This window comes from Marinobacterium sp. xm-g-59, from assembly GCF_013283315.1.
Classification (GTDB): domain Bacteria; phylum Pseudomonadota; class Gammaproteobacteria; order Pseudomonadales; family Balneatricaceae; genus Marinobacterium_E.
Genome location: NZ_WBYR01000011.1, coordinates 1 through 57,671, shown reverse-complemented (window position 1 = coordinate 57,671; position 57,671 = coordinate 1). Strand labels below are relative to the sequence as shown.

General features: G+C 47.7%; 56 protein-coding genes (1 of these 56 running past the window's edge). 48 read left to right on the top strand and 8 right to left on the bottom strand.

All coding sequences use genetic code 11. The features are described 5' to 3' along the window. Positions 1-423 carry the 3' portion of an elongation factor P gene (gene efp / locus XMG59_RS10640; protein ID WP_173482223.1) on the top strand. It extends 141 nt beyond the left edge of the window, so only the last 423 of its 564 coding nucleotides appear in the window; its start codon lies beyond the left edge, outside the window; the stop codon is at positions 421-423. Between the two features lie 63 nt (positions 424-486). Continuing rightward, positions 487-1,455 (top strand): EF-P lysine aminoacylase EpmA, encoded by a 969-nt coding sequence (epmA, locus tag XMG59_RS10635; protein WP_173489272.1) that lies wholly within the window; start codon positions 487-489, stop codon positions 1,453-1,455. Here the strand turns inward: epmA and XMG59_RS10630 are convergent. Next, positions 1,452-2,597, bottom strand: coding sequence for a MalY/PatB family protein (locus tag XMG59_RS10630; protein WP_371731480.1), 1,146 nt, complete (start codon positions 2,595-2,597; stop codon positions 1,452-1,454). The two genes, epmA and XMG59_RS10630, sit on opposite strands and share 4 nt — an antisense overlap. Before the next feature lie 108 nt (positions 2,598-2,705). Between XMG59_RS10630 and XMG59_RS10625 the strand changes: the two genes are divergently transcribed. The 15 genes from XMG59_RS10625 to XMG59_RS10555 all read left to right on the top strand — a co-directional run bounded on the left by XMG59_RS10625 (position 2,706) and on the right by XMG59_RS10555 (position 16,454). Beyond that, a complete protein-coding gene (locus XMG59_RS10625) occupies positions 2,706-4,244 on the top strand; it encodes a 2-isopropylmalate synthase (protein WP_173482225.1) in 1,539 nt (512 codons plus the stop codon). Positions 4,245-4,246: 2 nt separating this feature from the next. Further along, on the top strand, positions 4,247-5,089 hold the full coding sequence (locus XMG59_RS10620; RefSeq protein WP_173482226.1) for a hypothetical protein: 843 nt from the start codon (positions 4,247-4,249) through the stop codon (positions 5,087-5,089). Between the two features lie 15 nt (positions 5,090-5,104). Then, positions 5,105-5,542, top strand: coding sequence for a ribosomal protein S18-alanine N-acetyltransferase (gene rimI, locus XMG59_RS10615; RefSeq protein ID WP_173498691.1), 438 nt, complete (start codon positions 5,105-5,107; stop codon positions 5,540-5,542). A 9-nt stretch (positions 5,543-5,551) separates the two neighbouring features. After that, complete coding sequence (locus XMG59_RS10610; RefSeq protein ID WP_173482228.1) at positions 5,552-6,220, top strand: energy-coupling factor ABC transporter permease; 669 nt, start codon at positions 5,552-5,554, stop codon at positions 6,218-6,220. 219 nt (positions 6,221-6,439) lie between these two features. Further along, positions 6,440-7,429: a DctP family TRAP transporter solute-binding subunit gene (locus XMG59_RS10605; protein WP_217362123.1), complete on the top strand. Its 990-nt coding sequence runs from the start codon at positions 6,440-6,442 to the stop codon at positions 7,427-7,429. 89 nt (positions 7,430-7,518) lie between these two features. Then, on the top strand, positions 7,519-8,193 hold the full coding sequence (locus XMG59_RS10600) for a TRAP transporter small permease (RefSeq protein ID WP_371731479.1): 675 nt from the start codon (positions 7,519-7,521) through the stop codon (positions 8,191-8,193). Positions 8,194-8,205: 12 nt separating this feature from the next. Continuing rightward, the gene (locus XMG59_RS10595) at positions 8,206-9,825 is read left to right on the top strand and encodes a TRAP transporter large permease (protein WP_173489270.1); all 1,620 of its coding nucleotides are present in this window, start codon (positions 8,206-8,208) and stop codon (positions 9,823-9,825) included. A 133-nt stretch (positions 9,826-9,958) separates the two neighbouring features. Then, complete coding sequence (locus XMG59_RS10590) at positions 9,959-11,080, top strand: 1-acyl-sn-glycerol-3-phosphate acyltransferase (protein WP_173498690.1); 1,122 nt, start codon at positions 9,959-9,961, stop codon at positions 11,078-11,080. After that, positions 11,080-11,556: a cyclic pyranopterin monophosphate synthase MoaC gene (gene moaC / locus XMG59_RS10585; protein WP_173482231.1), complete on the top strand. Its 477-nt coding sequence runs from the start codon at positions 11,080-11,082 to the stop codon at positions 11,554-11,556. Before XMG59_RS10590 ends, moaC begins: the two co-directional genes overlap by 1 nt. A 21-nt stretch (positions 11,557-11,577) precedes the next feature. After that, positions 11,578-11,832 carry a molybdopterin converting factor subunit 1 gene (gene moaD / locus XMG59_RS10580; RefSeq protein ID WP_173484518.1) on the top strand — a complete coding sequence of 85 codons (255 nt, stop codon included), beginning with the start codon at positions 11,578-11,580 and terminating at the stop codon, positions 11,830-11,832. Positions 11,833-11,836: 4 nt separating this feature from the next. Beyond that, positions 11,837-12,562 (top strand): lysophospholipid acyltransferase family protein, encoded by a 726-nt coding sequence (locus XMG59_RS10575; RefSeq protein WP_173483431.1) that lies wholly within the window; start codon positions 11,837-11,839, stop codon positions 12,560-12,562. 6 nt (positions 12,563-12,568) lie between these two features. Further along, the gene (locus tag XMG59_RS10570; RefSeq protein ID WP_173483430.1) at positions 12,569-12,958 is read left to right on the top strand and encodes a hypothetical protein; all 390 of its coding nucleotides are present in this window, start codon (positions 12,569-12,571) and stop codon (positions 12,956-12,958) included. A 78-nt stretch (positions 12,959-13,036) separates the two neighbouring features. Beyond that, a complete protein-coding gene (rfbD, locus tag XMG59_RS10565; protein WP_173483429.1) occupies positions 13,037-13,987 on the top strand; it encodes a dTDP-4-dehydrorhamnose reductase in 951 nt (316 codons plus the stop codon). A 108-nt stretch (positions 13,988-14,095) separates the two neighbouring features. Continuing rightward, entirely contained in the window at positions 14,096-15,679 is a 1,584-nt protein-coding gene (locus XMG59_RS10560; RefSeq protein WP_173483428.1) for a peptide chain release factor 3, read from the top strand. Between the two features lies 1 nt (position 15,680). Next, positions 15,681-16,454, top strand: coding sequence for a TatD family hydrolase (locus tag XMG59_RS10555; RefSeq protein ID WP_173481462.1), 774 nt, complete (start codon positions 15,681-15,683; stop codon positions 16,452-16,454). On the opposite strand, the gene XMG59_RS10550 is transcribed toward XMG59_RS10555, so the two are convergent. Further along, on the bottom strand, positions 16,451-18,298 hold the full coding sequence (locus tag XMG59_RS10550; RefSeq protein ID WP_173498689.1) for a beta-ketoacyl synthase: 1,848 nt from the start codon (positions 18,296-18,298) through the stop codon (positions 16,451-16,453). The two genes, XMG59_RS10555 and XMG59_RS10550, sit on opposite strands and share 4 nt — an antisense overlap. Positions 18,299-18,476: 178 nt before the next feature. On the opposite strand from XMG59_RS10550, the gene XMG59_RS10545 reads away from it, so the two are divergent. Continuing rightward, positions 18,477-19,130, top strand: a complete 654-nt coding sequence (locus XMG59_RS10545; protein ID WP_173481460.1) for an OmpA family protein — start codon at positions 18,477-18,479, stop codon at positions 19,128-19,130. A 42-nt stretch (positions 19,131-19,172) separates the two neighbouring features. On the opposite strand, the gene XMG59_RS10540 is transcribed toward XMG59_RS10545, so the two are convergent. The 3 genes from XMG59_RS10540 to map are packed head-to-tail and all read right to left on the bottom strand — an operon-like array spanning position 19,173 to position 22,954. Beyond that, entirely contained in the window at positions 19,173-19,469 is a 297-nt protein-coding gene (locus XMG59_RS10540) for a DUF1244 domain-containing protein (protein WP_173481459.1), read from the bottom strand. 9 nt (positions 19,470-19,478) lie between these two features. After that, positions 19,479-22,178 carry a [protein-PII] uridylyltransferase gene (locus XMG59_RS10535; protein WP_173481458.1) on the bottom strand — a complete coding sequence of 900 codons (2,700 nt, stop codon included), beginning with the start codon at positions 22,176-22,178 and terminating at the stop codon, positions 19,479-19,481. A gap of 5 nt (positions 22,179-22,183) precedes the next feature. After that, positions 22,184-22,954, bottom strand: coding sequence for a type I methionyl aminopeptidase (gene map / locus XMG59_RS10530; protein ID WP_173481457.1), 771 nt, complete (start codon positions 22,952-22,954; stop codon positions 22,184-22,186). Between the two features lie 387 nt (positions 22,955-23,341). Between map and rpsB the strand changes: the two genes are divergently transcribed. From rpsB to rpoS, 26 genes are all read left to right on the top strand, one after another. Beyond that, the gene (gene rpsB / locus XMG59_RS10525) at positions 23,342-24,076 is read left to right on the top strand and encodes a 30S ribosomal protein S2 (protein ID WP_173481456.1); all 735 of its coding nucleotides are present in this window, start codon (positions 23,342-23,344) and stop codon (positions 24,074-24,076) included. A gap of 105 nt (positions 24,077-24,181) precedes the next feature. Further along, positions 24,182-25,042 carry a translation elongation factor Ts gene (gene tsf, locus XMG59_RS10520; RefSeq protein ID WP_173498688.1) on the top strand — a complete coding sequence of 287 codons (861 nt, stop codon included), beginning with the start codon at positions 24,182-24,184 and terminating at the stop codon, positions 25,040-25,042. 92 nt (positions 25,043-25,134) lie between these two features. Beyond that, on the top strand, positions 25,135-25,884 hold the full coding sequence (gene pyrH, locus XMG59_RS10515; RefSeq protein WP_173481454.1) for a UMP kinase: 750 nt from the start codon (positions 25,135-25,137) through the stop codon (positions 25,882-25,884). Next, positions 25,884-26,441: a ribosome recycling factor gene (gene frr, locus XMG59_RS10510; protein ID WP_173481453.1), complete on the top strand. Its 558-nt coding sequence runs from the start codon at positions 25,884-25,886 to the stop codon at positions 26,439-26,441. Before pyrH ends, frr begins: the two co-directional genes overlap by 1 nt. A 41-nt stretch (positions 26,442-26,482) precedes the next feature. Beyond that, positions 26,483-27,244 (top strand): isoprenyl transferase, encoded by a 762-nt coding sequence (locus tag XMG59_RS10505; RefSeq protein ID WP_173481452.1) that lies wholly within the window; start codon positions 26,483-26,485, stop codon positions 27,242-27,244. Continuing rightward, the gene (locus tag XMG59_RS10500) at positions 27,237-28,043 is read left to right on the top strand and encodes a phosphatidate cytidylyltransferase (RefSeq protein WP_173481451.1); all 807 of its coding nucleotides are present in this window, start codon (positions 27,237-27,239) and stop codon (positions 28,041-28,043) included. Before XMG59_RS10505 ends, XMG59_RS10500 begins: the two co-directional genes overlap by 8 nt. 9 nt (positions 28,044-28,052) lie before the next feature. Beyond that, positions 28,053-29,405 carry an RIP metalloprotease RseP gene (gene rseP / locus XMG59_RS10495; protein WP_173494808.1) on the top strand — a complete coding sequence of 451 codons (1,353 nt, stop codon included), beginning with the start codon at positions 28,053-28,055 and terminating at the stop codon, positions 29,403-29,405. Between the two features lie 21 nt (positions 29,406-29,426). Beyond that, on the top strand, positions 29,427-31,736 hold the full coding sequence (gene bamA, locus XMG59_RS10490; RefSeq protein WP_173498687.1) for an outer membrane protein assembly factor BamA: 2,310 nt from the start codon (positions 29,427-29,429) through the stop codon (positions 31,734-31,736). Further along, entirely contained in the window at positions 31,736-32,233 is a 498-nt protein-coding gene (locus tag XMG59_RS10485) for an OmpH family outer membrane protein (protein WP_173498686.1), read from the top strand. Before bamA ends, XMG59_RS10485 begins: the two co-directional genes overlap by 1 nt. A gap of 7 nt (positions 32,234-32,240) precedes the next feature. Further along, complete coding sequence (gene lpxD, locus XMG59_RS10480; protein ID WP_254447110.1) at positions 32,241-33,272, top strand: UDP-3-O-(3-hydroxymyristoyl)glucosamine N-acyltransferase; 1,032 nt, start codon at positions 32,241-32,243, stop codon at positions 33,270-33,272. Between the two features lie 15 nt (positions 33,273-33,287). Beyond that, the gene (gene fabZ / locus XMG59_RS10475) at positions 33,288-33,725 is read left to right on the top strand and encodes a 3-hydroxyacyl-ACP dehydratase FabZ (protein WP_173481446.1); all 438 of its coding nucleotides are present in this window, start codon (positions 33,288-33,290) and stop codon (positions 33,723-33,725) included. A gap of 2 nt (positions 33,726-33,727) precedes the next feature. Beyond that, positions 33,728-34,498: an acyl-ACP--UDP-N-acetylglucosamine O-acyltransferase gene (gene lpxA, locus XMG59_RS10470; RefSeq protein WP_173484531.1), complete on the top strand. Its 771-nt coding sequence runs from the start codon at positions 33,728-33,730 to the stop codon at positions 34,496-34,498. Further along, positions 34,458-35,651: a lipid-A-disaccharide synthase gene (gene lpxB, locus XMG59_RS10465; RefSeq protein ID WP_217363613.1), complete on the top strand. Its 1,194-nt coding sequence runs from the start codon at positions 34,458-34,460 to the stop codon at positions 35,649-35,651. Before lpxA ends, lpxB begins: the two co-directional genes overlap by 41 nt. After that, on the top strand, positions 35,651-36,253 hold the full coding sequence (gene rnhB / locus XMG59_RS10460; RefSeq protein WP_173483414.1) for a ribonuclease HII: 603 nt from the start codon (positions 35,651-35,653) through the stop codon (positions 36,251-36,253). Before lpxB ends, rnhB begins: the two co-directional genes overlap by 1 nt. Before the next feature lies 1 nt (position 36,254). Further along, positions 36,255-39,746 carry a DNA polymerase III subunit alpha gene (gene dnaE, locus XMG59_RS10455; RefSeq protein ID WP_173481443.1) on the top strand — a complete coding sequence of 1,164 codons (3,492 nt, stop codon included), beginning with the start codon at positions 36,255-36,257 and terminating at the stop codon, positions 39,744-39,746. A 93-nt stretch (positions 39,747-39,839) separates the two neighbouring features. Beyond that, on the top strand, positions 39,840-40,799 hold the full coding sequence (gene accA, locus XMG59_RS10450) for an acetyl-CoA carboxylase carboxyl transferase subunit alpha (RefSeq protein ID WP_173481442.1): 960 nt from the start codon (positions 39,840-39,842) through the stop codon (positions 40,797-40,799). Continuing rightward, positions 40,799-42,076 carry a tRNA lysidine(34) synthetase TilS gene (gene tilS, locus XMG59_RS10445; protein WP_173498685.1) on the top strand — a complete coding sequence of 426 codons (1,278 nt, stop codon included), beginning with the start codon at positions 40,799-40,801 and terminating at the stop codon, positions 42,074-42,076. The genes accA and tilS overlap by 1 nt, the downstream gene beginning before the upstream one ends. An 89-nt stretch (positions 42,077-42,165) precedes the next feature. Continuing rightward, the gene (locus XMG59_RS10440; RefSeq protein ID WP_173481440.1) at positions 42,166-43,794 is read left to right on the top strand and encodes a CTP synthase; all 1,629 of its coding nucleotides are present in this window, start codon (positions 42,166-42,168) and stop codon (positions 43,792-43,794) included. A gap of 15 nt (positions 43,795-43,809) precedes the next feature. After that, positions 43,810-45,105, top strand: a complete 1,296-nt coding sequence (eno, locus tag XMG59_RS10435) for a phosphopyruvate hydratase (protein ID WP_173484535.1) — start codon at positions 43,810-43,812, stop codon at positions 45,103-45,105. 38 nt (positions 45,106-45,143) lie between these two features. Then, entirely contained in the window at positions 45,144-45,458 is a 315-nt protein-coding gene (gene ftsB / locus XMG59_RS10430) for a cell division protein FtsB (protein WP_371731460.1), read from the top strand. Further along, a complete protein-coding gene (gene truD / locus XMG59_RS12315; RefSeq protein ID WP_173483411.1) occupies positions 45,451-46,476 on the top strand; it encodes a tRNA pseudouridine(13) synthase TruD in 1,026 nt (341 codons plus the stop codon). The genes ftsB and truD overlap by 8 nt, the downstream gene beginning before the upstream one ends. 46 nt (positions 46,477-46,522) lie before the next feature. Beyond that, entirely contained in the window at positions 46,523-47,275 is a 753-nt protein-coding gene (gene surE / locus XMG59_RS10420; RefSeq protein ID WP_173481436.1) for a 5'/3'-nucleotidase SurE, read from the top strand. Positions 47,276-47,310: 35 nt separating this feature from the next. Beyond that, positions 47,311-47,946 carry a protein-L-isoaspartate(D-aspartate) O-methyltransferase gene (locus XMG59_RS10415; protein WP_173481480.1) on the top strand — a complete coding sequence of 212 codons (636 nt, stop codon included), beginning with the start codon at positions 47,311-47,313 and terminating at the stop codon, positions 47,944-47,946. A 6-nt stretch (positions 47,947-47,952) separates the two neighbouring features. Further along, complete coding sequence (locus tag XMG59_RS10410) at positions 47,953-48,897, top strand: DUF368 domain-containing protein (RefSeq protein WP_217362077.1); 945 nt, start codon at positions 47,953-47,955, stop codon at positions 48,895-48,897. Positions 48,898-48,901: 4 nt separating this feature from the next. Beyond that, positions 48,902-49,627, top strand: a complete 726-nt coding sequence (locus XMG59_RS10405) for a peptidoglycan DD-metalloendopeptidase family protein (RefSeq protein WP_217362076.1) — start codon at positions 48,902-48,904, stop codon at positions 49,625-49,627. Between the two features lie 52 nt (positions 49,628-49,679). Then, positions 49,680-50,672: an RNA polymerase sigma factor RpoS gene (gene rpoS / locus XMG59_RS10400; RefSeq protein ID WP_173483410.1), complete on the top strand. Its 993-nt coding sequence runs from the start codon at positions 49,680-49,682 to the stop codon at positions 50,670-50,672. Here the strand turns inward: rpoS and fdxA are convergent, their stop codons facing one another. Next, positions 50,673-50,996: a ferredoxin FdxA gene (gene fdxA, locus XMG59_RS10395; protein WP_173481434.1), complete on the bottom strand. Its 324-nt coding sequence runs from the start codon at positions 50,994-50,996 to the stop codon at positions 50,673-50,675. 44 nt (positions 50,997-51,040) lie between these two features. Next, a complete protein-coding gene (mutS, locus tag XMG59_RS10390; RefSeq protein WP_173498684.1) occupies positions 51,041-53,644 on the bottom strand; it encodes a DNA mismatch repair protein MutS in 2,604 nt (867 codons plus the stop codon). A 191-nt stretch (positions 53,645-53,835) separates the two neighbouring features. Between mutS and XMG59_RS10385 the strand changes: the two genes are divergently transcribed. The 4 genes from XMG59_RS10385 to XMG59_RS10370 all read left to right on the top strand — a co-directional run bounded on the left by XMG59_RS10385 (position 53,836) and on the right by XMG59_RS10370 (position 56,906). Next, entirely contained in the window at positions 53,836-55,170 is a 1,335-nt protein-coding gene (locus XMG59_RS10385) for a site-specific integrase (protein ID WP_173498683.1), read from the top strand. After that, positions 55,167-55,805: a hypothetical protein gene (locus XMG59_RS10380; protein ID WP_173498682.1), complete on the top strand. Its 639-nt coding sequence runs from the start codon at positions 55,167-55,169 to the stop codon at positions 55,803-55,805. Before XMG59_RS10385 ends, XMG59_RS10380 begins: the two co-directional genes overlap by 4 nt. Positions 55,806-55,882: 77 nt before the next feature. Beyond that, on the top strand, positions 55,883-56,074 hold the full coding sequence (locus tag XMG59_RS12310) for a helix-turn-helix domain-containing protein (RefSeq protein WP_173498681.1): 192 nt from the start codon (positions 55,883-55,885) through the stop codon (positions 56,072-56,074). A gap of 10 nt (positions 56,075-56,084) precedes the next feature. Next, positions 56,085-56,906, top strand: coding sequence for a hypothetical protein (locus XMG59_RS10370; RefSeq protein WP_173498680.1), 822 nt, complete (start codon positions 56,085-56,087; stop codon positions 56,904-56,906). A 40-nt stretch (positions 56,907-56,946) separates the two neighbouring features. On the opposite strand, the gene XMG59_RS10365 is transcribed toward XMG59_RS10370, so the two are convergent. After that, on the bottom strand, positions 56,947-57,438 hold the full coding sequence (locus XMG59_RS10365; protein WP_173498679.1) for a hypothetical protein: 492 nt from the start codon (positions 57,436-57,438) through the stop codon (positions 56,947-56,949). Positions 57,439-57,671: the final 233 nt, after the last annotated feature.

The following is a 57,671-nucleotide window of genomic DNA, read 5'->3' as shown; positions in this document are numbered from 1 at the left end:
ACGGGTCGTATTTGGGAGCGTACTTTCAAATCGAACGAATCAGCTGAAACAGCCGATGTGATGGATCGTGACATGGAGTACCTCTACAGTGATGGTGAGATGTGGCACTTCATGGAGCCAAGCACATTTGAACAGTACGCTGCGGATGAGAAAGCCGTTGCCGACTGTTCGCAGTGGTTGAAAGAGGGTGACAAAGTGATGATCACTCTATTTAACGACAACCCTATTGCTGTGACACCTCCTAACTTTGTTGAGCTTGAAGTGACTGAAACTGATCCAGGCCTTAAAGGCGATACGGCTCAGGGCGGTTCTAAGCCTGCGACTCTCAGCACGGGTGCAGTGGTTCGTGTGCCACTATTTATCAACCAGGGTGAAGTTCTTAAGATCGACACTCGTACCGGTGAATACGTAAGCCGTGCCTAACACGGGTTCGTAATAGAAACGGCAGCTTCGGCTGCCGTTTTTGGTTCTAATTTTGGAGTCTGTATGAATCGAAATCACTGGCAACCTACAGCAGAGATCTTAACACTTCGTGAGCGAGCAAAGATGCTGGCTGATGTGCGCGCTTTTTTTGCTGAACGCGGTGTCATGGAGGTGGATACTCAATGTCTGTCACAAGCGGCAGTCAGTGATCCTTTTATCGATTCACTTGAAGTCTCCTACTCAAGTTACCCCGGGGCTGAAGAGCAGCGTTACTACCTGCAGAGTTCGCCAGAGTACGCCATGAAGCGCCTATTGGCAGCTGACTCAGGCCCCATCTATCAGTTGGCTAAAGCATTTAGGAATGGCGAGGTAGGGCGGCTTCACAATCCTGAATTCACCATGCTTGAGTGGTATCGCCCTCGTTTCAGTGCGCAGCAGCTGATGGATGAAGTTCAGGCTCTGGTTACTGCGGTGCTGGGGCCGCAGCATTGGGAACGTCTCAGTTATCGTGAACTGTTTAAACGCTTTGTGGGCATGGATCCTCATCAAGCGACCATTGACCAGTTAAAAGCTCTGCTTGAGCCCCATTTTGAGTGCCCTTTTACGGATGATCGCAAAGATACTTGGCTCGAGCTGGTCATGTCGCATCTGATTGAGCCGAAACTCATTGAACCGGTGCTAGTATTTGATTTTCCCGCCTCTCAAGCTGCGTTGGCTGAGGTTGTTGAGGATGATCAGGGTGTCAAAGTGGCTGCCCGCTTCGAGCTGTATGCGGGCGGTATGGAGTTGGCGAATGGTTATCAGGAGCTGCGAGATCCCGCTGAGCAGGCTGAACGGCTGGAAGCTGACGATCAGCAGCGTGAATCCTCAGGGCTTCCACGACGACCGCTGGAGACTCGTTTAGTCTCGGCCCTAGAATCCGGCATTCCAGCTTGTGCCGGCGTGGCACTTGGTTTTGATCGGTTGCTGATGATCAAAGTTGGCGCGAGCAGTATCAAAGAGGTTGTCCCTTTCGGGTTTGAGCGCTGTTAGAGCGAATCGACGGCCAGCTTCATCCTACGAACCGCTTCCTCAATACGCGATCTTGGACACCCGAAGTTAAGTCTAACAAATCCAGGTGCACCAAAATCCTCCCCATCAGATAGTCCCACACCCTGAGATTCAAACAGTTGTTGTGGGCTGTCGACGCCAAGCTGATTGGCATCGATCCAGGCAAGGTAGGTGGCCTCGTTAGGTAGCATGCTTAAGCCGGGAATCTTGCCTATTTCAGAGATCAGGTAGTCTCTATTTCCCTTAAGATATTCGCACTGCTTGCGATTCCATTCGTCTCCCTGTGAGTAGGCGGCTTCTGCCGCGGTGTAGCCCAGTAGATTGACGTCGGGCACTATGCCCTTGCGTACCTTTTTAAATCGCGCTCTTAATTCGGGGTTTTGAATGATCGCAACAGAGCAGGCCAGCCCTGCAATGTTCCAGGTTTTACTGGGCGCCATCAGCGTCACAGTGCGTGAGGCGATCTCTTCACTCAAACTCGCGATCGGTGTGTGCTGTAGTTCAGGTTGTAAAATGAGATCGCAATGAATCTCATCGCTGCAGATCAATAGATCCTGATCGATAATGATCTGTGCGAGCCTCTCGAGCTCTTCATGGCGGTAGACGCCACCCCCAGGATTGTGTGGGTTGCAGAAAAGTAGCAGTCTGGTTTCTGCTGTAATGGCCTCTTCTAGTGCATCAAAATCAATGACACGACCCTTCATGGGAATGGTGATCAACGCCCTCGAAGAGAGAGCGGGAGCGGACATAAAGGGTGGGTAGATAGGTTGGGCGGTGATGACGGATTGCTCAGCCGTGCTTAAAGCGCGGGTCGCTAAATTTAGCCCGCAGACGAGACCGGGTAACCAGACTAGATCTTCAGCAGAGACCGTCCAGTTGTATAGGCGCTGCATGCGTTCAGAAAACAGCTGATTGAGTGTTTCTGGTGTGCGGGTGTAGCCAAAAACGCCATGATCGACACGCGTTTTTAAAGCATCAATCACAGCTTGTGGAGAGCGAAAATCGGTATCAGCAACCCACATTGGAAGTATGTCTGTACCGGCGTATTTAGACCACTTGTCACTCCAGGTCCCTTGGCGATCAATTAAGTGATCAAAATCGAAATCATTCATTGGTTCACTCACTACTCTTCCCTTTCTACTGGTCGATCATCAAGCTATCATAGGCCAATTACTCTTTATAGCGAGCCGTTAGAGAAATTATTTCTACGGCCTAAATTCGTGGAGACCCTTATGAGCAACGATCGCGTTATTATTTTTGATACCACGCTGCGCGATGGTGAACAGAGTCCCGGTGCGTCTATGACCGGTGAAGAGAAACTGCGAATCGCTCGTCAGCTTGAACGTATGAAAGTTGATGTGATTGAAGCGGGTTTCGCCATTGCGAGTCCTGGTGATTTCGAGGCGGTGAAAAATATTGCCGACAACATCAAAGATAGCCGAGTCTGTTCACTCTCTCGTGCTTTGGATGCGGATATTGATCGTGCGGGTGAAGCGCTGAAGAATGCTGCGCAAGGTCGTATTCATACCTTTATCGCGACTTCGCCGATTCATATGAAGTACAAGCTTCAGATGGAGCCTGATCGTGTTGTCGAGCAGGCTGTGCATGCCGTTAAGCGAGCGCGTAATCTGATCGATGATGTCGAGTTCTCGTTAGAAGATGCTAGCCGCTCTGAGTTGGATTTTATGTGCCGTATTATCGAAAAAGTGATCGATGCTGGCGCTCGTACTATCAATATCCCTGATACGGTCGGTTACGCCGTGCCTCATCAGTTTGCTGAGGTGATCGGGGAGCTCATTCAGCGTATTCCAAACTCGGATAAAGCGATCTTCTCTGTCCACTGTCATAACGATCTAGGCCTAGCGGTCGCCAACTCACTGGCAGCCGTGGGAGCGGGTGCACGTCAGGTGGAGTGTACGATCAACGGTTTGGGTGAGCGTGCTGGTAACGCAGCCCTAGAAGAGATCGTTATGGCACTGAAAACTCGCCAAGACGTTATGGGTCTTGAGACCAATATTGATACTCAGCACATTGTCGGTGCCTCTAAACTGGTGTCTAGCGTGACAGGTTTCCCTGTTCAGCCTAACAAGGCGATTGTCGGCGCTAACGCCTTTGCTCATGAATCGGGCATTCACCAAGATGGTGTACTGAAGCACCGTGAAACCTATGAGATCATGACCGCAGAGAGTGTCGGTTGGACGACCAATAAAATGGTATTGGGTAAGCATTCAGGCCGTGCTGCATTTAAATCACGTCTTGAGGAGCTGGGTACTACGTTCAAGAGTGATGCTGATCTAAACAGCGCTTTCCAAGCCTTCAAAGTGTTAGCCGATAAGAAACATGAGATCTTTGATGAGGATCTTATGGCGCTGGTCAGCAATAGCCGTGCCGAAGCGTCAAGCGAACGTTTTCAGTTGGTCAACCTATCTGTGACATCGCAAACGGGTGAGACACCTCAAGCCGATCTAGTTGTGAGTATTGATGGGCAAGAGCACTCGTGCTGTGCTGAGGGTAGTGGTCCAGTCGATGCTATTTTTAAAGCGATTGAGTCACAGGTGAACTCTGGCTCTACACTGTTGATCTATTCGGTGAATGCCGTGACTGAAGGAACCGATTCGCAAGGTGAAGTCACCGTGCGTCTTGAGAAGGGTGGTCGCATCGTAAATGGTTTAGGTGCCGATACCGATGTCATCATTGCATCGGCTAAGGCCTATATCCATGCGCTCAATCTTCTGGATACTAACGCGGAAAAAGCGCACCCACAGGTTTAATCATGTCAGTTCAGCAGGCTCGAATCCAAGCCGCCTATTTAGATCAGCTTGGTATCCAGCAGTGGATGCCTCGTCAAATCTTGCCAGCAGCAAAGCCTTCGCCTGATTGGGTCTATCGCTTTGCTCATCCTGCGGATCTCCTTGGTGACGATGAAGAGGTGATGCAGGCGTTGGCTCCACAAGCACACAAGCCTGTCGAGCCTCATGCTGAGCGTCGTGCGATTACTCAGATTGGTGAAGCCTTAGAGGTCTCCGCTCCCGATGAGGCAGAGGTAGGTTCTTCTAACATCAGACGTGCTGCCGTTGCTGAGTTGACGGCTGATGAGAGTTCTAAAGAGCCTCAAACATCGCCCACTACTTCGGTCAAACGAAGCTTTGAACCTGCGCCGCGTTATAAAATTGTTATGGCTCGAGCGGGCCGACTCCTACTAATCGATAATCTTCCCATTCGTGCTCGCGAAGGCTTCTCCAATAAGCATAAGCGTCTTTTGGCGGGCATTGTTCAAGCTCTTGGAGAGTCACCACAATCAATCACACTGCCGATTACGCTTGAGTGGCCTATGCTTGCCGGTAAAACCCTGGATCAGGGGCCGCATGAAGCGAGAAAACATGTGCAGCGACAGTTGAGCTTTATGCAGAAAGAGTCTGGTCTAGAGACCGTTATTCTGTTTGGCGAGGGGCTTGCGAATTGGGTGGTTGGTGAAGGTGTGGATGAGACTCATGGGCAACTGCTGCCACTGCAACAATCGGGACTGAACTATCTAACGACCCAATCACTCTCGCAGGCGCTCAATATGCCTGGCGCTAAACAGCAGATCTGGTCTGATCTTCAGCCACTGGTTTAGTGTTTATCTTCTGAAATGCCTGCTGTGATGACGATTGATCAACTGTTTGCTCTGGATCAACAGTGCTTTCCTGATTACTGGTCAAAATCTCAATGGCAGACGTATCTATCTCAAGATGATCGTTTTCCCTGCTACACACTGTTTGACGCTAACAAACCGATCGGCTTTGCGCTCTACCAAAGGTTATTTGATGAAGCGGAGCTGCTCCGCATTGGCGTAGTGCCTGATCGGCGTGGAGAAGGTTGGGCGGCGAAGATGCTGACTGATCAGCTTGAACAGTTCACTGGGGATGGAATCAGCCGTGTCATGTTGGAAGTGCGTGCTTCTAATGAGGCGGCGATTCGTCTCTATCAATCGGTGGGTTTTGTCACGGACGGTCTGCGTAAACATTACTACCCGCTGATCGGTCAAGAGGGTAGGGAGGATGCGATCCTAATGTCACGACCGGTGTAAATTAAACAGATGGAAAATCCTATCTTAGACATCAATCTTATTTGGCATCTGGTAGCGGCACTGTTAGCGGTTACCTCTATCTGGAGTGCCTTTAAACGTGTGCCTTTTCAAGCGCTTTGGGCTGAGCCTCGACTTCAGCATCTGTTGTTCGGCGCTATGGTCTTGCTGATGTTGACTTGGACCTTTAGAGCGGGCCTATCGGAAGGGTTGAGTGTTCACTTTTTGGGTATGACCGCGTTGACACTGATGTTTGGCTGGGATCTTGCCATCTTGGCTGGCGCGATTGCGATGCTCGGCATCACTCTAGTTGGAGTGGAGCGCTTTGATATGCTGGCCATAAATTTAATTGCGATTGTTGTGGTGCCAGCGACACTGACCATCACGCTTCTTAAATATATCGAGAGACGATACCCGCCTAACTTCTTTGCCTATCTCTTTTTAGCCGCCTTTATTGGTGGTGGGTTTGCAGTCGCTAGCTCGGGGTTGACCCTGTCGCTTGTGCTTGGCTTGTCAGGTATCCACAGTTGGCAAACGATTTATCACGAGTACATCTCCTTCTTGCCGTTGATTATGTTCCCAGAGGGGCTCATTAACGGCATTCTTATGACCGCTGTCATGGTGTTTCATCCCGATTGGATTCGTACATTTGACGCGGCTAAGTACATCGACAATCAGTAGTAAGCCATCGCATTGCTAAGTGGCGGTTTTCCGCCACTTCTTGCTGATTAGCTTCGGCGAGCATCCGCCATTAATGCCTCCTTTAAGTCTTATGTCCTGTATTTATTTTCACTAACTTGTTGAAAATAAATATATATCTAGGTTGTTGGCACGTTTTCTGCTTTGCAAAAGTGCTTTTTACAAGGTCGTTGTGACCTAATACAAACTGGAGTGTAAATAATGAAAAAACTAACTCTTGGCCTTTCTGCCTTGGCTCTATCTGTATCGGCTGCTACTGCACAGGCTAACTGTGACGCTGGCGAGATCGTTGCAAAACTTTCACACGTTACTGGTGGTACAACTCACCCTAAAGTGGTTGCGGCTAACAAACTTGCTGAGCGTGTAAACGCTGAAATGAACGGCACTATGTGTATCGAAGTTTACCCAAATTCTACACTGTTCGGTGACTCTAAAGAGCTTGAAGCGCTTCTACTAGGTGACGTACAGATCCTAGCGCCTTCACTATCTAAGTTCGGTTCTTACACTTCTAAGTTTGGCGTATTCGACCTTCCATTCATCTTCAAAGATATGGACGCTGCAATGCGCTTCACTAACTCTGATGCTGGTCAGGACCTTCTTCTTGCAATGGAAGATGTTGGTTTTGTAGGCCTAGGTTACTGGATGTCTGGTATGAAGTACTTCTCTGCCAACAAACCACTACTAAAACCATCTGATGCTGAAGGTCTAAAGTTCCGCGTACAGAACTCTGACGTTGCTAAAGCGATGATCGCAGCAATGGGCGGTTCACCACAGCCAATGGCATTTAAAGAGGTTTACGGTGCACTACAGACTGGCGTTGTAGACGGTCAGGAAAACACTTGGTCAAACATCTACACTAAGAAGTTCTTCGAAGTGCAAGATTCAACGACTGAGACTAGCCACCAGCTTCTTGCATACCTATTCATGACGTCTCAAGAGTTCCTAGACTCTATGCCTAAAGACGCTCGTGAGCAGTTCATTGCGATCGCTAAAGACGTGACTAACGAAGCTAACCTAGCAGTTAAAGCGAAAGAGCAGGGCAACCGTGAAAACATCCTTAAGGGTGGCGGCAAAATCAACACACTTGACGATGCTGCGCGTAAAGAGTGGGTTGACGCTATGAAACCTGTTTGGAAACAGTTTGAAGATAAGATCGGTGCTGATCTAATCGAAGCTGCTGCAAACTCTTAATCAACTTAGGTTGATGATCGACGGGCTCGTTTAGAGCCCGTCCTTTCCTTTTCCCGAGCTTATGTAGCTCAACATATTGGAGTACTGACGTGGAGTGGCCGCATCTTTACCTCTTAATTCTTATTCTAGTGATCTGGGGCTTAGAGAAACGTTTCCCAAGATTTATGGAAAAACTGGAAGAGAATTTCCTTGTTCTAATCATCTTCTCGATCATGGCCGTATCCTTTGGTCAGGTTATTGCTCGCTACGCCTTCGGAACCGGTTGGTCAGCGGCACTTGAATTCAGCATGGTGATGTTCTCATGGCTGATTTTGATGGGGATGAGCTTCGGTATTAAGAATGGTACCCACTTGGGTGTCGATATCGTTCTTAATGCGGTACCTAGCAGGGTCGGTAAGTGGTTGTCGCTGTTTGCAGCTTTTGCAACGCTGATGTACGCCTTGATTCTTCTTGATAGTGCTTGGTTGGCAGCCTTGGGCGTCGATGTCCGCGGTGGTGCCATTGAGTACTGGGCTAAAATGTACAAGATCAACATCGGTGTCGAAGAGATGCGTTGGCCTGACTTCATTATGGAGTGGTTCGGCGTTAAAGAGCGTGTTCAACGTTGGTTGGTGTTGGTTATTCTGCCAATCAGTTTGGCTCTGTTGGCTTATCGCTCACTGCAGGCGTTTGTCGGTATTTGGACCGGTGCACGTCATCACCTCATTGCTGGTCACGAGGCGGAAGACCTTGTTGATGAGCACAAAGATGCACTGAAAGATTAAGGGCCTGAACTGATGGAAGCATTAATTCTATTTGCACTGGTATTGGGTCTGCTCTTTATCGGTCTTCCTGTGGGTGTGGCGCTAGGCCTATCCTCAATTCTATTTATTACTTTCTTCTCTACAGACTCATTGTCGTCTGTAGCGATTTCGCTGTTTGGTGTCGGTACACACTACACTCTTTTAGCGATCCCGTTTTTCATTATCGCGTCGTCGTTCATGTCGACCGGTGGTGTTGCGAAACGCTTGATTAACTTTGCGATTGCGTCAGTGGGGCACTTCCGTGGTGGTCTTGCGATGGCGTCAGTATTGGCCTGTATGATGTTTGCTGCACTCTCTGGTTCATCGCCAGCGACTGTTGTCGCGATCGGTACGATTGCTATCGCCGGTATGCGCCAAGTGGGTTACTCAAAAGAGTTCGCTTCGGGTGTTATCGCAAACGCGGGTACTTTGGGTATCTTGATTCCGCCCTCTATCGTTATGGTCGTTTACGCGGCATCGACGGATGTGTCGGTAGGTCGTATGTTCTTGGCTGGTGTTATTCCAGGTCTAATTGCCGGCGGTATGCTGATGCTGGCTATCTACGTGGTTGCACGTATTAAAAACCTGCCTGCAGAGGAGTGGAAAGGTTTCGGTACCATCGTTCGTGGTGGTAAGGATGCATTCTGGGGACTGTTCCTGATCGTCATCATCATGGGCGGTATCTACGGAGGCGCATTCACCCCAACAGAGGCTGCGGTTGTTGCGGCGGTCTACTCAATTATTGTTGCGCTCTTTATCTATCGCGATATGGGGCCTTTGAAAAACACGCCATGGGTACTTGAGTCGGATGCGCCACACGCGAAAGTCGGCTTCAGTGGTTCGGTTTATGGTGTGTCACTCTTCTTAGTCTGGATGATCCTGTCGTTCTTTGCGACGTCGGATCCAGATAGCACGGTAACCGCTGGCGAGCGTGCAATCTGGGGTGCTGTGGTCAGTATCGCCTTGACCATCTTCTACACCATTAAGCGCAGTCACGCCATGAATGAGAGTTTTGCTCACTGCTTTGTTGCAGGCTTAGCGATCTGGAAACGTAACTTTGTGACTCTGATTACAGCCTTCTTCCCATCACTGTTCGGTGAAGAGAGCCGTAAGACCATGCTTGAGGGTACCAAAACCACAGTGATGCTGATGTTTATCATCGCCAATGCACTGTTGTTCGCTCACACTCTATCGGCTGAGCGTATTCCTCAGCACGTGACTGAGTGGATGCTCGATGTGGGCTTTACTTGGTGGTCATTCCTGATTGCAGTCAACATTCTGTTGTTGATCGGTGGCCAGTTCATGGAGCCATCAGGTCTATTGGTTATTGTGGCACCGGTTGTATTCCCGATTGCCATGGAGTTGGGCATCGACCCAATTCACCTAGGTATTATCATGGTAGTTAACATGGAAATCGGTATGATCACACCACCGATCGGTTTGAACCTGTTTGTAACCTCGGGGATTACAGGTATGAGCTTGTCGCGTGTCGTGAAGGCGGCCGCACCGTTTGTCGCGGTACTCTTTGTCTTCTTGATTCTTGTGACCTATGTGCCAGCGATCTCGACCTGGCTACCCTACAGCATCATGGGTCCTGAATTAGTGACCAAATAGTCCTTAATTCGACTCATTTTTTAAACGGGGATGGTTCTATGAACCCTCCCCGTTTTTGTTTAGGTAGATGGCAGGTGCTAATTAGCGCTTAAAGCTCTAAAATAAGCGCCTATTGCTATAACACTGGATATCTATGAGTCACACTGCTGTTAACAACGACGACCCCTATAAAGAGATTCGCCCCTACCGCGATGATGAAGTGGGTCAGGTTCTGTTTGATCTCCTCCACAATAATGAGTTTGTGGATGCCATTACAAAGTATCAGTTTCCTAAAGCCTCAGGTTGGGCGGGATGGTTTTTAAGGCCCATCGTCAAGCAGTATCTAGCGGCACGCATGGGTGATGTTGATACCGTTCGTGATTTTCAACAGCTTGTTGAAAGCTACATGAACAAGATGATCAAACGATCCACGACCAAGTTAAGTTGCAGTGGATTGGATAAGCTCGATAAAGAGGATGCTTATCTGTTTGTCTCTAATCATCGCGACATTGCTATGGATCCAGCGTTCGTGAATTGGATGCTCTACCATGCAGGGATGGACACAGTCCGAATTGCGATCGGTGATAACCTGCTGCGTAAGCCTTACGTGTCAGATCTGATGCGTTTGAACAAGTCGTTTATCGTCAACCGTTCTGCTAAAGGACGTGAGATGATGACGGCCTTAACTCAGCTCTCTAGTTACATCGATCACAGTGTCACCACGGGACATTCCGTCTGGATCGCTCAGCGCGAAGGGCGTGCGAAAGATGGTGACGATCGTACAGATCCAGCGCTACTGAAAATGTTCTATATGTCTCAGCGTAAGCAACGTAGCTTCTCTGAGATGGTGGAGCGACTCAATATTGTCCCAGTATCTATCGCATACGAACTAGACCCTTGTGACTCGGCTAAAGCCAATGAGTTGGCTGCCAAAGCTGAGGGCGGAACTTATGAGAAGAGTGAGTTCGAAGATATTCAGAGTATCGTCAAAGGGATTGTCGGTGACAAAGGCCGCGTTCATGTAGGCTTTGGTGAGCCTATTCGAGGTGAATTTGAATCGGCAGAAGAGCTGGCGGCAGAAATTGACCGTCAGATACACCAAAATTACCGCTTGCATGCCACCAATCTAGCCGCTGCAGGTGAAGCAACTGATGAGGGGCTGGCGTTACTTGAGTCAAGGCTGAGTCAGGTTGATGGCGCTGCTAAAGATATTTTGAAAGCGATGTACGCTAAACCGGTTTTAAACTACAACAATGCGCAAACGGAGAGCCGCTGATGTCAGAGTTTACTCATATCGATGAGAAGGGTCAGGCTCGAATGGTCGATGTCTCTGAAAAAGAGGTTAGCTTCCGTGAAGCAAGAGCCTATGGTCGTGTGACCATGTTGCCAGAGACTCTCTCAATGATCGTCAATGGCGGTCATAAAAAGGGTGATGTACTGGCGACAGCACGTATTGCTGGGATCATGGCGGCTAAACGTACTTCCGACCTCATTCCAATGTGCCACCCTCTGATGCTGTCGAGTGTGAAAGTTGAGCTGACGCCGAATGAAGCAGAGAGCTGTGTTGAGATCAGCGCGATCTGCAAATTGAGTGGCCAGACGGGTGTTGAGATGGAAGCGCTGACCGCTGTCTCTGTGGCCGGTTTGACACTTTATGATATGTGTAAGGCGGTCGATAAAGGTATGGTGATCGATCAAGTCTCTCTGCAAGAGAAAAAGGGTGGTAAATCGGGCCACTGGATTGCTGAATAACAGCACTATTTTGGAAGCTACATGTTAAAAATTGTCTATTTCGCCAGTTTAAAAGATCGCATCGGTCGCTCTGAAGAGAGTATAGATCTCCCTGAAGGTATCAGTTCAGTCGACTCTTTGATTGATCATCTTTCGACAATGCACGGGGAAGAGTGGTCTTCAACCATTAATGGGTCGACGGTTTTGGTTGCGGTGAACCATGAGATGTCTGATAGAAGTGCTCCCATTAAAGAGGGTGATGAAGTCGCCTTCTTCCCGCCTGTGACAGGGGGTTGATGCAGTGACTAAGCTGATTGGGTTTGTTCGTGCGCTCTGCTATTACGCAGGCTTCTATCCAGTGACGATCGTCTGGGCATCACTCTGTCTGGTGGTTGCTCGTGCACTGCCGTTTAAACCAAGATTCTATTTTGTAACCGCGATCAATAACTTCTACATTGTTTGGCTACGAGTCTGCTGTGGCGTTAAGGTCAATGTTCAGGGGCGAGAAAACCTCCCTGCATCGGGTGCTTATGTTGCTATATCTAATCACCAGAGTGAGTGGGAGACGATCTATTTTCAGCTGTTGATCCAGCCACAGGTGGTGGTCCTTAAGCAGGAGTTACTGAAAATCCCATTTTTTGGTTGGGCGCTTGCTCTGCTAGAACCGATCGCTCTTGATCGCAGTAAACGTCGAGGCGCACTAAAACAACTGCTGGACCAAGGTAAGGCAAAATTGTCTGCGGGTGTGCCCATCCTTATTTTTCCTCAGGGTACCCGACTTCCGGTGGGTGAATTAGGTCGTTGGAATAAAGGTGGAGCTATGTTGGCTGTGAGCAGTGAAGTTCCTCTAGTCGCCATCGCTCATAATGCGGGTCGTTTCTGGCCAGGAAAGGGTTTTATTAAGCACCCTGGTACGGTTGATGTGCTTATAAGTAAACCTATCGAAACGACAGAGAGAACTGTTGAAGAAGTGCATAAGGATTCTGTAGACTGGCTTGAAGAAAGTCTTACACGCATCAAAGCCTAAGGATCTATGTCACTGTTTGGATACGCCTCAATACATGACGATGAAGGTAAAGCCCAGCTTCAGGCTCGATTGGCTGACAGTGCTCGAGTGGCCGGTATCGAGCTTGATTCAGTGGCCTTTGAAGAGACCTCTGAACCCATTCAGCTCTTAAAGATTTTGGATAAATTGAAGTCGGGCGATCTGCTTCTACTCAGTAAAGTCTATGACTTTACCCGGCTGTCGAGTGATCAGTTTGCTAAGGTTGCTCAAGTGTTGCTGGAAAAACAGATCTCAATCGCTGCGTGCGATGTTCTAGATTCGGTTATCAGCTTACGCAGTAATGACAAAGCGCGTTATCTAACCTCTCAAGTTCTGATCGAAATGATCGCACAGCAGTCACAACCTGCAAGGGTGTGACTGAAGCAGCAATTACTGGTTGCACTGCCGGTTTCCCCTTTTTAAACTCATATTAATGGTTGTTGGAGTGATTCAGAGTTGTACGGCGATAAAATTAGAATTTTAGTAACCGGTTCGGAAGGGCAGATTGGCCGAGCGTTTTGTCGTGTCGCTGAAAAGCTAGAAAATATCGAAATAATCCCCGTCAACCATCGCAGTTTTGATGTGACTGATCCGGCTGCCATTGAAGCCAAATTGGCGGATGTACTTCCACATTACGTTCTTAATGGTGCCGGTTTCAATCAGGTTGATGCGGCCGATGCCCACCCAGGCAAAGCCTTTGCAATTAATGCGGATGGGCCTCTTAATCTGGCTAAAGCCTGCAGTGACCTTAGTATTCCAATTATCCATATCTCGTCTGATTACGTGTTCGATGGTCACTATGCGAGTGGCTATACTGAACTGGATGAGCCGGCTCCCTTAGGAGCCTTTGGTGAGTCAAAACTGCGCGGTGAAGAGCATGTTAGAGCTTATCAACCTAAACACATTATTCTTAGAATCAGCTGGGTATTCAGTGAGTCCGGAGTCAACTATCTGACCAAAATGCTCGATAAAGCGCGTGAGTATAAAACCATTGAAGCGGTGGATGATCGACGTGGATGCCCAACCGCTGCGCATGATGTGGCTCGAGTAATTTTGGCGATTATCCAACAGTTGGAAGAGGGTGCTGATCACTGGGGTACCTACCACTACTCCGGTGCAGAGATCACAACGCGCTACCGATTTACTGAGGCGATCATCGCTGCTGCTGGCCAATATGAGGAGCTGGCGGTTCGTAAAATTCGCCCGGTGGCTGGCGCAGAAGAGGAGGGGGCCGAACGCCCAACTTCATCCGTGCTGACCTGTAAGAAGATTTTGAATACCTTCGGTATTCGTCAACGTCCATGGCGCGTCGACCTGCAAAGACTGATTCGTGAAATCTACGGTGAAGATGGCAGTAAAGTGCCTCAACCGACGGTAGAAACCAAAGCGGAAGAGCTAGGTTCCTAGTCAATCTGCTCTAAAACGGTCGAGTCGTTTGTCTAATCGCTTAGAATCAGCGAAAATACGCGCCAATTCTGAGCGACGGCTCTTTTCAATTTTCTAGAAGAACGATTCATGTCAAACGCAGTTCACGATCAAGTGGCTAACCGCCGCACTTTTGCAATCATCTCCCACCCTGATGCGGGTAAAACCACTATGACCGAAAAGCTATTGCTATTAGGTCAGTTGATTCAGGTTGCTGGTACCGTAAAAGGCCGAGGCAGTGATCGTCACGCGACCTCTGACTGGATGTCGATGGAGCAGGAGCGTGGCATCTCGATCACCTCGTCTGTGATGCAATTCCCATTCCGTGACCGTATCGTTAACCTACTGGATACACCGGGGCACGAGGACTTCTCGGAAGATACCTATCGCACATTGACCGCGGTGGATTCTGCTTTGATGGTGGTTGACGGCGCAAAGGGTGTCGAGGACCGTACCATTAAACTGATGGATGTCTGTCGTCTTCGCGATACTCCTATTTTCTCATTTGTGAATAAGTTAGACCGTGAGATACGTGACCCTATTGAGCTCTTGGATGAGATTGAATCGGTACTAAAAATTGAAGCCGCACCGATTAACTGGCCTATCGGTGCCGGTCAGCGTTTTAAAGGGGTCTACAATCTTTACACGGATCAAATTCACCTGTTCACCAAGGGGCAGGGGCATCTGCTTGCTGAACAGAATATCATTCAAGGCTTGGATAGCGACGAAGCTCGTGAGCTGTTGGGTGCCGATTATGAAGAGTTCTGTGACGAGATCGAACTGGTACAAGGGGCTACCCACCAGTGGGACAAGGAGTCCTACCTAGCGGGTACCATGACTCCGGTATTCTTTGGTACGGCATTAGGTAACTTTGGTGTTCGAGAGATGATGCATGATTTTGTTGATTGGGCTCCTGCCCCTTCTCATCGTGCAACAGAGACACGTGAGGTTCAGGCTGATGAAGATAAATTCACAGGCTTTGTCTTTAAGATCCAAGCGAATATGGATCCAAAGCACCGTGACCGCATTGCCTTCATGCGTATCTGTTCAGGCAAATACACCAAAGGTTTGAAGATGAAACATACGCGCATCGGCAAAGATGTTCGTATCGCAGACGCGGTTACCTTTGTTGCGGGTGATCGAGAGGCGGTGGAAGAGGCTTGGTCTGGTGACATCATCGGATTGCACAACCATGGTACCATTCAAATCGGCGACACCTTTACAGAAGGTGAAGAGCTTAAATTTACCGGCATTCCTCACTTTGCACCTGAGCTGTTTAAGCGTGTGCGTCCTACTGATCCACTGAAGATGAAGCAGCTTCAAAAAGGGTTGCAGCAGCTATCAGAAGAGGGTGCGGTGCAGTTGTTTATGCCACTTCGCAACAACGATCTGATTCTCGGCGCGGTCGGTCAGCTTCAGTTTGACGTCGTCATGTATCGTCTTAAAGATGAGTATAAAGTGGACTGTGTCTATGAGGCGATCAGTGTTGCGACGGCTCGTTGGGTTGAGTGTGCTGACGATAAGATGCTCAATGACTTCCGTAAAAAAGGGTATGACAACCTGGCCGAAGATGGTGCAGGTCTAATGACCTACTTGGCACCGACACGAGTGAACTTAAACCTCACCGAAGAGCGTTGGCCGGATATTCAGTTCCGCGCTACTCGCGAGCACTAACATGCTTTTTGATTCCCATTGCCATCTCGACTTTCCCGAGTTTGCAGTGGGAACCAGCTCTCATCTCGATCAAGCACAGGCAAAGGGTGTAACGGATATTCTGGTACCCGGAGTCATGGCTAGCGATTGGCCTAGAGTGATCCATACCTGTCAGCTTAACCATCCCATTCGTCGTCATCTGGCGCTTGGCTTGCACCCCTGTTTTCTAAAACAGCACGATATTGATCAAGATCTTTTGACCCTAGAGACGCTCCTTAAGCAGAGAGATGACGTTGTTGCGATTGGTGAGTGTGGATTAGACCTTTTTATTGAAGATCCACAATTAGATAGGCAGCAGAAACTCTTTGATGCTCAGTTAGAGTTAGCGGCTGCATTTGAATTGCCGGTTGTGCTTCATGTTCGCCGCTCCGTCGATCTGATTACGCAGCGCTTAAAACGCCACCGTTTACGTAGAGGTGGCGTTGCCCATGCATTCTCGGGTAGCCAGCAGCAAGCGGATAATCTTGTTGCCTTGGGATTTTTGATTGGTGTTGGTGGGGCAGTGACCTATGATCGAGCTAATCGACTCAGAAGGGTCGTCTGTTCACTGCCAGTGACAAGCTTGGCGCTTGAGACGGATGCGCCCGATATGCCGTTAAGCGGTCATCAGGGTAAGCCAAATCACCCGTATCGGGTTGCAGAAGTGGCTGATGCCGTCGCCGAGTTACGTGGTGAGTCTACTGAATCTATTGCTCAGCAAACTCATCACAATGTGACTGCTCTTTTGGGGCTTTAGGTTAGATCTTCGTAGGCGTTTGAAACGTCGAAGCTGACTGGCAAAGAACGACCTGGAACTTTAATTCCAGAATGAGTGATCTCTAAATCTTCACCAGCAAGCACCGCATAGTCATAACGGTAGGTCGGTCGAGTCGTGCCTTTGAGTGCGGCTTGGTTATACTCTTGAGCCTGAGCGACTGTCGCTTCTGAGCGTTTCTGCCACTCAAGCATCTCTGCAGCGCCATAACGTTTTTGAAGCAGGTTAATCGTCTCGGTCGGCGAGATGAGTACCGCAGTCGCGTTGTTGCCACCAAAGCCTTTAGAGTTGATCAACGCGTTAGAAATGAATTGATTACCCACCTCTTTATGCTGAAGAGGTAGCTCAAGATGGCTCTGATGAACGTCGCTAGCTACTGCCTGAGTAGTAACTATGCCGGGGATGACTCCCTGTTCCCAAACACCCAGTGTTGAAACCAGTTGGTCACCACCTGCAGTGCCCTGAGAGTGTCCGAGGTAAGTCTTAACCGCAGTGACCGTCCAATCATTGATGTTGAACGCTTTACCGACCTCGTTTAATACATGTGATTCAGTCACTCGGTTCTGTGGTGTGCTGGTGCCATGCGCTTGAATCATTGAGTGCTGCTGTAGCGCTTCAGAACCGAGTAGCTTCTCAACCAAAGAGGCCGCTTTGCCCAGGGTTAAGTAGTTACCGACACCGGGTGCTGAGATCGATTTTTTATAACCGTCGGCATGAACATAGACATCAGGCACCGAAGCATAGATCTGAGCGCCGGTCTCGATCGCTAGGCGATCACTCATCAGAACAATAAATTGACTCGATTCACCAATGGTGAAACCGCAGTTGTCACCAAATGGACGGCAGGCTGAACGGTGGTCTACATCAGCAAGTGAAGCGAGCTTATCCAGTGCCTGAAGCTGTTTGTCTTCAGCCAATGCGCCCATGGCGCGGAACCCTTCAATAACCTCTGGAGTGACAGGGGCGTCAGACCCGCCAACCAGAACAAATTCAGCCTTGTTGGTGCGAATCGCTTCAACGGCATTACGGAGGTTGTACAGGAAAGTCGCACAGGCACCAAGCGCACCGCCGGTTGTGCCAAGGTTGCCAAGCATGTAAGCGTTAACAAAATCAGCCGGCATTTGCGCATAACCCAATGGCATCTGCTTAGAGGTTGTGCGCTTACCAATCGCAGGGTATTTATTGAGACCGCCAAAGCCTAAGTCGTCGAGTTGACCAATTGAGTTAGAGGCAAATACCGCAATTTGATCAGGAGCCAGAGTATCTAGCAGTTTGTCGATATCCAGACCTGTGGAGGCCAGGGCATCAGAGGCTGCATAGATCGCCATTTGCAGTGCGCGCGGATGGTTTCGTGATTGGTATAGAGACCCCGGTTCAAACCCTTCTGGCAGCATGCCGGCGCTTTGAACAGGCAGTACGCGTGTATCGTTGAAGATTAGGTCGAGAGCACCCTGTACGGTTACTTCGACTTGGCCTGCCTCGGTATCGGCCAGCGTCCAGTTGTCGGGGATGTTGGTCGGAAGATCACGTTTGCGCAGAGTGAATTTAATGGATTCACCTGCTGGATGGATCTTCGATGCCTTGTTCATCAGGACACGATTTGCGTCAAAGAATGAACTTGGAATTTTACGGATCAGGGTGGCATCAAGCAGTGCCTGCCGCTCATCTGCATTACTGTTGGTGAGAACGGCGAGATCCTGTAACACATCCTGCTGATCTTTATCAGACAAGGTTTCAAAGATGAGGCGTTTGTAGCCTTTGTTGAATGAGGAGCGACCGGCGGGGCTGATGCCACCAAAACCAACGATGACCGGTAAATGAGACACTGCCTTGCTCCCCATAAATGACACAAAAAATATCAGGAAATTGTAACTTGCAGGTCAGGTTCTGGCTAGACGCTGAGGCGGCAAATGTAAAAAAATGTTAACCCACATGCTCGGTTCGACTTTTGAGGCTACACTGAGCATAGAAAAGGATGAATTTAAGAGATGTAAGAGGAATTTGATGAAAGGTTCAATACTCTCGATAGCGGTATGTTGTGCTCTGGTTGGGTGTCAAACAATTGATCCCTATACACAGCAAACTAAAACAGCCAATGCGACTAGCGGTGCCGGTATTGGCGCAGCAGCGGGTGCTGTACTGGGTGCCATTGTATCTAAAGGTAATCGTGCCGAAGGTGCACTGATTGGTGCAGCCCTAGGTGGTGCTGTTGGTTCAGGTGTCGGTTACTACATGGATCAGCAAGAGATGCTACTGCGTCAAGAGCTTGAAGGGACGGGTGTGCGCGTCGAGCGAGTGGGTGATGAGATTCGCCTGGTTATGCCAAGTAATATCACCTTTGCTGTGGACAATGAGCGTTTTGATAACGCCTTTTATCCGGTTTTGGATTCAGTCGCTAAAGTGTTGGCGAAGTTTGAAAAGACCAGCATTAATGTGGATGGTTACACCGACTCGACTGGGTCATTTGAATACAACCAGATGCTCTCTGAAAGACGTGCGGCTGCTGTTTCTAACTATTTAAGACAGGTAGGTGTGGATGCTCTTCGTATCGCGGCTCGCGGTTTTGGTGAGCGCTATCCGCTGGCTTCTAATGAGACAGAAGAGGGGCGTGCACAGAATCGCCGAGTAGAGATCTGGATTCGTGGTACGGAAATGTAAAAAAGAAGATGGTGCTCGGTTGAGCACCTGGATATAAAAAGATTACTTAGCGCCGGTGACTTCGTTGAACTTGCTCAACTGGTCTGCGCTGGCCTCTTTTTGGTACTTCACTTTCCAATCAGCATAAGGTTCGCCGTAGACAAGCTCTCGCGCTTGCTCATAATCAACGCTCTTGCCGCGCTCTTCAGCCGCTGCAACATACCACTTAGAGAGACAGTTTCGGCAGAAAGAGGCTAGGTTCATCAGGTCGATGTTCTGAACCTCTTTGTGGTTGTCTAAATGCTCCACTAGACGGCGAAATACCGCCGCTTCGATTTCTGTTTTAGTCTGTTGTTCCATCTCGGTTCCTTACTGCATATGCTGATCAAGCTCTTTACAGATCTCACTGGTGAGTTGCTCACAGATTTCTGGATCAGTAATCGGCTGATTGTTGGCATTGGTTAAATAGAAAAAATCCTCAACGCGCTCGGCGATGTTGGCGATCTTGGCGTTGTGAACATTGATCTCAAACTGCGCAAAGATACGTCCGATTCGAGAGAGTAGACCAGGGCGGTCCGCTGTGAATACCTCAAGTACGGTCTGTTTCAGATTGGGATCGGTGTGTACTGAAGCACTGGTTTTGATCGGAAACAGTTTAAGCTGCCTCGGTACTCTTCGATGAATGATGTCAGGGAAGTCTGCGGGATCATCCAGTTCATCGACCAACTGCTGTTGAATCTCTTTTTGGTAGTCTGGATTGTCATTCAATGGCTGATTGTTCTCATCCAGCACCATGTAGATGCTGAGCGTGTAGCCGTTATTGGTTGCCATGATGCGGGCATCTTGAACACTGAGATTTTGCTGGTCTAATGAGGCAACCGTTGCGGCGAAGAGGTTGGTCGTATCTTCAGTAAAGATGAAAATCTCCGTCGCACCCTCATGAGAGCGATAGCTGTGTTGGTGCAGCGTCACAACCGGCAATGGCTGGTTGCCATGTTCAAGTATGGCCTGTGTGTGCCGGGCAACGGCTTGACTGTCGATGCGTAAAAAGTAGTCATCCCCAAAGTGTTGCCACAGATTTTTAACGCGCTCCTCTTTGGCTCCCAATCGCTTAAGGGATTGCAGTGCTTCAAACTGAGTCTGTTCAATCAACTCCTCTTTACCCAGAGGGTTCTCTAGTCCGCGTCGAAGAGCACGCCTGGTTTCGGCATAGAGTTGACGAAGCAGGGTTGCCCGCCAGCTGTTCCAAAGTTCATTATTGGTCGCATTGATGTCAGCGACGGTCATCACATAGAGATAGTCCAGGTGTGTCACATCGCCCACGATGCTAGCAAATTCATGAATGACTTCAGGGTCTGAAAGGTCGCGTCGTTGTGCCGTCATCGACATGATCAGGTGTTTATCCACTAGCCAGGCGACCAGTGCGCTGTCCCATTTTCCTAGGTGGTGTCGTTTACAGAACTCCAGTGCATCGACTGCGCCGAGTTCTGAGTGATCACCTCCGCGACCTTTGGCGATGTCGTGGTAGAGGCCGGCCGCGTAAAGTAGCTCAATTTTCGGTAGATTGTTCACTACGCGATGAGCCACAGGGAAGGTTTCACGAAACTCTGTGTGCCGGAACTGACGCATCATCTGAATCACTTTGAGCGTGTGTGCATCAACCGTGTAGATATGGAAAAGATCGTGTTGCATCTGGCCAACAATATTACCGAACTCAGGTAGATAGAGGCCTAAAATGCCGTAACGATTCATTCGCTTCAACTCTGTTGAGACACGTTCAGGTGAGCGCAGTAGCTCCATAAAGAGGCTGGTATTTCGTAGGTCAGACCTGAAATCATCATCGATCAGGTGTTTGTGATCTCGAAGTAATCGAATCGTCGAGGCACGAACACCTTTAATTTCAGGATTCTGTGCCATCAGAACAAACAACTCCATGATGGCAAAAGGGTTCTGCTCAAATACCTTGTTGTGTGCGACGGCCAGAAAATTGTCGCGAACGATAAAGCGTGAGTTTAGCTTCTGTATCTGTTGCTCTACATCGGCTCTAAGAATAACTTCGTCAAAGTATTGCAGTAGCATGCCGTTGAATTCTGACATCGCTTTAACAACACGGTAGTAGCGGCTCATGAACTGTTCAACCGCTAACGAACCTTTGTCATCCGAGTATCCAAAGTACTCAGCCAGAGTGCGCTGGTGATCAAACAGCAGTCTATCTTCACGGCGCTTTGAGTGCATATGCAGGGCATAACGAACTGTCCAGAGGTAGAGTTCACCTTTGTTGAGTGTTTCAAGCTCTGACTCCGTTAAAAAGCCGTGATTGACTAAGTCTCTAATATAGGTGGCACCAAAGTGTCTCTTGGCAACCCAGCCGATGGTTTGAAGATCGCGCAGTCCACCTGGGGAGTTTTTGATGTTAGGTTCAAGATTGTATTCGGTGTTGTTGGTGCCTTGATGCCGTGCTGTCTGCTCCTTCATTTTCGCTTTGAAAAATTCAGAGTCTGTCCAGGCGTCATCCTGAGTGACGCGCTCAAACATTTTTAGTTGCAGGGATGGGTCCCCTGTCAGCGGGCGTGACTCGATCAAGTTGGTGGCGATGGTAATGTCATTACGGCACTCTTGATAGCACTCTTCAATGGTGCGCACACTAGAGCCAATATCCAGGTTGATATCCCAAAGAAGTGTCAAAAAGCCGCTAATGGTCTCCTCGAAACTTTCAGCCTCAACACCATCGATCAAAATCAGAATGTCGACATCGGAGTGGGGGTGTAGCTCCCCTCGGCCATAGCCCCCGACTGCGATCAGCGAGACTTTGGATTCGTCTGGCCAATCGAAATGTTGCCAGGCAACTCGTAAGATTTGGTCAATCACCCAGGCACGACCGTAGATCAACTTGCGAATATCCTCTTTCGCTTTGAAGCTCTCATGCATCGTTTCCGTAGCATGTCTAACTGCGCTTTTCAGGGCAGTGGTCAAGTTGCCATCATTGATCTCTTGTTCGAGCCGTTTGATATCTAAAAACTTCTCGATGCCATTGATGGGGACGGGTGTCAGCTTGATAGCTTGACTCATCAAATTTAGCCTTTCTCTTCACTACGCAGGGTGAGAATTTCATGGCCATCAGCCGTCACTAAAATCGTGTGTTCATACTGAGCCGAGAGACGACGGTCTGCTGTTTCAACAGTCCAGCCGTCACGCTTGTTTAACTTAACCTGGCGTTTGCCGGCGTTAATCATCGGTTCGATGGTTAGGCACATACCCTCTTCAAGGGTTTCACCAGTTCCTGCTTTGCCGTAGTGGAGGACTTGAGGCTCTTCGTGGAACTCTGCACCGATGCCGTGGCCGCAATACTCGCGAACCACCGAGTAGTGGTTTGCTTCGGCATGTTTCTGAATCACAGCGCCGATATCACCGAGTTTCACACCCGGTTTGACCAGCTCAATACCCATGTTCATACACTCTTGAGTGATCTCGCAGAGGCGTTTTGCATGTGGTGCAACATCACCTACAAAGAACATTTTGCTGGTGTCGCCATGGTACCCATCTTTGATCACGGTAATGTCGATGTTGACAATGTCGCCGTTCTTTAAGGCTTTGTCATTGGGGATGCCGTGACAAACGATTGAATTGACTGATGTACAGATGGATTTAGGAAAACCGTGGTAGTTCAAAGGTGCTGGAATCGCTTGCTGCACATCAATAATGTAGTTGTGACAAATTTGGTCAATCTCATTGGTTGTGATGCCAGGCTTTACATGCTCTTCGATCATCTCAAGAACCTCGGCGGCTAAGCGTCCAGCCACTCGCATCTTTTCGATTTCGTCAGCGGTTTTGATCTTGATGGTCATCGGTGAATCCTTTTTAAATCGGTGATTTGCGCTTCGGAAAATTGAAGGCGTTTTTGATACTGCTTATTGTACAGGAGGTAGTGTTTTGGTCTACCGGAGTTTGCTATGTAATTTTGAAAGCGGATGTCAGGCTGAAAGCCAGACGCCCTAGATCTTTAAGTGGTTTTTAATTGGGTGTCTGGCCTTCAGCCTGACATCCGATTTAAAAGGTAGGTAGGGAGTAAAATTACTTCTCAAACGTTAGTCTTTATGGTATAAACTGCGCTCCCAAAAATCGTGCTTCGGCACTAAAACTAAAACACACACACTTCGTCACGTTTGTCTGGGTGCCCTAAGGGGTTGATAAATGGGGGGTGTGGAGGTTTAAACCCATAGAGGAAATACCAAATGGCACAAGTAAATATGCGCGATCTGCTTAAAGCAGGTGTTCACTTCGGTCACCAGACTCGTTACTGGAACCCAAAAATGTCGAAGTTCATCTTCGGTGCGCGTAACAAAATTCATATCATCAACCTTGAGCACACTCTGCCAGCTATGAACAACGCACTAGACGTTGTTAAAAACATGGCTTCTAACAAAAACAAAATTCTTTTTGTTGGTACTAAACGTGCAGCAGCTAAGGTTGTTAAAGAAGAAGCATCACGTGCGGGCATGCCTTACGTAAACCACCGTTGGTTGGGTGGCATGCTAACTAACTACAAGACAATCCGTCAGTCGATCCGTCGTCTACGTGATCTTGAAGCTCAAGCACAAGATGGTACTTTCGAGAAATTGACTAAGAAAGAAGCGCTAATGCGTAGCCGTGAAATGGCTAAGCTTGAGCTATCTATCGGCGGTATCAAGGATATGGGCGGTCTTCCAGATGCTCTATTCGTTATCGACGTAGATCACGAGCGCATCGCAATCAACGAAGCTAACAAGCTTGGTATCCCTGTCATCGGTGTTGTTGATACTAACAGCAACCCAGACGGTGTTGACTACGTTATCCCAGGTAACGATGACGCACTACGTGCCATTCAGATCTACGCTCAGTCTGTTGCAGACGCGTGCCTAGAAGGTTCTGATGCAACGGGTGGCGCTGCAAGCGAATTCGTTGAAGTTGAAGAGCAAGCGGCTGAGTAATTCAGTCTTAGGTTTGTAACCTTTAACTTACATACTTTCAAAAGGGGGAGCCAGGCTCCCCTTTTTTAGATTTACCTAACTAATTTCTTAAATGAGGATTGCAAAATGGCAAATATCTCTGCGGCAATGGTAAAAGAGCTGCGTGATCGTACTGGCCTAGGCATGATGGAGTGTAAAAAAGCACTTGCTGAGTCTGGTGGTGATGTTGATAAGGCGATTGAAGATCTACGTAAGTCTTCAGGTCTAAAAGCTGCTAAAAAAGCTGGCCGTACTGCTGCTGACGGTGTTGTTGTGGTTCGTGTTGCTGACGACAACAGCTACGGTGTAATCGTTGAAGTTAACTCTGAAACAGACTTTGTTGCTCGTGACGAAGGTTTCCTTGGTTTTGTTAGCCAGGTAGCTGACAAAGCGTTTGCTGATAAGCAGATAGATGTTGCAGCTCTAATGGCTGGTGACCTTGAGTCGGCTCGTGAAGCGCTAGTTCAAAAGATTGGCGAGAACATTACTGTTCGTCGTATCGCTCTTGTTGAAGGTGCAGTCGTTGCTGGATACGTACACAGCAACAACCGTATCGCTTGTCTTGTCTCTCTTGCAGGTGGTGACACTGAAGTGGCTCGTGACGTTGCTATGCACGTTTCTGCAGCTAACCCTCGTGTGTGTAAGCCTGAAGATATGCCACAGGAAGAGCTTGATCGCGAGAAAGAGATCATCATGGCTCAGCCTGACATGGAAGGTAAGCCACAAGAGATCAAAGAGAAAATGGCAATCGGCCGTGTTAAGAAGTTCCTTTCTGAAAACAGCCTTGTTGAACAGGCGTTCGTTAAGAACCCAGAGACAACTGTCGGCAAACTTATCAAAGATGCTGGTACTGACATCAACGGTTTCACCCGTCTAGAAGTTGGTGAAGGCATTGAAGTTGAGAAGAAAGACTTCGCTCAAGAGGTAGCAGAGCAGCTGCAAGGCTAATTCTGTACTAAACTAGCCCTGCCGACTTGCGGGGCTAGTTGTTTTCGATATACCTTTATCACACTTCTTTTAATCGCCTGCCGAGGGTGCCCATGCCTGTAAACAAGCCTAACTCCAAATATAAGCGAATTCTTCTGAAATTAAGCGGTGAAGCTTTAATGGGAGAAGAGAACTTTGGTATCGATCCAAAAGTTCTTCATCGAATGGCTCTGGAGATCGGTCAGTTAGTGGGTATCGGCGTTCAGGTCGGTCTAGTGATTGGTGGTGGTAACCTGTTTCGCGGCGCTGCGCTAAGTGAAGCAGGATTGGATCGAGTGACTGGCGACCATATGGGTATGCTAGCCACTGTGATGAACGCACTTGCAATGCGTGATGCACTCGAACGCTGTAATATTGCGACGCGAGTGATGTCGGCAATTCCGATGAGCGGCGTTGTGGATCACTATGATCGTCGAAATGCGATGCGTTACCTGTCACAAGGTGATGTGGTGATCTTCTCTGCTGGTACCGGTAACCCTTTCTTTACAACCGACTCTGCTGCCTGTCTGCGCGGCATTGAGATCGAAGCCGATGTGGTACTTAAGGCAACTAAGGTTGACGGCGTCTACACTGCGGATCCTATGAAAGATCCAACGGCTGAGCGCTACGACCGTCTAAGTTTTGATGAGGTGCTTGAGCGTCAGCTGGGTGTGATGGATATGACAGCAATCTGTCTGACCCGTGACCACGATATGCCCGTGCGCGTTTTCAATATGAACAAGCATGGTGCTCTTGTTAACCTAGTTGTAGGTGGCGACGAGGGTACATTGATCGATAGCGGCAGCGCTAACGGAGATAAATAATGATTACTGAGATTGTTCAAGACGCTGATCAGCGTATGTCAAAAAGCGTTGATTCTCTTGTAGAGCAGTTTAAAAAAATTCGAACAGGTCGTGCGACCCCTGCCATTCTTGATTCTGTGATGGTCCACTACTACGGTTCTGATATGCCGATTCAGCAGGTTGCTAACGTGACGGTTGAAGATGCGCGTACACTGTCGATCATCCCATGGGAAAAGAACATGGTTCCTGAGATCGAAAAAGCGATCATGAAATCAGATCTTGGTCTTAACCCAGCGACAGCCGGTGATGTTATTCGCGTGCCAATGCCAGCGCTGACCGAGGAGACTCGTAAGGGCTATATTCGTCAGGCACGTGGCGAAGCTGAGAATGCTCGAGTGGCTGTGCGCAATGTGCGTCGTGATGCTAACGGTGATATTAAAGATCTTTTGAAAGAGAAAGAGATAACAGAGGACGATGCGCGTCGTGGCGAAGATCAGGTTCAAAAAGAGACTGATAAGCACGTTGCTGAGATCGACAAGCTGTTGGCTCAAAAAGAGAAGGATTTGATGGAGATTTAATCCATCAAATTCGCGCACAGCGCATTAGGATACGACCTTTAATGGCCGATAATAACGATAACACCGTCAATACACGTCCTGCTCCACGCCATATTGCCGTCATTATGGATGGCAATAACCGTTGGGCCAAAGAGCGTCGCTTGCCGTCTCTCGCCGGTCATAAAGCGGGCGTCGATAGTGTCCGTGATGTCATTCAAGGCTGTATGGAGTCAGGGGTTGAATCTCTGACTCTTTTTGCCTTCAGTTCTGAGAACTGGCGCCGTCCTGAAAAAGAGGTCCGTGGTCTGATGGATCTCTTCAAGTTTGCCCTCGATCGTGAGGTTAAAAAACTCGTCAAAAATAATATTCGTCTTCGTGTCATTGGTGATAAGTCTGGTTTTTCCGAATCACTACAGCAGCGCATCGAAAAAGGCGAACAAGCGACTGCCCACTGTACTGCGCTTAATCTGAATATTGCAGCTAACTACGGTGGTCAGTGGGATATTGCTCATGCGGTTCAGCAGATTGCTGAGCAGGTCAAGCAGGGCGAGCTAGAACCTACCGATATCAATGCAGATCTTATTTCAAAGCATGTCTCACTGGCCGATCAGCCTCTGCCAGATCTCTGCATCAGAACGGCCGGTGAACAGCGAATCTCTAACTTTTTAATCTGGCAATTCGCTTACACAGAGTTCTACTACAGCGATCTCTACTGGCCAGACTTTAACCGCGAAGAGCTTCTCAAAGCGGTTGATAACTTCCAAACGCGTGAGCGTCGATTTGGCCGAACCAGTGAGCAACTGGAGGCCGAAAGTCATGTTTAAACAGCGCGTCATTACCGCTTCAATTTTGGCGCCATTGGCGCTAGGTTCGGTTTTCCTTCTACCTTTGTCTGGGTTTGCTATCGTTATGGCGCTTGTGATGATGATTGGGGCCTGGGAGTGGGGTAATTTCGCGCTCTATTCACGTCGCATGCGAGCGCTCTTTGTGGCGTTAGTGGGAGTGGTAATCGCAGCGATCTACCCATTTGTTACTGCTTTGACGCTCCCTATATTAGTTGTCGCAGCGCTATTTTGGGTGTTTGCGATTACTCGGGTGGTTCGCTACCCAAAGACCCTAGGTATCGATGGGACTGTGACTAAGTTGATTACCGGTCTGTTGGTGCTAGTCCCTGCTTGGGTGGCGATGGTGGGTCTGAAAACCCATGAGAGCGCGCATCTATTACTACTGCTGCTGTTTTTGTTGGTTTGGGGTGCTGATATAGGCGCCTACTTTGCCGGTAAGCGCTTTGGTCGAGTTAAGCTTTTACCTAAAGTTAGTCCTGGCAAAACGCGTGAAGGGGTTTATGGTGGTTTGTTAGCGGCCATGATGATCGCTCTTGGATTCTCGATTGTCTTAGGTCTCTCTTCTACTTCTATTATTCTGCTGATGGCGCTCTCTGCTTTGGTGGTGGTTGTCTCTGTATTTGGCGATCTGTTTGAGAGCATGTTTAAGCGTGAACGTGGTATCAAAGACAGTGGTGTGATCCTGCCAGGTCATGGTGGCGTACTGGATCGTGTCGACAGTCTTACGGCTGCTGCACCGCTGTTTTTGTTAGGAATTCAACTGCTTCCGATTCTTTAAGGGTAAGTGATGGATTTTATCCAAACGGTTCTCTCTCTTCTTATAACACTTGGCATACTGGTCACAATTCACGAGTGGGGTCACTACTGGGTAGCTCGTCGTTGTGGCGTTAAGGTACTGCGCTTCTCTGTCGGCTTTGGTAAACCTATCTGGATGCGTAAGGGCAAAGATGGCACTGAGTATGCTGTCGCCTCCATCCCTTTAGGTGGCTATGTTCGAATGCTCGATGAGCGTGAAGGACCGGTTCCAGATGAGCTCAAATCTCAAGCGTTCAACAACAAAAGCGTCTATCAGCGAATCGCGATCGTTGCAGCAGGCCCGTTTGTTAATTTGATCTTTGCCCTCTTTGCGTATTGGTTCCTATTCATATGGGGGGTGACGGTTGTAAAACCTGTCGTTGGCGCCGTTGCACCTGACTCGCTTGCAGAGCAAGCTGGTCTTCAGCCCAATTATGAGATCGCTGAGATTGACGGGCGAGAAGTGCTCTCATGGGAGGAGATCAATTTAGCGTTGGCAGCACGAGTGGGTGAGACAGGTGTATTAACTCTTCGTGCAGGTGAACCTAATTCTGGTTGGTTAAGAAACTACTCGGCTGATCTGCAAACTTGGGATGTTGATCTAGAGACCACTTCGCCACTTCGAGCCTTTGGCTTGTCACCCTGGCAGCCAGAAGTGCCTGCCGTTATAGGTCAAATCTCTCCTGATGGCCCAGCTTATAAAGCAGGTCTGCAAGAGGGCGATAGGGTCGTCAGCATTGACGATACGCCTATCGATAACTGGATGGCTTTGGTTGGCAAAGTGCAAGCTTCTTACGATACCGATCTTCGATTTGAAATTGTTCGTGATGAACAGTCCGAAGAGGTGATTGTAAGACCCGGCCTAAGACCCGGCAGTGATGCCTTAGTTGGCTATATCGGTGCCGGCGTTGTCGTCCCTCAGTGGCCAGAGGATATGTTAAGGGATCTCTCTCAGGGGCCGGTGGATGCTCTAGTGAGTGCCTACGAAAAGACCGTTCAGATGATTGGACTGACGCTGGACTCGATCAAGAAGATGATCGTTGGTGTCATTTCAGTGAAAAATCTGAGTGGCCCAATTACGATCGCTAAGGTGGCCGGCGCTTCGGCATCATCAGGGTTGGAATCCTTTATCAGTTTTTTGGCCTATCTCAGCATCAGTTTGGGTGTGCTAAATCTTTTACCAATTCCGATGCTAGATGGCGGTCATTTAGTGTACTATTTTGTAGAACTGATTCGAGGTCGTCCTGTCAGCGAGCGTACCCAAGCTTTCGGAATGAGGTTGGGTATGGCGCTGTTGTTTAGTTTGATGGCCATTGCATTTTTTAACGATTTAGCGCGTCTTTAAGCGTACTAGAGGAATCACTGGATGAAACGCTTCACACTCTTATCACTGTTAGGACTTATCTTCTCGGTCCATGCTATTGCCAGTGATTTTGCCGTCGATGACATTCGTATCGAAGGTTTGCAGCAGGTTGATCCAGCCATTGTATTCCGAAATTTTCCGATTAATCGTGGTGATCTTGTCGATCAACGAGCTCTCAATGATGCGACAAAAGATCTGTTCGAATCCGGTTATTTTGATGATGTAGAGCTACTCAAAGATCAAGGTGTGTTGATTGTTCGAGTTAAAGAGCGCCCGTCCGTTGCGCTGATTCGTCTTGAAGGTAACGATCTGATCAAAGACGAGCAGTTAATGGCTGCCCTCAAACGATCAGGCCTTGAAGAGGGAGACGTGTTTCGTCGTTCAGCTCTTGATCAAATTCGTCTCGATCTGCTTCAAGTATACAACCAGGCAGGTCGCTATACCGCTGAAATCAACACGGATGTTGAGCAGCTAGATGGTAATCGTGTAGCCCTCAATATAAAAGTCACTGAGGGTGAAACTGCGGTAGTACAAAAAATTAATATCATTGGTAATTCGGCTTTCTCTGATGAAGAGCTGTTGGGTCTGTTTGATTTGGGAACAACCAATCTCTTCTCATGGTGGACTGATAATGATAAATACGCTCGAGAGAAGTTAAGTGCTGATATCGAAAGACTTCGTTCCTACTACTTGGATCGCGGTTTCGTTAAGTTTGATATCAACTCATCTGATGTCTCTATTAGCCCTGATCAGAAGCAGGTCTTTGTTACCATCAGTCTGACAGAGGGTCAGCAGTATAAGTACACTGATATCGATGTTGTTGGTGAGTTCGGTGTTGATAAGTCTGAGCTTACTAAACACCTTCAGATGAAAACAGGCGATCTGTTTTCTAGAAAGTTGGTGGTTGAGACAAATAACCTCATTCAAAAAGAGTTGGGTGATTCCGGCTATCTTTTTGCTAAGTCAAACGCCATACCTGAAGTTGATGACCAAGGTGGTGTGGCGCTCAAATTCTATGTTGAGCCGGGTAAGTTGGTAACGGTTCGTCGTATCGAGATTCGTGGTAACGCGATGACGGCTGACGAGGTAATCCGTCGTGAGTTACCGCAGATGGAGGGCAGTGTTGCTAGTGCAGATGCGATTGAACGATCCAAAACCCGCCTTGATCGTTTGGGCTTTTTTAGCAAAGTTGATATTAAAACATTGAGAGTTGCTAGTGCAGATGATCAGGTTGACCTTCAGTTTTCTGTTGAAGAGCAATCACTAGGGCAAATCAACGCTGGCGTTGGCTACTCCAGCGCTGAAGGTATTTTGTTTGATGTCGGCCTTCAACAAGATAACTTCTTGGGAACCGGTACAGAGTTTGGCTTTGCTTTTAATAACTCTCAAATTCTAACTCAGTACACATTCAGCTTTAATGATCCCTACTACACTCTTGATGGGGTAGGGCGTGGCTATGATGTCTATTACCGTACAAGAGATTTCGGTAATGATGATCTCTCTGATTACAATACCAATGAGGTTGGTGCCTCAGTGAATTTTGGTTACCCGATCGATGAAAACCAACGTGTCACCCTTGGTGTCGGTTTGGATTCAACGGATGTAAACATTAATGAGTCTGTTTCAACGCGACCTGACATTATTGACGAGTTTGTTACCTCAGCAGGTTCTTCGTACTTAACTTATAACCTGAACGGCCGTTGGCGCAATAACCACCTGAATAATGCCTTTTTCCCAACGGATGGTTACCTTCACGATGTTCGATTGGATGTTGCTGTGCCAGGTGGTGACCTTGCTTACTACAAAGCCAGTTACACAGGTCGTTACTATCAACCGCTTAACCGAGATCAAACCTGGGTGTTTGGACTTAAGACTCGTAATGGTTTCGCAGGCTCATTGGACAGTAACCCTTACCCCTTCTTTCAACGCTATTTTGCCGGTGGGTTAAGAACCGTTCGCGGTTTTGCTAATAACTCTTTAGGCCCTAAAGATGGTGATGACCCAATAGGAGGAAACATTCTCCTGTCAGGCTCTGCAGAGCTAATTTTCCCTGCGCCATTTTTAGATGAAGATTCATCGATTCGTACCATTGCCTTCTTGGATGGCGGTAACGTATTTACTACGGATAGCTGCTCTGGCTTGACAGACTGTTCTGACAATATTGATATTGTTGAGGTTCGATTTGCTGCCGGTGTCGGTTTGAGCTGGATTACGGCAATTGGCCCGTTGTCTATCTCTTTTGGTCAGGCACTGAACGCTAGCTCAAATGATACGAAAGAGTCTGTGCAATTCTCATTAGGACAAACCTTCTGATGATTGCTCGTTCTCTGCTTTTTTGGGTGTTTGCCTCTATCTCGCACTCAGCTATTGCTGGTTCAATGGTTGTTCTTGATGTCCAAGCGGCGCTTCAGTCGAGTAATGCTGCAGAAGCCTTTCGCGCAGATTTAGTTAAAAGCACTTCCCAGCAAGAGTCTCAGGTTCGTGATTTAGAAAATCAGGCTAAAAAGATGCAGTCTGATTTTGAGTTGAATAAGGGGCTGCTGACTCAAGAACAGATTCAGCAAAAAGATCTCCAATTCAAGAAAGTGTATGGCGAGTATCAGCGACAGCTGCAAGCGCTTCAGCAGCAGCGAGCGGCTATGGAGAAAGAGTTTTTAGAGGGTATGCGTCCCAAGTTGGATCAGGTCATCAAAGCGCTTATTGATGAAGGCGATATTTCGCTGATTATCAATCGTCAGTCGGCTATCTATGTTGAGCCTAGAATCGACATTACAGGTGAGATTATTAAACGCCTGAATGCCCAGGAGTGACTGGGGTTTGACTGATTTTTCCGAAAAAGCGTCCGATTTAGCTCTTCGCGTTAGTGGAGAGCTTGTTGGTAGTGATTGTCTAATCTCTGGGATGTCTACCCTTGATAAAGCCGGTGCTGGTCAGCTCTCTTTTCTATCCAACGCCAAATACCAAAAACAGCTTCCAGACACTCAGGCTGAAGTCGTTCTAGTCAGTGCAGAGTTCGTTGATCTGGTCCCCAATAGCGCTATTGTCGTTGCTAATCCCTACCTAGCCTTTGCAAAGTTATCGCAGCTGTTTGATTGGCGTGGTCCTTTAGTCGCTGGAATTGCGCCGACTGCAACAGTAGACCCTTCTGCCGAGATCGACCCCTCTGCTCAGATTGCGGAGGGTGCCATTGTTGGCGCTCAAGTTAAGGTGGCTGCCCATGCCTATGTGGGTCCCAACGTGGTCATAGGTGAGGGTGTCTTGGTCGGTGAGTCAACACGGCTTGAAGCGAATGTAACCCTCTACCCAGGAGTATCCATCGGTAAGCGATGCATCATTCATTCTGGTGCTGTGATTGGAGCCGATGGGTTCGGTTTTGCTCATGACGGTCAGGGCTGGGTAAAAATCGCCCAAGCCGGTGGTGTGATTTTAGGTGATGATGTTGAGGTCGGTGCAAACACAACGATCGATCGCGGTGCTCTGTCGGATACTTTGATTGCTAATGGTGTGAAATTGGATAATCAAATTCAGATTGCACACAATGTTGAGATCGGAGAGTCAACGGCCATAGCTGGTTGTACTGCAATTGCGGGTAGCACTCGTATCGGCTCTCATTGTACTATTGCAGGTATGAGCGGTGTCACGGGGCATTTAGAGATTGCCGACCGAACCCACATCACGGCGATGACTTTGGTCAGTAAATCAATCAAAGAGTCGGGTGCTTACTCATCGGGTACTGGGGTTGAACCTCACGCTCAATGGAAGCGAAATGTGGTCCGGTTTAAGCAACTTGATGAGTTGTCCCAACGCGTTAAAAATCTAGAAAAGCTTGTAAAAAAGCTTGCTGAATAAGGCTAAAAACTGAATATGATGGATGTAAATGAGATCCGTAAATACCTTCCGCACCGCTACCCTTTTCTATTGGTTGACCGCGTTGTAGAACTAACACCCGGTGAATCCATTGTCGCTTACAAGAATGTGACCGTTAACGAACCTTTCTTTAACGGCCACTTCCCTGATCATCCCGTCATGCCGGGTGTCTTGATTGTTGAAGCGATGGCTCAAGCGGCCGGTATTCTTGGTTTTAAAACCATGGATAAAACACCTCAGGATGGTTCGATCTACTACTTTGTGGGTGCCGATAATCTGCGTTTTAAACGCCCAGTAGTGCCTGGCGACCGCCTTCAGCTTGAAGCGTTGGTATTGTCTGAAAAACGCGGTATCTGGAAGTTCCAAGTTAAAGCGACGGTTGAAGGTGAAACGGTTAGCTCGGCAACCATTCTGTGTGCTGATAGGAAGGTCTGATTTTGATTCACCCGCAAGCGATTATCGATCCCTCTGCTAAGTTGGCAGAGGGTGTTGAGGTTGGACCTTGGAGTTACATCGGACCTGATGTCGAGATCGGTGCAAATACTCGTATCGAATCACATGTTGTCGTCAAAGGCCCGACCAAAATCGGTAGCGGAAATCATATATTTCAATTCGCATCTGTGGGCGAAGATTGCCAAGATAAAAAGTATGCCGGTGAACCCACTGAATTGATCATCGGTGATAACAACGTTATTCGAGAAGGCGTAACGATTCACCGCGGAACAGTTCAGGATAAAAGCCTGACGCAGATTGGCAGTCATAACCTTCTGATGGCCTATGTCCATGTGGCCCATGACTGTGTTGTCGGTGATCATACGATTTTGGCCAATAATGCAGCCTTAGCTGGGCATGTTCATGTTGGTGATCATACGATATTGGGCGGTTTTACAGCTGTTCATCAGTTCTGTCACATTGGTGCACATGTTATGTGTGGTGCCGGTACTGTTGTGCTCCAGGATATCCCCTCTTACACCCTTGCAACCGGTAATCCCGCATCACCACACGGCATTAATGCTGAAGGTCTAAAACGTCGAGGCTTCTCATCTGAGTCGATCCGTGCGCTTAAGAATGCCTATAAAACGATCTACCGTAAAAACCTTACTCTTGCGGATGCGATCGCTCAACTAGAGTCGCTTGAAGCTGGCGAGTCAGCATTGACCCCATTGATTGAGTCGCTACGTAACTCCTCTCGTGGAATCATCCGTTAATTCAACTAGACCCATTAAGATTGCTATTGTTGCTGGAGAAGAGTCCGGTGACATTCTTGGCGCTGGGTTGATCAGTTCGTTAAAGAAGCGCTATCCCAATGCCACATTTGAGGGGGTAGGAGGCCGTCGAATGATTGCTCAGGGCCTTAATTCAGAGTTTCCTATGGAGCGTCTGTCGGTTATGGGTCTGGTGGAGGTCTTAAAACGGCTTCGCGAACTTTTAAAACGGCGCAAGAAGTTAATAGAAAAGTGGTTGCAAACACCCCCCGATCTTTTTATTGGCATTGATGCTCCCGACTTTAATTTAGGTCTTGAGAGAGTCCTAAAAGAGCGTGCCATCCCAACGGTTCACTATGTCAGCCCCTCGGTTTGGGCCTGGCGAGAGAAACGTCTAAAAAAGATTGAACAGTCGGTTGATTTGATGCTCTGCTTTCTCCCTTTTGAAGCGAAGTATTACAAAGATACTCAGGTTAAGGCTCAGTTTATTGGCCATCCATTAGCCACTCAGCTGCCACTCTCTATTAGTCAAAGCCAAGCCAAAACGGCTCTTGGTCTGAGTGATGCGAGTCCCGTATTGGCTCTGATGCCAGGAAGTCGCAGTTCTGAAGTGGGTAAGTTGGCACCCCCGTTCATTGAAACGGCACTCGCGCTTTGCAGTAAGATTCCCAATCTTCAGGTCATCCTTCCAGCCGCTAACGAAGCCCGTTATCAGCAGATAGCCCTGTTAATTCGAGAGGCTCAGGCAGAGAGTAAGATTAAACTTGTTCAAGGCTCCTCGCAGGAGTGTTTGATGGCGGCAGACTCAGTTTTGATTTCGTCCGGTACGGCAACACTGGAAGCGATGCTCTGTTCAACGCCTATGGTGGTGGCCTACAAAATGGCCCCGCTGAGTTATGCGATTATTTCTCGAATGCTAAAAACTCCCTATGTATCCCTGCCTAACCTATTGGCAGGCAGAGCATTGGTTCCCGAGATTTTTCAGTCTGATGTGAGGGTCGAGGTATTAGAGCCTCTGGTTTTACAAAGTCTGACGGATAGCCATTACATTCAATCGCTGCAGCAGGAATTTTCTGATCTGTCTGGGCTAATTCGCCAAGATGCCGATGAGCAAGCGGCAGAAGCTGTATCCACACTATTGGAGTTTAGAAGCTGATGCAGCCTCAAGAATTTAACTTTGCTGAGCACTCTCTCTTTGCCGGTGTGGACGAAGTAGGGCGAGGACCGCTTGTTGGCGATGTGGTTGCAGCAGCAGTGATTCTCGATCCTAACAATCCTATTGAGGGGTTGATGGATTCGAAAAAGCTGTCTGAAAAGCGTCGTGAAGCTTTGTCCATTGAAATTAAAGAGCGAGCGTTGTGCTGGTCAATCGCGGTTGCAACGCCGCAAGAGATTGATGAATTGAATATTTTGCACGCGACAATGCTGGCGATGAAGCGAGCGGTGTTGGGTTTATCCCAAGTGCCTGATCATGTCTATGTGGACGGTAATCGATGCCCCGAGATTCCTTACTCTGTTGAAGCGGTAGTGAAAGGTGACTCAAAAGTCGCAGAGATCAGTGCGGCTTCTATCATTGCTAAGGTACATCGTGATCATCAAATGCTAGAATTGGACGCACAATTTCCGCAGTATCAATTTGCCAAACATAAAGGCTACCCGACGCCGGCTCATCTTCAACTGATACAAGAGCACGGGGTATTACCGGAATATCGTCGTTCATTTGCGCCAGTAAGGCGCCTAATAGAGGGGAATCAGTAGAATGACTGACGCATCGTTCGTCCATCTTCGTGCGCACTCTGAGTTCTCACTCTATGATGGTCTGGTTCGTGTTAAAGAGCTAGTTAAGCATGCTGCACAGGCGCAGATGCCCGCTGTTGCGTTAACCGATCAGACCAACTTCTATGCGTTGGTTAAGTTCTTCAAAGCGGCCACTGCGGCGGGGATTAAACCAATCTGCGGGGTCGATTTTTGGGTGGTAGATGATGCCGATCCGGAGTCGCCACCGACCCAGTTGACGCTGCTCGTTAAAAACGGCTTGGGTTATCGTAATCTCACCGAACTGGTCTCTAGAGCCTATGCCGAAGGTCAGTCACTCGACCCTGAGCGTGCGCTTATCTATAAAAGCTGGATTGCAGAAAAATCTGAGGGTGTGATCGCGCTCTCGGGCGGTCGCCGTGGGGAGATAGGTCAGGCGATCCTATCTGGTCAGGCGGATTTAGAGGCTCGTCTGCAATATTGGATGGATCTTTTTCCAGATGCCTTCTATCTGGAATTGGTTAGAACAGGGCGCTCTGATGAAGAGACGGTCATCCATAAAAGTATCGAGCTTGCCCAGTCGCTGGGTTGTCCTGTCGTTGCAACCAATGAAGTGATGTTTGTCCGCGAGGATGACTTTGATGCTCATGAAGCGCGAGTCTGTATTAACCAGGGGCGCACTTTGGATGATCCGACGCGTCCAAGAGATTACTCTGATCAGCAATATTTCAAATCCTCTGAGGAGATGATTGAGCTCTTCTCTGATATTCCCTCAGCGATCGAAAACAGCGTTGAAATCGCCAAACGATGCAACATCGAGATTGAACTTGGAACTTACTACCTGCCAAGATTCCCAATACCTGAAGGGGTGTTGATGGATGACTACTTCAGGAGAGTGTCTGAAGTCGGTTTAGAAGAGCGCCTCGATTTTCTTTTTGATCGAAACTCCGAAGAGTTTGCTGAGATTCGTAAGGCTTATGATGAGCGGTTGAAGTTTGAGCTGGATATCATCATCCAGATGGGTTTCCCAGGTTACTTCCTGATCGTCATGGACTTCATTAAATGGGCTAAAGAGAATGGTATTCCTGTAGGGCCAGGGCGTGGTTCGGGTGCCGGCTCATTGGTCGCCTATGTCCTTAAAATTACCGACCTTGACCCACTTGAGTACGATCTTCTGTTCGAACGTTTCCTTAACCCGGAACGTGTTTCGATGCCGGACTTTGATATCGATTTCTGTATGGATAATCGAGATCAAGTCATTGACTACGTCGCTCAAACCTATGGGCGCGATGCCGTTTCGCAAATCATTACCTTCGGTACCATGGCGGCTAAAGCGGTGGTTCGAGATGTGGCGCGTGTTCAAGGTAAGCCCTTCGGTCTTGCTGACCGCCTCTCTAAATTGATCCCATTTGAAGTGGGAATGACACTCAATAAAGCTTGGGAGCAGGAAGAGGCGCTTCGCGAGTTCGTTGAAGGCAGTGAAGAGGCTCAAGAGATTATGGAGATGGCCTACAAACTCGAGGGGGTTACTCGAAATGTAGGTAAGCACGCCGGTGGTGTGGTGATCTCTCCAACCAAACTGACCGATTTCTCGGCAACTTACTGTGATGCTGAAGGTCAGGGCTTGGTGACCCAGTTTGATAAGAATGATGTTGAAGAAGCGGGTCTCGTTAAGTTCGACTTCTTGGGCCTTAGAACCCTGACTATCATTGACTGGGCACTTGAGACCATCAATAAACAGAAAGAGATTGAAGGCGAAGAGCCGCTGCGAATTGAAGCGATCGATTTAGAGGATCCAGAGGTCTACGCTCTACTCAAGCGTGCAGAGACTACGGCGGTTTTCCAGCTCGAATCCAGTGGTATGAAAGATTTGATTCGTCGTCTCTTGCCGTCACGTTTCGAAGATATCGTCGCACTGGTGGCCTTGTTTCGTCCCGGTCCTTTGCAATCGGGCATGGTTGATGACTTTATTAACCGTAAGCATGGCCGCGCTGAGATGGCTTGGCCTCACCCTGATTACCAGCTGGATTCTCTTCAGCCGGTATTGGAGCCGACCTACGGCATCATTCTCTACCAAGAGCAGGTCATGCAGATCGCTCAGGTGATGGCGGGTTATACGCTGGGCGGAGCGGATATGCTGCGTCGAGCGATGGGTAAGAAAAAACCAGAAGAGATGGCGAAACAGCGACATCTTTTCATTGAGGGCTCAAGCGCTCAGGGCATTGATGAAAAACTGGCCGGTAATATCTTTGACCTGGTTGAAAAATTTGCGGGTTACGGATTTAACAAATCCCACTCGGCTGCCTATGCATTGGTCTCTTACCAAACAGCTTGGCTAAAAACCTACTATCCAGCGCCATTCATGGCTGCTGTTATGTCCTCTGATATGCAGAACACCGACAAGGTGGTGATCTTCATTGAAGAGTGTCGTCAAATGAAGCTTAAAGTACTGCTTCCCGACGTTAATTTGAGTGAGTTCAAATTTACGGTGGGTCCAAATCAGGAGGTTGTCTACGGGCTTGGAGCGGTTAAAGGCGTAGGTGAGGGTCCTGTTGAAGCGATCATGGAGGCTCGGAAATCGGGAGCGTTTAAAGATCTGTTCGATTTCTGTAAACGAGTAGGGTCTAAAAAACTCAACAAGCGAGTGCTTGAATCCTTAGTACGCTCTGGTGCTGTTGATGCCTTAGGTCCCAATCGAGCGGTGTTGTGGGCCGCTATACCTGCAGCTTTGCAGTCGGCCGATCAAGATGCGCGCAATCAAGATGCGGGAATGTTCGACCTGTTTGGTGAGTCTGAAGAGGTTGTCGATGCCGATCCTTTCGAGCAGTTCATGAATGCTCGCGAGTGGAGCGACAAAGAGCGTCTGAATGGCGAGAAGGATACCCTCGGTCTTTACGTGACGGGTCACCCTATTGATGAGTATGAGTCTGAATTAAAACACTTTGTTTCTCGCAAACTACAAGAGCTTCAACCGGCTAGAGGGCGAGCTCAAAAAATGGCCGGCTTGGTTGTCGACCTGCGTGTTAAAAAGACCAAGCGAGGCGAAAATCTCTGCTTTGTAACCTTGGATGATCGATCTGCTCGTATCGATGTGAGTCTGTTTGGTGAAACCTATGATGAAGCGCGTCGTCTGATTCAAAAAGATCAGGTGATTGTGGTGGAAGGAGAGGTGGCTCAAGACGACTATAACGGTGGCCTCAAGGTGCGTGGGCAGCAGGTATTAAGTGTCGCGGATGCCCGTATTCGTTATGCGAAGTCGTTAACGATTAAGGCCGACGCAAAGGGGTTAACTCAACAAAGCTTGAGAATGTTGCAGGACTCTTTGAAAAAAGCACGCGCTTATCAGCAGGGTATGCCTGTTGTGATTGACTATAGCTGTGCTGAGGCGAAGGGTCGGATTGAGCTTGGCTCAGAGTGGATTGTCTCTCCTGATGACGACCTGATGCAATCACTTCGCGAGCAGTTTGGTAATCAGAGCGTCTCGCTGATCTACTAGTTTTCCTGACAGTATTTAGCCACCTAGGGTGGCTACTTTTTTGCGTGCGCGGTAGAATTCAACAATCAGTTTTATCTTTTAGAAGCGAATTGTATGAACCCCAACTACCTTGATTTTGAACAGCCAATTGCTGATCTGGAAGCAAAGATCAATGAACTTAAACACGTTGGCGAAGATAATGAGAGTATCAATCTCTCTGACGAGGTATCGCGCCTTCGTGAAAAAAGTCACTCTCTGACTCGTTCAATCTTCTCTGACCTGAGTGCTTGGCAGGTTTCTCAATTAGCTCGCCATCCGCAACGCCCATACACTCTGGACTACATCAAATACATCATCGATGAGTTTGAAGAGATTCATGGCGATCGTCATTTTGCTGATGATCAGGCGATTGTGTGTGGTATTGGTCGTTTGGATGGTCAGCCTGTTGCTGTGATTGGTCATCAGAAAGGTCGTGAAGTCAAAGAGAAGGTTCGTCGCAACTTTGGTATGCCTCGTCCAGAAGGTTACCGTAAAGCACTCCGTGTGATGGAGATGGCAGAGCGATTCAACATGCCGATTCTTACCTTTATCGATACTCCAGGAGCCTACCCAGGCATCGATGCTGAAGAGCGTGGTCAATCCGAAGCGATTGCATTCAACCTTGCGAAAATGTCTAAGTTGAAGACGCCTATTATCGCAACAGTGATTGGTGAAGGGGGTTCTGGTGGTGCATTGGCTATCGGTATCTGCGATGAGCTACTAATGCTTCAGTACTCAACTTACTCAGTCATCTCTCCAGAAGGCTGTGCTTCAATTCTATGGAAAAGCGCAGAGCGTGCTTCAGACGCAGCTAAAGCGATGGGTATCACGTCTGAGCGTCTCCACGAACTGGGTCTGGTTGATCAGATTGTTGCTGAACCGCTGGGTGGTGCGCACCGTGATCCCGCGTTGATGGCCGCTAGTCTTAAGCAGCAGTTGCAAGCCTCACTGAAAAAACTGACTGGCCTAGCTGATCAAGAGTTGCTGGATCAACGTTATCAGCGAATTCTCTCTTACGGCGCCATTGGTCGTTAATGAGCAATAAAACAGCCGCAGATATTCGAGAGAGTCTGCGGCTTTTTTTTCTACAACATCCCCATATTGAGCATTGGGTCGTTGCCTACAGCGGCGGTCTAGACTCAAGTCTGCTTCTTAAGCTCTGCTCTGACATACTCCCTCCTGATCGCTTGTCAGCACTGCATGTTAATCATCAGCTGCAAAGCGGCTCTGATAGCTGGGAGCGATTTTGTGCTGAATCAGCATCCGAATGGGGTGTCTCTTTTGAATCAGAAAAAGTGACCTGTGACTCCTCGTCTGAAGAGAGCGCAAGGCAGGCGCGTTACTCTACATTTAACAAGCGTTTAAAGCCCAAAGAGGCTTTGCTGCTAGCCCACCACCAAGATGATCAAGCCGAAACGGTCCTGTTTAACCTCTTTAGAGGCTCAGGTGTTAATGGGCTTTCGGGAATTGCTTCAAATAGGAGAGTTGGGGAAGGAGAGCTTTTCAGACCGCTTCTGAATACGACAAAGTCTGATATCGAGTCAGCGGCCAAAGAGTTGCAGATTGCTTGGGTGGATGATCCCAGTAATCTCGATACAAGCTTTACCAGAAACTGGATTCGTAGAGATTTGTCGGGCGTTTTGAGCGCTCAATGGCCTGACTGGAAATCTACGCTGGCTAAAACAGCTTCACGCTTGAGCGAAGCGAGTGAATTTCATGAAGCGCTGGCGCAGATGGATCTTGAACGTTGTCAGCTAGAGGAGGGGGTTCTCTCCTTAGCACTCCTGCTGCAGCTCTCACTGGCACGTAAGAAAAATCTTCTCTATCACTGGTTAAGTTCTGCTGGCCAGAGGGTAGGCTCGGAGAAACAGCTGGAATCGATTGCAAAGCTGGATGTTAAGGCAAAGGGTGAGTGGCAATTTTCCACAGTGATTTTGCGCGCCTATGATGAGAAGTTATTTTTATCACCTGATATTGAACGTCAACCCTGTGAGTCCATTGAGTGGGTGGTCTCTGATGAGACAGTGACATTTGGTCCTGGTCAGTTGAGCGCCATTAGATCTGAGGCTGGTCTGCCGGTAGATATGAAACTAACTCTTCGAGCTCGAGAGCCAGGTGAGTCTGTTTACATTGAGTCTCGCGGGGGGCATGTCAGTATTAAAAAGCTGATGAATGAGCATCGAATCCCACCTTGGTTAAGAGAGTGTTGGCCAATTGTCTGTTCGTCGGGTCAGGTGGTGGCGATTCCTGAAATATGGCTGGATGAAAAAGTCTGCGTTAAAGACGGATTTTTACTAAATTGGGTCGTTTGATGTTTGTTACCAAAGCGCTCTTTTGGTAGACTGATTTCCCATCTTGAGTTCGCTAGAACTCCCTACAAACTCTATCTGACAGGTTCTGCATGACGCGCTATATTTTCGTCACCGGTGGTGTTGTTTCCTCATTGGGCAAAGGCATTGCTTCGGCCTCTCTCGCGGCAATTTTGGAAGCGCGTGGTCTTAAAGTCACCATGCTTAAGCTCGATCCATACATTAACGTGGATCCGGGTACTATGAGTCCGTTTCAGCATGGTGAGGTATTTGTCACCGAAGATGGTGCTGAAACCGATTTGGACCTTGGCCACTACGAGCGTTTTATTCGTACGACCATGGGCAAGCGAAACAACTTTACGACAGGCCGTGTTTATCAACACGTTCTTCGTAAAGAGCGCCGTGGTGATTACCTAGGCGGAACTGTTCAGGTTATTCCTCACATCACTGATGAGATTAAGCGCCGCGTTATCGAAGGTGCAGGTGATGCTGATATCGCTCTCTGTGAGATTGGCGGTACCGTTGGTGATATTGAGTCCTTGCCGTTCTTGGAAGCTGTTCGTCAGCTGAAAGTGGAGCTGGGCTCAAACCGCGCTATGTTCATGCACCTCACACTTGTACCTTATATTGCTACGGCCGGTGAGATTAAAACTAAACCTTCACAGCACTCCGTGAAAGAGCTGCGCTCTATCGGTATTCAGCCTGATATTCTGGTATGCCGCTCTGATTTTGCGCTGCCTGAATCACAAGCTAAAAAACTCTCTATGTTTACCAACGTAGAAGAGCGCGCTGTTATTTCATTGCCTGATGCAAATACCATCTACAAAATTCCTGCGATGCTTGAAGCACAAGGCTTGGATCAGATCGTTGTTGAACGATTCAACTTGGATTGCCCTAAGGCTGATCTAGGTGAATGGAATGCGGTAGCTGATGCGTTTTTGAATCCAGAGGGTGAAGTGACCATCGCGATGGTCGGTAAATACATGGAGCTTCTGGATGCCTACAAGTCTCTTATCGAAGCGATTTCACACGCAGGCATCTCACATCGTAAGAAAGTAAAAATTGAATACATCGATTCTGAACGTGTTGAGCGTGAAGGGGTTGAGATCCTTAAGGACTTCAGCGCGATTCTAGTACCTGGTGGATTTGGTGAGCGTGGTGTTGAGGGCAAGATCGAGGCGGTACGTTACGCTCGTGAAAACAAAGTCCCTTATCTAGGTATCTGTTTAGGCATGCAGGTTGCTGTTATTGAGTATGCACGTAACGTTGCTGGCTTGGCGGGTGCAACCTCGTCGGAGTTCAACACAGAAGCTGAACACCCTGTTATCGGTTTGATTACTGAGTGGACCGATCACACCGGTGAAGTTGAACAGCGTACTGATGATTCAGATCTAGGTGGCACTATGCGCCTAGGTGCTCAGTTATGTCATCTTAAAGCGGGCACGCATGTTTCTGAAGCCTATGGTTCAACTGAAGTTGTTGAACGTCACCGCCATCGTTATGAAGTGAACAATAATTACGTTGCCCAGCTAGAAGCTGCCGGACTTGTTATCTCAGGTCGTTCAACGGATGGTGAGTTAGTCGAGGTTGTGGAGGCACCAGATCATCCGTGGTTTGTGGCTTGTCAGTTCCACCCAGAGTTCACCTCTACGCCACGTGATGGACACGGTCTATTTAAAGGATTTATTGGCGCTGCGCTTGAGTACCAAGCGAACAGCTAATTAGGAGTTAGGGAAATGACTACAATTGCAAACATCAAAGCACGTGAAGTATTGGATTCACGTGGTAACCCAACGGTTGAAGCGGACGTTGTTCTTGAGAACGGCATCATGGGGTCTGCTTGTGCGCCATCGGGTGCATCAACTGGTTCACGTGAAGCACTAGAGCTACGTGATGGTGATAAATCTCGCTACCTAGGCAAAGGCGTGCTTAAAGCTGTCGCTGCCGTGAACGGCGAAATCAAAGATGCCCTTGTTGGTATGGATGTGACTGATCAACGCGCTCTGGATAACAAGATGCTTGAGCTTGACGGTACTGAGAATAAGAGCAAATTTGGTGCGAACGCCATTCTTGCTGTTTCACTTGCAGCTGCAAAAGCGGCTGCGCAAGCTAAAAACATTCCACTTTATCAACACATCGCAGAGATCAATGGTACTCCAGGTCGCTACTCTATGCCTGTGCCAATGATGAATATCTTGAACGGTGGTGAGCACGCGGATAACAACGTTGATATCCAAGAGTTCATGGTGCAGCCGGTTGGCGTATCAAGTTTTGCCGAAGCGCTTCGTTGCGGTGCTGAAATTTTCCACGCGTTAAAAGCGGTGCTTAAAGCTAAAGGCCTTAATACAGCGGTTGGTGACGAAGGTGGCTTTGCGCCAAACCTTGCGTCTAATGAAGAGGCACTGGTTGTCATTAAAGAGGCGATCGCTAACGCAGGTTACGAGTTGGGTAAAGATGTCACTCTGGCACTAGACTGTGCCTCCTCTGAGTTCTACAAAGAGGGTATGTACGATCTTGCGGGTGAAGGTAAGAAGTTTGATTCAGAAGGATTCGGTGACTACCTTAAAGCATTGACTGAAAACTACCCAATTGTCTCTATTGAAGATGGCATGGATGAGTCTGATTGGGATGGTTGGGCGAGCCTGACAAGCAAGATCGGCGATAAGGTTCAGCTAGTTGGTGACGATCTATTCGTAACCAACACTAAGATTCTATCTCGTGGTATCGAACAGAGCATCGGTAACTCGATCTTGATTAAGTTCAACCAGATCGGTTCACTGTCTGAAACCTTGGATGCGATTAAAATGGCTCAGGATGCTGGCTTCACGGCAGTTATCTCACACCGTTCTGGCGAAACTGAAGATACAACCATTGCTGACCTTGCAGTGGGAACAGCCGCTGGGCAAATTAAGACCGGTTCACTTTGTCGCTCGGACCGTGTTGCTAAGTACAACCGCCTCATTCGTATCGAAGAGGAGTTGGGTGCTGCAGCAGCATACCGAGGCCTAGTTGAGATTAAAGGCCAGGGTTAATAGAAACATGATATAAAAGGGCCTTAGGCCCTTTTTTTGTGGAGAAAAACAGCTTGCGTTGGTTTTGGTTAATTCTGCTCCTAATGGCAGTGGCGCTTCAGTATCGACTCTGGTTCGGAGAGCCAAGCTTGCCTCAAATTTGGCAGGTACAGAGCGATATTGAAGAGCAGCGCAAGATTAACCAGAGGCTGTTGGAGCGAAACTCAGAGCTGGAAGCTGAAGTGCAAGATCTAAAACGCGGCTTGTCAGCACTCGAAGAGAGAGCCCGATCTGAAATGGGAATGATCGGTAAAGAGGAGACTTTTTATCAGGTGGTTAAGCCTTTGACACCATCGGAGATGGATAGTGACTGAATTTGTTGTAGAGCCTTTCAGCTATGTGAACGGCCAACCCGATGTGAAGGCACAGCTTCGTTCTGCACCAGAGGATTTTCGTGTTGTTGAAGATTTGGGGTATGAACCAGAGGGGGAAGGCGAACATCACTACCTATACATTCAGAAACGCGGTGAAAACACCGATTGGGTGGCGCGTCAGCTAGCTAACTTCTGCCAGGTCAGCCCCAGAGATGTGGCCTACGCAGGTAAAAAAGATCGCCATGCCGTAACTGAGCAGTGGTTCAGTGTCCATCTGCCCGGATCTCGACGTGTGCTTAACTGGGCGTTATTCGGTGGTGATACGATCAATGTTCTCAAGTCGAGTAAACATCGTCGCAAGATTAAACTCGGTCATCTTAAGGGTAACCGATTTGAGATTACCCTCAGAGAGGTCTCTGATGTAAATCGACTTCTGCATAAAGCGACTTCTCTTGAATCAGGGGTTCCTAACTACTTTGGTGAGCAGCGATTTGGTCAGTCGTTCGGTAATCTTCACTCAGGATTGGCTATCCTGTCGGGTGAGTTGGTTGAACGTCAGCGCAACAAACGCAGCATGTACATTTCGGCACTGCGTTCCTATCTATTCAATCGAGTGATCTCCACTCGTATAGATCAAGGCACCTGGGATAGCCCTCTCGATGGGGATGTCTTGATCGAAGACTTCACGCAAAAAGTTCATCGTTACGACGCTAATGATCCTGATCAAAAAGCCCGTTTCGATCAGTGCGATCTGCATTTGACTGCGCCGATGTGGGGTAAAGGCGAATTATACTCCCTGGATAAGGCTCAGATGATAGAAAAGTCGGTCGTCGCGGGGTATCCTCAAATATCTGAGGGGTTGGAAACGCTTGGGCTTAGACAAGAGCGTCGCAGTATGCGATTGGTCCCAAGAGATTTGCATGTGGAAGTGCTAGAAGAGCAGGTCGTAAAACTCAGTTTCTCTCTTCCATCAGGCTCGTTTGCCACGAGTGTTTTGCGTGAGCTGTGTGTCTGGTAACCCTTTCCACTTAGGATTGAGCCAATAATAGATAAGAGATAACTAGATGCATATTTTGGTTTCCAATGATGATGGTGTTTACGCACCGGGGTTGCGGGTTCTTGCTGAACGTCTAAAAGAGGCAGGTCACCGCTGTACGGTTGTAGCACCTGATCGTAATAGAAGCGGTGCTAGTAACTCGTTAACCTTGGATCGTCCTCTTGATGCAATTGTGCATAGTAGTGGTTATTTTGGAGTCGATGGAACGCCAACCGATTGTGTGCATTTAGGGGTTTCTGGGATTTTCTCAGATGGTGATATCCCTGATATCGTCGTTTCCGGTATCAATGCGGGTGCAAACTTGGGTGACGATATTGTCTATTCAGGTACCGTGGCTGCGGCAACCGAAGGTCGTCATTTGACACTACCACCTATAGCAGTATCGACCTGCAATTTTCACCCTAAACACTATGAAACGGCCGCACAGGTAGTGGCTGATCTGGTCGCGAATATTGAATCCTTGAAGGTTGCACCGAGAACCGTCATTAATGTGAATGTTCCTGATCTCCCTATGGATCAATTAAAGGGTGTGCAAATTACCCGTTTGGGCCACCGCAGTGCTGGCGAACCGCCACTACCTACTCAAGACCCACGAGGTCGAACTCGCTATTGGATTGCCGCCGTCGGTGAAGCCAAAGATCGTGTTGAAGGTACCGATTTCTATGCGGTTGAAAATGGCTATGTTGCGGTCACCCCTCTGCAGCTGGATATGACTCGCTACTCTGATCTTGATCAGGTGGCTGATTGGTTGGAGCAGTAATAGTGTCCCAACAGCTTTTACGTGAAGGGATCGGAATGACTTCACGCCGAACAAGAGAGAGGCTTCTCAATCGCTTGCAGGATCAAGGGATCACCGATAAAGCGGTATTAGAGACGATCGTTGAAACGCCCCGTCATCTCTTCATTGATGAAGCGCTATCGCATAAAGCCTATGAAGACACCGCGCTGCCAATTGGATATAACCAAACCATCTCTCAACCCTACACTGTCGCTAGAATGAGCGAGTTGCTGTTGGAGTTTGGTGCTAAAGATAAGGTGTTAGAAGTTGGCACGGGATCTGGCTATCAGACAGCAGTTCTTGCTCAGCTCTGTCAGCAGGTTTTCAGTGTAGAAAGAATTCTTCCGTTACAAGAGCGAGCTGCATCTGTACTGGGCTACTTGGGATTGAGTAATGTCTCTCTTTTTCACACTGATGGTGGAATGGGGCTCGAGCATGAGGCACCGTTTGATGCCATTATGGTAACGGCAGCCCCCTCAGTTATTCCCGAATCTTTGAAGAAGCAATTGAAGGTGGGTGGCGTTTTAGTGGCCCCTGTTGGAGATGAAGAGCAAAAACTGGTTCGCATTTTGCGACGCAGTGATTCGCATTTTGAGACCAAAGTGATAGAGCCGGTTAAGTTTGTTCCTCTACTCAATGGGTTGGTAAGTTAATAGACAATGGATCATTTAAATAAGCAGCGCACAGCGTTTCAATATTTTAAGTTGTTATTGAAAGGGATGTTGATGGGTGCGGCTGATGCTGTTCCTGGTGTTTCAGGTGGAACTATTGCCTTCATTACCGGTATCTATGAAGAGCTCATTCACTCGATTCGTCGCTTCGATTTGAAAGCACTGAATGTTCTTTTTAAGAAAGGCTTAGTGGCTGCCTGGAAACAGGTTAACGGAACCTTCTTGTTGGTCCTTGTAGCCGGTATCGCGCTCAGTATCATCTTATTGGCGAAGACGGTTCTGTTTCTCCTAGACGAGTACCCGGTTCTGTTGTGGTCGTTCTTCTTTGGTTTGATTCTTGCGTCAACATGGAGTGTGGCTCGTCATGTTGCAGGTTGGTGCGCCAATCGGATGTCCGTCTTTGTTCTTGGCGCGGTGTTGGCCTATTTGTTGACCTCCATGTCGCCCAGTAGTGTGCCTGATTCGGCGCTGATGGTCTTTTTTGCAGGGATGATTGCCATCTGTGCCATGATTCTTCCAGGTATCTCAGGTAGCTTTATTCTGCTTCTATTAGGGATGTATACGACCATTCTGACAGCGATTAAAGAGTTTGATTTTGCTGTTATCGCACTGTTTGCCGCTGGTGCGGCCTCTGGTTTATTGGCGTTTTCTCGAGTATTGAGTTGGGCTTTCAATCATTATCGCTCAATGACTTTAGCGCTGTTGTCAGGTTTTTTGCTGGGTTCACTCAATAAGGTGTGGCCATGGAAGTACACACTCTCTTACACCATCAACTCTAAAGGGCATCAGGTGCCGCTCGTGGAGCAGAATGTTACCCCAACAGCCTTTACAGATCTTACGGGTGAACCATCTCAATTAGTGTTGGCCATTCTATTGATGCTGTTTGGCTTAGCGGTTGTTCTGTTAATCGATAGACTGCCATCGAGAGGCTAACTGTTTGCGGCTCACTGCTTTACTTGCATTTGCGCTACTTCTCTCTGCTTGCAGCACAGGGTATGCCCCAGTTTCAGATCAGTCACTAGGTCTTCAGCGACCCACCATCGGTGCGGGTGAGTATCGTGTTCGATCGGGTGATACTTTGATTGGTATCGCCTTTAAATTAGGGATCGATCACAGAAGATTGGCCGCAATCAATGGCATTAAAGATAAAGATCTAATATACGCCGGCCAGGTTTTAAAAACTCAAGGCAGCCCTGTTGCTACTCCTTCAAAGCCCCCCTCTAGAGCGGTTGCTAAGCAATCAGTCAACAAAACCCCATCACCTAAAAAGAGAGTTGCGCCAGTCGTGACAAATTTTTCTTGGGGTTGGCCACATTCTGGCAAGATTCTTGCTAGGTATTCAGCTAAAGAGGGTGGCAATAAAGGTTTGGATATCTCTGGCAAACTGGGTGATGCAGTTAAAGCAGCAGCACCTGGGCAGGTGGTATATGCCGGCAGCGGTTTGCTAGGATACGGAAATCTTGTCATTATCAGTCATAGCCAAGAGTTTTTGAGTGCCTATGCGCACAACAGTAAAATTCTGGTTAAAGAGAATCAGCAGGTAAAAGCGGGGCAAGTGATTGCTGAGCTTGGAAGCAGCGGAGCAACGGTTCCCATGCTTCACTTTGAGATTCGAAAAGACGGTAAGCCGGTTGATCCGTTGCGCTATCTACCCAAACGATAGCCCGAACGTTTCAACAAGCCCTCACCCAATAGCTTGATGAAGTGAGTGCAGTATGAATTCAGACAGCAAGATTGAGTTCAATGATGAGTTGTCAGATGATTTAGATCTTTTAGATGGCGAACAGAATAATAATCAAAATGAGCATGAGACAGTCGTCGACTCTCGTCGTGGTAAAGACGGTGTCGCTCATGAAGATTTAATCTCAGCAGGTCAGCTGGACTCGACCCAACTCTACCTCAATGAAATTGGTGCTGCCTCGCTGTTGACGCCCGATGAAGAGAAATCTTTGGGTAGAGCGATCCAACAAGAGGGGTGCATGAAATCCCGTGCGCGAATGATCGAGGCTAATCTGAGGTTGGTGGTTAACATTGCGCGTCGTTACCAAAATCGCGGCTTATCACTGATGGATCTCGTTGAAGAGGGTAATCTTGGACTTATTCGTGCAGTAGAAAAGTTTGACCCTGAAAAAGGCTTTCGTTTTTCCACCTATGCCACTTGGTGGATTCGCCAAGCGGTTGAACGTGGGGTCATGAACCAGACGCGAACCATACGTCTACCCATCCATATTCTTAAAGAGTTGAACAACTATCTTCGCGTTGCACGTGAGCTCTCTCTTACACTGGATCGTGAGCCGACCCCAGAAGATGTGGCTCGTCATCTAGATGAGCCTCTGGAGAATGTTGAAAAGATTATGCGGTTGAATCAACGCGTTGGGTCTTTGGATATTGTGGCAACAGAGGATGGTCGATCGCTAACGGAAGCCATTTCGGATGAAAATGTTAAGTCCCCCGATGACCATAACGCCGATGAAGACCTTCACAAGAATCTAGAATATTGGATAGGCACGCTTCCAGAAAAACATTGCGAGGTTATCTCTCGACGCTTCGGCTTGCGTGGTTTTGATGCTCAGACCCTGGAAATGGTGGGTAATGAAATCGGCCTGACTCGCGAAAGGGTACGACAGATTCAGGTGGAAGGACTCAAAAAGCTTAGAGCGATCTGTTTAGAGAATGGTCTTAACGTCGATTCGCTGTTTAGGCTGTAGCTAACGCTCTAGTAACGCTAGCTTGTCGGTTTTTCCATTCCACTCTTCAGCATCAGAGAGTGGTGCCTTCCGGTAACGGATGTTTGGCCACTGCTCACTCAGTTCGGCATTGAGTTTGTAGTAGATATCCTCCTGTGGGAGAAGGTCATCCTCATGTTTAATAGCTTGAGCAGGGCATTCAGGTTCGCACAGTGCGCAATCGATACACTCATCAGGATGTATCACTAAGAAATTGGGGCCTTCGTAAAAACAATCCACGGGGCACACATCGACACAATCCGTATACTTACACTTGATACAGTTTTCGGTCACGATAAACGTCATGTGTTACCTCCCATCAGCTTTCTATTGAGTATAGATTAAGCGGATCAGTATTTCTCAACTAACTGTTTGAGCTCATAGATTAGGTCCAATGCCTCTCTAGGTGTGAGTGAGTCAGGATCCAATGCTTTTAACTTTAAGTCGCTCTCAGATGGAATAGGAGCGATAAAGAGATCGTTTTGTTGTGGTGATGCCGCTCCAGCTGTTTTGAGGCTGGTTGAAGTAAGAGGTTGAGATTGGCTCCCCTCTTCGAGCTGAATCAGTTTTGATCGGGCACTTTGAATCACTGAGCGAGGTACACCTGCCAATTGAGCAACTTGCAGACCGTAACTCTGGCTTGCAGGCCCCTCTTGGACCTCATGCATAAAGACAATATGGTCGTTATGTTCAACAGCCGTTAAGTGCACATTGACGACGCCGTCAATAAGCTCTGATAGTTGTGTTAGTTCAAAATAGTGGGTTGCGAATAGCGTCAGAGCCTTACACTCTTTAGCTAAATACTCTGCTGCGGACCATGCAAGTGATAGGCCATCAAATGTACTTGTGCCTCTTCCTACCTCATCCATTAGAACTAAAGAGCGCTCTGTTGCGTTATGCAGTATGTTAGCCGTTTCGGTCATCTCAACCATGAAGGTAGAGCGTCCGCCCGCCAGGTCATCGGAGCTACCCATTCGAGTGAAGATTTGATCGACGATGCCAATTTCCGCGCTGCTGGCCGGAACAAAGGAGCCAATCTGAGCCATTAAGGTAATGATGGCTATTTGTCGCATATAGGTGGATTTACCACCCATATTTGGACCGGTCACCATCAGCATCTGTCGTTCTGAATTGAGTTCGGCATTGTTGGCGACAAAGGGCGTGTCTAACACCTGTTCAACAACAGGGTGGCGACCTTCAGTAATCCTTAAACTAGCCGAATTAATCAAAGCTGGGCAGCTGTATTCCAAAGTAGAGGCGCGTTCAGCGAGGTTGCGTAGCAAATCTAACTCTGCCAGTGCCTCGGCTGATGAACGAAGAGGAGTAAGCTGTTTGGCAAGTAGATCGAGCAGCTCATCATAGAGGGCTTTTTCGCGGGCCAATGCACGGCTTTTCGCGCTAAGTGCTTTATCCTCAAACTCTTTAAGTTCCGGTGTTATAAAACGCTCTGCGTTCTTAAGAGTCTGACGGCGTTGATACTCTACTGGAGGTTCAAACTGTTGGGCTTTACCGACCTCAATAAAGTAGCCGTGCACGCGATTGTAGCCAACCTTAAGTGTGGCGATGCCTGTGCGAACTCGTTCACGTTCCTCGAGGTCAATTAGATAGCTACCTGCGTTTTCACTCAGGCCCTGAAGCTCATCAAGCTCCGTATCGTAGCCACTGGCAATGACACCGCCTTCACGAATGACAACGGGAGGGTTCTCTTTAATAGCTCGGCTCAAAAGCGAGGCTAGATCCGGAAAGGAAGAGACAGCCTGTTTGAGGTGGATGAGTCGATTGCCTTCGCAATCTGTCAGTAATTCTTGGATGTCTGGTAGCGCATTCAGTGCCAATTTGAGACGCTCTAGATCCCTTGGTCGAGCTGAGCGCAGAGCAACACGTGACAGAATTCGCTCTATATCGCCAATTGAGCGCATGACATCGTCAAAGGCTTCAAAACGGAACTGATCCAGCATCCATTGGATGGCTTGCTGTCGTTCTTGTAGAGCAGTGATATTACGAAGGGGTCTGTGCAGCCATCGGCGCAGCATTCTGGCAGCCATAGGTGTCTTAGTTCTATCTAAAACAGAGACCAGGGTTTGCTCGCTACCACCATTGAGGTTGACATCGATCTCAAGATTTTTACGTGTAGCGGCGTCGATATGAACCGCCTCGTTACCCTTATCTACGATTAAACTGTTGATGTGGGGTAGAGCGCTTCGCTGAGTATCTTTAGCGTATTGCATTAAACAGCCAGCCGCCGCAACAGCAAGTGACATGCCTTCACAGCCAAACCCCACTAGGTCTCGAGTTTTGAATTGCTCGTTTAGGATTCGATGTGCGGTCTCAATCTCAAACGCCCAAGGTGGCTGGCGCCTCAGGCCAAGACCACGAAGCGACTGGATCCACTCTTGCTCAGCAAGCTCATCTGAGACAAGCAGCTCTGCAGGCTTTAGTCGCTCGATTTCGGAGTGTGCGAATGCTGAAGTGTCGAGTTCAGAGACATGAAAGCGACCTGCGCTAATGTCCAGTACTGCTAGGCCATATCGATTTTTATGTTCATAAATGGCGGCTAAAAGATTATCACGACGCTCCTCTAGAAACGCCTCGTCTGTCAATGTGCCAGGTGTGATGATTCGAGCAACTTGACGCTCAACCGGCCCCTTGCTGGTGGCTGGATCACCTACTTGCTCGCAGATGACAACGGACTCACCCAGTCTAACCAGCCTGGCGACGTAGCCCTCGGCTGAATGAAAAGGGACTCCGGCCATTGGAATGGGCTCACCGCCCGATTTGCCACGTGCAGTTAGCGAAATGTCCAACAGCTCGGCAGCTCGTTTAGCATCGTCGTAAAAAAGCTCATAAAAATCCCCCATGCGATAGAACAGAAATTCATGTGGGTGATCGGCTTTGATGCGTAGATACTGTTGCATCATAGGTGTGTGCTGGGAAAGATCAGGTGTTGTATTCATTGGCTTTTTACTTCTCTATCTACCGTTACTGCTGATTTTCCAGCTTTTCTTCGACTGCTATTAATAAACACTAATAAATCCTGATAAAGACAGATTAAGCTTAAAAGTGTAGTATTTTGTATAGTTTTTATTTTAAACATAAAATGTTTACTTAAAACCTATACTTTAACTGTCATGGAGTCAGTGTCGCTATGTCTGTAACTCATTCTACAAGAGGATTGTCCGACCTATCTATAAAGAGAATGAAGAAAGGTCAGGCTGATCTGGTGGACTCAGGTGAAAATGCTGGTCTAAGAGTGACAATTGGTGAAACTGGCAAAAAGACTTTTATATATCGTTATCGATCGCCCGAAAACAACAAGATAAGACAGTTCAAAATAGGTAACTATCCTGATGTAAGTCTTGCACATGCAAGAGTCGAATTGGCCAAGCTTAAAGCTGATCGTGCAAAAGGGCTGTGTCCAGCTACTTTGAAAAAGATAGAAAGGAAAAACGCACAACAGGTTAGCGTCGATCTTAAGGCGATCGAATTAACTGTTGTTGATGCTATAGAAAGATATCTCTCTGAATATATTGAGGATCGTTTTGATCGTTCAGGTCGATTGATTAAAACAGGTGCAAGAGTCATCAAAGGTCAAAGAGAGGTGCGAAATCTTCTGCTTGGCAGTCCTGCGAAAATTATTCGTAAAGATGGTCAAGACAAGAAGCCAATGTTTGCTGAGTTACTTGGTAATGTTGCTGTAACACAGCTTTCTGCCAAAGATATTTTCAATGCTGTGGTAAAGGTAGTTGAGCGTGGAGCGCCAGTATCAGCAGGCAACATGTTACGAGAATTTACCGCAGCGCTTGATTACTCAATAGGAGACGGCCTTCCTGATGATTTTTCCAATCCATGTTATCAAGCAAAGGCAATGCTGAAACGGAAGAAAATAAAGCTCTCAGCCAATAAAGGTAAAAGAGTTTTGAATGATACAGAACTTTCAATGTTGCTCAGATGGTTGCCAAGTTCAAGGTATACACCCACCCAAAAAGCTGTCCTGACTTTTGCATTAATGACTGGTTGTCGTACTGGAGAGGTTGTAGCGGCTGAATGGCGAGATATTGATTTAGATAGGGGTATATGGGCTCTGCGTGAGAATAAAACTGATATGCCAAGGGATGTTCAGCTCTCAACTCAAGCAGTAGCATTTCTAAAGCAATTAAGGCATCTGACGGGGGAATATGTATTTCCGAGTCAAAGAACGGGTAAACCGATACAGCAGAAAAGCTTATCTGAGCAAGCTTGGCATATACGTAAATCAGGTCAAATGTTGGATATAGATCATTGGACACCTCATGACTTAAGGAGGTCGGTTCGTACTGGTTTGGCAAGACTTGGTTGTCCTGAAGCAGTCTCAGAGGCAATTTTAGGTCATGAAAAGTCTGGCGTGGTCGGAATTTATAACTTACATAGCTATTCGAAAGAAAGTAAACGTTGGCTTCAAATATGGTGTGATCATCTAGATAGTCTTAGGGAGTTTTCATGAAGCTAAATGCCATTTTGGATTTACTCGATTTGGATGAGCCTAGGCCACCTTACGATTCAAAAGAGTTTGTAAGTAAATTGTCCTGTATCGATCTGGCGCTTTCTGAAAGTTATGTTTTGGTGGACCTAGCAAAGTTAGAGATTCTTCATCAATGTCCTGATTTTGATGTAAGCAAATTAATTAGGCTACACGATTGGGCATTGAACTCTAATACTGAACATATCCGTTTTGTGATAGAAGAAATTGGCATGAGCTGTCCAATACTTCCTGCTTTACAGAAAATTATCTTAAAAGTTAATCATCAGTTTTTGACTGATAGCACACCAATTAACAATCAAAGCGCATCAGTGATTCTGAAAAAACAGAATCAAATCGAAGCAATGCACATGGCTCTTAAGCTTATGTGCTACTTAGGTGATAGTCAGTCAGTTGCCCTCAATAAGGCTAGCTTTTGGATAAAAGAAATTGTGGGTGAGGGTTCTAGGGGCTTTAGTGTAGAAACCTTGGAGGGGCTGTTAGAAAACAATAGACATCATTTCTTACCATTTTACGAAGCTGAAAAAGCAGCCATGAGTGATTCTGAACTGTTCGAAAAAGTTCAAGAGCTATCAAGATTGATCGATAGTGCAAGGTAAATCTGATTTTAGTTTTACCTGTGTGTATTAACTGTGATTGGTTTCAATAACTTCCAGACATGAATCTGGAGGTTTAAATGAAATCTGACTTTACCGTAAATGAGTTCGCACAAGTATTAAGCGTATCGCTTCCTACTATTTGGAAGTACATAGGCAGGGGAGATATCGCAGCATACCGTGTTGGCAGAAGTGTGCGTATTCCGCATGATGAACTAGCGAGGATTCGTGAATCAAATCGTATAGAAGTTACTAAAAATTGTGACTCCTAAGATTGTTGCTATGAAATCTATACAGCAGCAGGTAATCACGGCTCTCGGAAAAGGCTCATTCTATTTTTTGGATGGAGAGCTCTGTTACAGAGCTTACCAGTCAGATGTTCAGGAAAAGGCTGAACGCTGGTTAGCTAAAAACCTGCAAGAAATTTTGGATGTTATCCTTAATTTAACAGGGATTGATTGTTACAAATATATTGGTTTTAACACAGGGTTCTATGGGCTGCATAATTCAGATGGCGTCACGTTATCCTTTGAACATGTTTCCAGTGAAAGTGATGCCTATTGTATTTTCAATGCGTGTATTACTTATGAGCGAGGTCCAAAGGCAGGTAATAAATTACCAAAGAAAAAGTTTAAAGTTGGGCGTCGTACTAAGCTGAGAGCCTTTTTGAGGCTTTGCCGTTTGGAACCTAGAAGGGAGTCTGAATACCATGAGCACATGGGTAAACTTAAATCTAAATTATTTGAAGCTAAAGTTGCTTCCACACGAAACGGAAACAAATTAGATAAAGACACCCTGATCCCGCTTAACGTGTCCGAAAATGAGTTACGCGAGAGTTTATCGGCATTAATCGAAATTTCGGTAAATGATCGTCATTATTTCGACAACTTCTCGGCATTGCCTCGGCAAGCAGCTTCGGCAACTGATGTGTCAGATTTAAGGTATGACGGGGCTTTGGTGAAAGAGAATGTACGTGCCAATTCAACTGCGTTAATCAGCCGTAAGGAAGTACGTAAACACGGTAGTCTAGTGTCTGCAGCTTCCACGCATGATTATTGGCTTTCTGAATATTCTAAAGAGCTAAAAGTATCTAGATACAAATAGGAAAGAATTCGCTCATTAATATTGATCATAGATAGCTCGTTCAATCTTTTGGAAAGAATACTTCCCGCTCTGTATCAGAGCATTCTTCAGGTGAATCAGGTTGCCAGCCAGTTGGATCACCTGCATAGTCAGCTTGATCGTCGAACTCTGCGATTTCTCGTTCCAAATAAACATTTTGGTCCGAGTAAGAAAGAGTTAATTTATCACCTTTTTCTAAGTCATAATTAACGAGTAGTGCGATAAAGCCTAGCAATGATCTTACTTGCTCTGTACTCCCCTTAAAGGTTCTAAAGCCATATGTACTCCCACTAAACTCTAATTCTGCTATATCAAATTTTGCATCGACAACTACGATGATCTTCATGGTGTAGTCATCATAGAAGCACTTATCCAATCTATCTAAAAGCTCAAAGAACATGTCATCTTTAGATTTTTTTCTATAGTTAATGCTGTTTTTGCGACATTCTCTATCTTCTAGATAAAGCTCAGCTTCTATTCGTTTTTTGGGGGAGAGGTCAACCGTTGGTAGCACAGCCCTGTAAGCTAATTAATAGTAAAATAAAAATTACCGATTTGATTTTGTTACTCATTACAACGCCTCCGATCTGTATTGCAATTGAAGTCTATAAGCTCCAATGGAGTTATGGTGATTTCTGGTGTACGGGGAAAAGGGAGAATGGCGTATCCTGTTGATTGATTCCTGCAAGAATCTCAACCAACAGAAGGTGATACGCCATGACTCATTCTAACCTGACCGCTCTTTCA

Bases quoted from the DNA above. Each gene is read 5' to 3' on its own strand.
- map (WP_173481457.1), bottom strand. From the start codon at position 22,954: ATGACCATCAAGATCAAAACCGCTGACGAAATCGAAAAGATGCGAGTG.
- XMG59_RS10385 (WP_173498683.1), top strand. From the start codon at position 53,836: ATGTCTGTAACTCATTCTACAAGAGGATTGTCCGACCTATCTATAAAG.
- rnhB (WP_173483414.1), top strand. From the start codon at position 35,651: ATGCAGCCTCAAGAATTTAACTTTGCTGAGCACTCTCTCTTTGCCGGT.
- XMG59_RS10505 (WP_173481452.1), top strand. From the start codon at position 26,483: ATGGCCGATAATAACGATAACACCGTCAATACACGTCCTGCTCCACGC.
- rpoS (WP_173483410.1), top strand. From the start codon at position 49,680: ATGAATTCAGACAGCAAGATTGAGTTCAATGATGAGTTGTCAGATGAT.
- XMG59_RS10380 (WP_173498682.1), top strand. From the start codon at position 55,167: ATGAAGCTAAATGCCATTTTGGATTTACTCGATTTGGATGAGCCTAGG.
- XMG59_RS10605 (WP_217362123.1), top strand. From the start codon at position 6,440: ATGAAAAAACTAACTCTTGGCCTTTCTGCCTTGGCTCTATCTGTATCG.
- XMG59_RS10540 (WP_173481459.1), bottom strand. From the start codon at position 19,469: ATGGAACAACAGACTAAAACAGAAATCGAAGCGGCGGTATTTCGCCGT.
- fdxA (WP_173481434.1), bottom strand. From the start codon at position 50,996: ATGACGTTTATCGTGACCGAAAACTGTATCAAGTGTAAGTATACGGAT.
- dnaE (WP_173481443.1), top strand. From the start codon at position 36,255: ATGACTGACGCATCGTTCGTCCATCTTCGTGCGCACTCTGAGTTCTCA.
- tsf (WP_173498688.1), top strand. From the start codon at position 24,182: ATGGCAAATATCTCTGCGGCAATGGTAAAAGAGCTGCGTGATCGTACT.
- moaD (WP_173484518.1), top strand. From the start codon at position 11,578: ATGTTAAAAATTGTCTATTTCGCCAGTTTAAAAGATCGCATCGGTCGC.
- accA (WP_173481442.1), top strand. From the start codon at position 39,840: ATGAACCCCAACTACCTTGATTTTGAACAGCCAATTGCTGATCTGGAA.
- XMG59_RS10555 (WP_173481462.1), top strand. From the start codon at position 15,681: ATGCTTTTTGATTCCCATTGCCATCTCGACTTTCCCGAGTTTGCAGTG.
- XMG59_RS10610 (WP_173482228.1), top strand. From the start codon at position 5,552: ATGGAAAATCCTATCTTAGACATCAATCTTATTTGGCATCTGGTAGCG.
- XMG59_RS10620 (WP_173482226.1), top strand. From the start codon at position 4,247: ATGTCAGTTCAGCAGGCTCGAATCCAAGCCGCCTATTTAGATCAGCTT.
- XMG59_RS12310 (WP_173498681.1), top strand. From the start codon at position 55,883: ATGAAATCTGACTTTACCGTAAATGAGTTCGCACAAGTATTAAGCGTA.
- rimI (WP_173498691.1), top strand. From the start codon at position 5,105: ATGCCTGCTGTGATGACGATTGATCAACTGTTTGCTCTGGATCAACAG.
- fabZ (WP_173481446.1), top strand. From the start codon at position 33,288: ATGATGGATGTAAATGAGATCCGTAAATACCTTCCGCACCGCTACCCT.
- XMG59_RS10535 (WP_173481458.1), bottom strand. From the start codon at position 22,178: ATGAGTCAAGCTATCAAGCTGACACCCGTCCCCATCAATGGCATCGAG.
- XMG59_RS10410 (WP_217362077.1), top strand. From the start codon at position 47,953: ATGGATCATTTAAATAAGCAGCGCACAGCGTTTCAATATTTTAAGTTG.
- XMG59_RS10595 (WP_173489270.1), top strand. From the start codon at position 8,206: ATGGAAGCATTAATTCTATTTGCACTGGTATTGGGTCTGCTCTTTATC.
- moaC (WP_173482231.1), top strand. From the start codon at position 11,080: ATGTCAGAGTTTACTCATATCGATGAGAAGGGTCAGGCTCGAATGGTC.
- tilS (WP_173498685.1), top strand. From the start codon at position 40,799: ATGAGCAATAAAACAGCCGCAGATATTCGAGAGAGTCTGCGGCTTTTT.
- XMG59_RS10440 (WP_173481440.1), top strand. From the start codon at position 42,166: ATGACGCGCTATATTTTCGTCACCGGTGGTGTTGTTTCCTCATTGGGC.
- XMG59_RS10545 (WP_173481460.1), top strand. From the start codon at position 18,477: ATGAAAGGTTCAATACTCTCGATAGCGGTATGTTGTGCTCTGGTTGGG.
- XMG59_RS10570 (WP_173483430.1), top strand. From the start codon at position 12,569: ATGTCACTGTTTGGATACGCCTCAATACATGACGATGAAGGTAAAGCC.
- pyrH (WP_173481454.1), top strand. From the start codon at position 25,135: ATGCCTGTAAACAAGCCTAACTCCAAATATAAGCGAATTCTTCTGAAA.
- XMG59_RS10560 (WP_173483428.1), top strand. From the start codon at position 14,096: ATGTCAAACGCAGTTCACGATCAAGTGGCTAACCGCCGCACTTTTGCA.
- XMG59_RS10415 (WP_173481480.1), top strand. From the start codon at position 47,311: ATGACTTCACGCCGAACAAGAGAGAGGCTTCTCAATCGCTTGCAGGAT.
- XMG59_RS10625 (WP_173482225.1), top strand. From the start codon at position 2,706: ATGAGCAACGATCGCGTTATTATTTTTGATACCACGCTGCGCGATGGT.
- rseP (WP_173494808.1), top strand. From the start codon at position 28,053: ATGGATTTTATCCAAACGGTTCTCTCTCTTCTTATAACACTTGGCATA.
- XMG59_RS10485 (WP_173498686.1), top strand. From the start codon at position 31,736: ATGATTGCTCGTTCTCTGCTTTTTTGGGTGTTTGCCTCTATCTCGCAC.
- frr (WP_173481453.1), top strand. From the start codon at position 25,884: ATGATTACTGAGATTGTTCAAGACGCTGATCAGCGTATGTCAAAAAGC.
- XMG59_RS10370 (WP_173498680.1), top strand. From the start codon at position 56,085: ATGAAATCTATACAGCAGCAGGTAATCACGGCTCTCGGAAAAGGCTCA.
- XMG59_RS10590 (WP_173498690.1), top strand. From the start codon at position 9,959: ATGAGTCACACTGCTGTTAACAACGACGACCCCTATAAAGAGATTCGC.
- surE (WP_173481436.1), top strand. From the start codon at position 46,523: ATGCATATTTTGGTTTCCAATGATGATGGTGTTTACGCACCGGGGTTG.
- bamA (WP_173498687.1), top strand. From the start codon at position 29,427: ATGAAACGCTTCACACTCTTATCACTGTTAGGACTTATCTTCTCGGTC.
- mutS (WP_173498684.1), bottom strand. From the start codon at position 53,644: ATGAATACAACACCTGATCTTTCCCAGCACACACCTATGATGCAACAG.
- rpsB (WP_173481456.1), top strand. From the start codon at position 23,342: ATGGCACAAGTAAATATGCGCGATCTGCTTAAAGCAGGTGTTCACTTC.
- epmA (WP_173489272.1), top strand. From the start codon at position 487: ATGAATCGAAATCACTGGCAACCTACAGCAGAGATCTTAACACTTCGT.
- XMG59_RS10500 (WP_173481451.1), top strand. From the start codon at position 27,237: ATGTTTAAACAGCGCGTCATTACCGCTTCAATTTTGGCGCCATTGGCG.
- eno (WP_173484535.1), top strand. From the start codon at position 43,810: ATGACTACAATTGCAAACATCAAAGCACGTGAAGTATTGGATTCACGT.